The 57,671-nt window shown below is 52.1% G+C and carries 49 protein-coding genes and 1 pseudogene (1 of these 50 running past the window's edge); 23 read left to right on the forward strand and 27 right to left on the reverse strand.

Annotation, left to right across the window (positions count from 1 at the left end; translation table 11 throughout):
* Positions 1–66: 66 nt before the first annotated feature.
* From IUJ45_RS00005 to gatC, 5 genes are all read right to left on the reverse strand, one after another.
* Entirely contained in the window at positions 67–1,077 is a 1,011-nt protein-coding gene (locus tag IUJ45_RS00005; RefSeq protein ID WP_002237081.1) for a 2Fe-2S iron-sulfur cluster-binding protein, read from the reverse strand.
* Positions 1,078–1,168: 91 nt separating this feature from the next.
* Positions 1,169–2,599: an Asp-tRNA(Asn)/Glu-tRNA(Gln) amidotransferase subunit GatB gene (gatB, locus tag IUJ45_RS00010; RefSeq protein ID WP_002237080.1), complete on the reverse strand. Its 1,431-nt coding sequence runs from the start codon at positions 2,597–2,599 to the stop codon at positions 1,169–1,171.
* Positions 2,600–2,641: 42 nt separating this feature from the next.
* A complete protein-coding gene (locus IUJ45_RS00015; protein ID WP_002213235.1) occupies positions 2,642–3,574 on the reverse strand; it encodes a VirK/YbjX family protein in 933 nt (310 codons plus the stop codon).
* Positions 3,571–5,016 (reverse strand): Asp-tRNA(Asn)/Glu-tRNA(Gln) amidotransferase subunit GatA, encoded by a 1,446-nt coding sequence (gene gatA / locus IUJ45_RS00020; protein WP_002245979.1) that lies wholly within the window; start codon positions 5,014–5,016, stop codon positions 3,571–3,573. Before gatA ends, IUJ45_RS00015 begins: the two co-directional genes overlap by 4 nt.
* A 62-nt stretch (positions 5,017–5,078) precedes the next feature.
* Positions 5,079–5,369, reverse strand: a complete 291-nt coding sequence (gatC, locus tag IUJ45_RS00025) for an Asp-tRNA(Asn)/Glu-tRNA(Gln) amidotransferase subunit GatC (RefSeq protein WP_002217010.1) — start codon at positions 5,367–5,369, stop codon at positions 5,079–5,081.
* Positions 5,370–5,519: 150 nt separating this feature from the next.
* Between gatC and IUJ45_RS00030 the strand changes: the two genes are divergently transcribed.
* Positions 5,520–6,173, forward strand: a complete 654-nt coding sequence (locus IUJ45_RS00030; RefSeq protein WP_002239149.1) for a MarC family protein — start codon at positions 5,520–5,522, stop codon at positions 6,171–6,173.
* A gap of 4 nt (positions 6,174–6,177) precedes the next feature.
* Positions 6,178–7,521, forward strand: a complete 1,344-nt coding sequence (locus IUJ45_RS00035) for an aldehyde dehydrogenase family protein (protein WP_002245980.1) — start codon at positions 6,178–6,180, stop codon at positions 7,519–7,521.
* Positions 7,522–7,568: 47 nt separating this feature from the next.
* Here the strand turns inward: IUJ45_RS00035 and IUJ45_RS00040 are convergent, their stop codons facing one another.
* From IUJ45_RS00040 to IUJ45_RS00060, 5 genes are all read right to left on the reverse strand, one after another.
* Complete coding sequence (locus tag IUJ45_RS00040; protein WP_002217013.1) at positions 7,569–8,003, reverse strand: DUF4124 domain-containing protein; 435 nt, start codon at positions 8,001–8,003, stop codon at positions 7,569–7,571.
* A gap of 755 nt (positions 8,004–8,758) precedes the next feature.
* Positions 8,759–10,015 carry an RsmB/NOP family class I SAM-dependent RNA methyltransferase gene (locus tag IUJ45_RS00045; protein ID WP_082308591.1) on the reverse strand — a complete coding sequence of 419 codons (1,257 nt, stop codon included), beginning with the start codon at positions 10,013–10,015 and terminating at the stop codon, positions 8,759–8,761.
* Between the two features lie 347 nt (positions 10,016–10,362).
* Complete coding sequence (locus IUJ45_RS00050) at positions 10,363–10,704, reverse strand: hypothetical protein (RefSeq protein WP_002243598.1); 342 nt, start codon at positions 10,702–10,704, stop codon at positions 10,363–10,365.
* Between the two features lie 203 nt (positions 10,705–10,907).
* Positions 10,908–11,765, reverse strand: a complete 858-nt coding sequence (locus IUJ45_RS00055; RefSeq protein WP_002245982.1) for a DUF1853 family protein — start codon at positions 11,763–11,765, stop codon at positions 10,908–10,910.
* Between the two features lie 60 nt (positions 11,766–11,825).
* The gene (locus IUJ45_RS00060) at positions 11,826–12,641 is read right to left on the reverse strand and encodes an RNA methyltransferase (RefSeq protein WP_002217017.1); all 816 of its coding nucleotides are present in this window, start codon (positions 12,639–12,641) and stop codon (positions 11,826–11,828) included.
* Between the two features lie 63 nt (positions 12,642–12,704).
* Between IUJ45_RS00060 and IUJ45_RS00065 the strand changes: the two genes are divergently transcribed.
* The 4 genes from IUJ45_RS00065 to IUJ45_RS00080 all read left to right on the forward strand — a co-directional run bounded on the left by IUJ45_RS00065 (position 12,705) and on the right by IUJ45_RS00080 (position 17,724).
* The gene (locus IUJ45_RS00065) at positions 12,705–12,875 is read left to right on the forward strand and encodes a hypothetical protein (RefSeq protein ID WP_171819730.1); all 171 of its coding nucleotides are present in this window, start codon (positions 12,705–12,707) and stop codon (positions 12,873–12,875) included.
* Positions 12,876–12,884: 9 nt separating this feature from the next.
* Positions 12,885–13,670, forward strand: a complete 786-nt coding sequence (locus tag IUJ45_RS00070; protein ID WP_002237077.1) for an inositol monophosphatase family protein — start codon at positions 12,885–12,887, stop codon at positions 13,668–13,670.
* 258 nt (positions 13,671–13,928) lie between these two features.
* Positions 13,929–16,049: a TonB-dependent receptor gene (locus IUJ45_RS00075; protein ID WP_002245983.1), complete on the forward strand. Its 2,121-nt coding sequence runs from the start codon at positions 13,929–13,931 to the stop codon at positions 16,047–16,049.
* Between the two features lie 124 nt (positions 16,050–16,173).
* On the forward strand, positions 16,174–17,724 hold the full coding sequence (locus IUJ45_RS00080) for a YdgA family protein (protein ID WP_002246955.1): 1,551 nt from the start codon (positions 16,174–16,176) through the stop codon (positions 17,722–17,724).
* A 360-nt stretch (positions 17,725–18,084) separates the two neighbouring features.
* Here IUJ45_RS00080 and lpdA read toward each other — a convergent pair whose 3' ends face one another.
* The 3 genes from lpdA to aceE form a co-directional block, all read right to left on the reverse strand.
* On the reverse strand, positions 18,085–19,869 hold the full coding sequence (gene lpdA / locus IUJ45_RS00085; RefSeq protein WP_002245985.1) for a dihydrolipoyl dehydrogenase: 1,785 nt from the start codon (positions 19,867–19,869) through the stop codon (positions 18,085–18,087).
* 77 nt (positions 19,870–19,946) lie between these two features.
* A complete protein-coding gene (gene aceF / locus IUJ45_RS00090; protein WP_002246950.1) occupies positions 19,947–21,554 on the reverse strand; it encodes a dihydrolipoyllysine-residue acetyltransferase in 1,608 nt (535 codons plus the stop codon).
* 149 nt (positions 21,555–21,703) lie between these two features.
* The gene (gene aceE / locus IUJ45_RS00095) at positions 21,704–24,367 is read right to left on the reverse strand and encodes a pyruvate dehydrogenase (acetyl-transferring), homodimeric type (protein WP_002239773.1); all 2,664 of its coding nucleotides are present in this window, start codon (positions 24,365–24,367) and stop codon (positions 21,704–21,706) included.
* Between the two features lie 693 nt (positions 24,368–25,060).
* Between aceE and IUJ45_RS00100 the strand changes: the two genes are divergently transcribed.
* Both IUJ45_RS00100 and IUJ45_RS00105 read left to right on the forward strand, forming a co-directional pair.
* On the forward strand, positions 25,061–26,773 hold the full coding sequence (locus IUJ45_RS00100; RefSeq protein WP_002237070.1) for a proline--tRNA ligase: 1,713 nt from the start codon (positions 25,061–25,063) through the stop codon (positions 26,771–26,773).
* A 63-nt stretch (positions 26,774–26,836) separates the two neighbouring features.
* Positions 26,837–27,493, forward strand: coding sequence for a fumarylacetoacetate hydrolase family protein (locus IUJ45_RS00105; RefSeq protein WP_002245987.1), 657 nt, complete (start codon positions 26,837–26,839; stop codon positions 27,491–27,493).
* A gap of 9 nt (positions 27,494–27,502) precedes the next feature.
* Here IUJ45_RS00105 and ruvX read toward each other — a convergent pair whose 3' ends face one another.
* Genes ruvX through IUJ45_RS00120 form a run of 3 tightly spaced genes read right to left on the reverse strand, consistent with a single transcriptional unit; the run spans position 27,503 to position 29,061 of the window.
* The gene (gene ruvX / locus IUJ45_RS00110; protein WP_002237069.1) at positions 27,503–27,958 is read right to left on the reverse strand and encodes a Holliday junction resolvase RuvX; all 456 of its coding nucleotides are present in this window, start codon (positions 27,956–27,958) and stop codon (positions 27,503–27,505) included.
* Positions 27,951–28,499, reverse strand: coding sequence for a YqgE/AlgH family protein (locus tag IUJ45_RS00115; RefSeq protein WP_002237068.1), 549 nt, complete (start codon positions 28,497–28,499; stop codon positions 27,951–27,953). Before IUJ45_RS00115 ends, ruvX begins: the two co-directional genes overlap by 8 nt.
* A 1-nt stretch (position 28,500) precedes the next feature.
* Positions 28,501–29,061, reverse strand: coding sequence for a CreA family protein (locus tag IUJ45_RS00120; RefSeq protein WP_002219151.1), 561 nt, complete (start codon positions 29,059–29,061; stop codon positions 28,501–28,503).
* 327 nt (positions 29,062–29,388) lie between these two features.
* On the opposite strand from IUJ45_RS00120, the gene IUJ45_RS00125 reads away from it, so the two are divergent.
* From IUJ45_RS00125 to IUJ45_RS00145, 5 genes are all read left to right on the forward strand, one after another.
* Positions 29,389–31,194: a murein hydrolase activator EnvC family protein gene (locus IUJ45_RS00125; protein WP_002227254.1), complete on the forward strand. Its 1,806-nt coding sequence runs from the start codon at positions 29,389–29,391 to the stop codon at positions 31,192–31,194.
* Positions 31,195–31,313: 119 nt separating this feature from the next.
* On the forward strand, positions 31,314–32,798 hold the full coding sequence (locus IUJ45_RS00130; RefSeq protein WP_002226303.1) for a S41 family peptidase: 1,485 nt from the start codon (positions 31,314–31,316) through the stop codon (positions 32,796–32,798).
* A gap of 9 nt (positions 32,799–32,807) precedes the next feature.
* Positions 32,808–32,954: a hypothetical protein gene (locus IUJ45_RS00135; protein WP_153308396.1), complete on the forward strand. Its 147-nt coding sequence runs from the start codon at positions 32,808–32,810 to the stop codon at positions 32,952–32,954.
* Positions 32,955–33,126: 172 nt separating this feature from the next.
* The gene (uvrB, locus tag IUJ45_RS00140) at positions 33,127–35,154 is read left to right on the forward strand and encodes an excinuclease ABC subunit UvrB (RefSeq protein WP_002245989.1); all 2,028 of its coding nucleotides are present in this window, start codon (positions 33,127–33,129) and stop codon (positions 35,152–35,154) included.
* A 67-nt stretch (positions 35,155–35,221) separates the two neighbouring features.
* On the forward strand, positions 35,222–35,986 hold the full coding sequence (locus IUJ45_RS00145; RefSeq protein WP_002245990.1) for a KilA-N domain-containing protein: 765 nt from the start codon (positions 35,222–35,224) through the stop codon (positions 35,984–35,986).
* A 98-nt stretch (positions 35,987–36,084) separates the two neighbouring features.
* Here IUJ45_RS00145 and IUJ45_RS00150 read toward each other — a convergent pair.
* The 5 genes and pseudogenes from IUJ45_RS00150 to IUJ45_RS00170 all read right to left on the reverse strand — a co-directional run bounded on the left by IUJ45_RS00150 (position 36,085) and on the right by IUJ45_RS00170 (position 43,588).
* Positions 36,085–36,737: pseudogene (locus IUJ45_RS00150) on the reverse strand (IS1595 family transposase).
* Between the two features lie 218 nt (positions 36,738–36,955).
* Positions 36,956–37,672: a tRNA (guanosine(46)-N7)-methyltransferase TrmB gene (trmB, locus tag IUJ45_RS00155; protein WP_002227255.1), complete on the reverse strand. Its 717-nt coding sequence runs from the start codon at positions 37,670–37,672 to the stop codon at positions 36,956–36,958.
* A gap of 121 nt (positions 37,673–37,793) precedes the next feature.
* Positions 37,794–39,197, reverse strand: coding sequence for a tetratricopeptide repeat protein (locus tag IUJ45_RS00160; RefSeq protein WP_002227257.1), 1,404 nt, complete (start codon positions 39,195–39,197; stop codon positions 37,794–37,796).
* Between the two features lie 272 nt (positions 39,198–39,469).
* Positions 39,470–41,356, reverse strand: a complete 1,887-nt coding sequence (gene uvrC / locus IUJ45_RS00165) for an excinuclease ABC subunit UvrC (protein WP_002245992.1) — start codon at positions 41,354–41,356, stop codon at positions 39,470–39,472.
* Positions 41,357–41,410: 54 nt separating this feature from the next.
* Positions 41,411–43,588 carry a heavy metal translocating P-type ATPase gene (locus IUJ45_RS00170; protein WP_002249385.1) on the reverse strand — a complete coding sequence of 726 codons (2,178 nt, stop codon included), beginning with the start codon at positions 43,586–43,588 and terminating at the stop codon, positions 41,411–41,413.
* A 138-nt stretch (positions 43,589–43,726) separates the two neighbouring features.
* Between IUJ45_RS00170 and trxB the strand changes: the two genes are divergently transcribed.
* The 6 genes from trxB to IUJ45_RS00200 all read left to right on the forward strand — a co-directional run bounded on the left by trxB (position 43,727) and on the right by IUJ45_RS00200 (position 46,331).
* A complete protein-coding gene (gene trxB / locus IUJ45_RS00175; protein WP_002245994.1) occupies positions 43,727–44,677 on the forward strand; it encodes a thioredoxin-disulfide reductase in 951 nt (316 codons plus the stop codon).
* Between the two features lie 155 nt (positions 44,678–44,832).
* A complete protein-coding gene (gene rpsF / locus IUJ45_RS00180) occupies positions 44,833–45,201 on the forward strand; it encodes a 30S ribosomal protein S6 (protein ID WP_002213302.1) in 369 nt (122 codons plus the stop codon).
* Positions 45,202–45,504: a primosomal replication protein N gene (gene priB / locus IUJ45_RS00185; protein ID WP_010981204.1), complete on the forward strand. Its 303-nt coding sequence runs from the start codon at positions 45,202–45,204 to the stop codon at positions 45,502–45,504.
* Positions 45,505–45,510: 6 nt separating this feature from the next.
* Complete coding sequence (gene rpsR, locus IUJ45_RS00190; protein ID WP_002213306.1) at positions 45,511–45,741, forward strand: 30S ribosomal protein S18; 231 nt, start codon at positions 45,511–45,513, stop codon at positions 45,739–45,741.
* A 16-nt stretch (positions 45,742–45,757) separates the two neighbouring features.
* Complete coding sequence (gene rplI / locus IUJ45_RS00195; RefSeq protein WP_002235866.1) at positions 45,758–46,210, forward strand: 50S ribosomal protein L9; 453 nt, start codon at positions 45,758–45,760, stop codon at positions 46,208–46,210.
* 13 nt (positions 46,211–46,223) lie between these two features.
* Complete coding sequence (locus tag IUJ45_RS00200) at positions 46,224–46,331, forward strand: hypothetical protein (protein WP_025461133.1); 108 nt, start codon at positions 46,224–46,226, stop codon at positions 46,329–46,331.
* Between the two features lie 666 nt (positions 46,332–46,997).
* Here IUJ45_RS00200 and IUJ45_RS00205 read toward each other — a convergent pair.
* The 3 genes from IUJ45_RS00205 to IUJ45_RS10910 form a co-directional block, all read right to left on the reverse strand.
* Entirely contained in the window at positions 46,998–47,804 is an 807-nt protein-coding gene (locus IUJ45_RS00205; protein ID WP_002219162.1) for a sulfite exporter TauE/SafE family protein, read from the reverse strand.
* Positions 47,805–48,551, reverse strand: coding sequence for a CDP-diacylglycerol--serine O-phosphatidyltransferase (gene pssA / locus IUJ45_RS00210; RefSeq protein ID WP_002213318.1), 747 nt, complete (start codon positions 48,549–48,551; stop codon positions 47,805–47,807).
* A 73-nt stretch (positions 48,552–48,624) separates the two neighbouring features.
* Positions 48,625–48,750 (reverse strand): hypothetical protein, encoded by a 126-nt coding sequence (locus tag IUJ45_RS10910; RefSeq protein ID WP_002213319.1) that lies wholly within the window; start codon positions 48,748–48,750, stop codon positions 48,625–48,627.
* 383 nt (positions 48,751–49,133) lie between these two features.
* Here IUJ45_RS10910 and IUJ45_RS00215 point away from each other — a divergent pair, with 383 nt between their 5' ends.
* Positions 49,134–49,616 carry a DUF4189 domain-containing protein gene (locus tag IUJ45_RS00215; protein ID WP_002245995.1) on the forward strand — a complete coding sequence of 161 codons (483 nt, stop codon included), beginning with the start codon at positions 49,134–49,136 and terminating at the stop codon, positions 49,614–49,616.
* A 51-nt stretch (positions 49,617–49,667) separates the two neighbouring features.
* Here the strand turns inward: IUJ45_RS00215 and IUJ45_RS00220 are convergent, their stop codons facing one another.
* Positions 49,668–50,879, reverse strand: a complete 1,212-nt coding sequence (locus tag IUJ45_RS00220; protein ID WP_002249384.1) for a uracil-xanthine permease family protein — start codon at positions 50,877–50,879, stop codon at positions 49,668–49,670.
* 222 nt (positions 50,880–51,101) lie between these two features.
* Between IUJ45_RS00220 and IUJ45_RS00225 the strand changes: the two genes are divergently transcribed.
* The 3 genes from IUJ45_RS00225 (at position 51,102) to clpP (ending at position 55,768) form a co-directional block, all read left to right on the forward strand.
* Positions 51,102–53,540, forward strand: coding sequence for a DNA translocase FtsK (locus tag IUJ45_RS00225; protein WP_002245997.1), 2,439 nt, complete (start codon positions 51,102–51,104; stop codon positions 53,538–53,540).
* A 207-nt stretch (positions 53,541–53,747) separates the two neighbouring features.
* The gene (gene tig, locus IUJ45_RS00230; protein ID WP_002237059.1) at positions 53,748–55,058 is read left to right on the forward strand and encodes a trigger factor; all 1,311 of its coding nucleotides are present in this window, start codon (positions 53,748–53,750) and stop codon (positions 55,056–55,058) included.
* A gap of 95 nt (positions 55,059–55,153) precedes the next feature.
* The gene (clpP, locus tag IUJ45_RS00235) at positions 55,154–55,768 is read left to right on the forward strand and encodes an ATP-dependent Clp endopeptidase proteolytic subunit ClpP (RefSeq protein WP_002233970.1); all 615 of its coding nucleotides are present in this window, start codon (positions 55,154–55,156) and stop codon (positions 55,766–55,768) included.
* Positions 55,769–55,820: 52 nt separating this feature from the next.
* Here clpP and ispG read toward each other — a convergent pair whose 3' ends face one another.
* Positions 55,821–57,086: a flavodoxin-dependent (E)-4-hydroxy-3-methylbut-2-enyl-diphosphate synthase gene (ispG, locus tag IUJ45_RS00240; RefSeq protein ID WP_002232580.1), complete on the reverse strand. Its 1,266-nt coding sequence runs from the start codon at positions 57,084–57,086 to the stop codon at positions 55,821–55,823.
* A 15-nt stretch (positions 57,087–57,101) separates the two neighbouring features.
* Positions 57,102–57,671, reverse strand: partial view of a type IV pilus biogenesis/stability protein PilW gene (pilW, locus tag IUJ45_RS00245; protein ID WP_002232579.1) — the 3' portion only. 192 nt of this gene lie beyond the right edge of the window; only the last 570 of its 762 coding nucleotides appear in the window; the start codon falls outside the window, past its right edge — the gene reads right to left on this strand; it ends in the stop codon at positions 57,102–57,104.

Here is a 57,671-nt window from a genome sequence, read left to right on the forward strand (position 1 = left end):
GAAAATACGGACGGGAAGTTTTTTGTGTTCCGAACGGAAAGCCTGAATCTTTTTTATACCGGGGAATTATGATGCGGACGGCGTGAATGCGTCGGAGAAAAACAAGTTTTCCGGCAGCTTATGCTGTTGCACAAACAGATTTTTTGCCTGTTCGGTCATAGCCGGAGAGCCGCAGGCAAATACTTCGTATTCCGACAGGTCGGGGTGGTCTTGTGCCGCGATGTCTTGTACGTGGCCTTTTCTTCCTTGCCAGCACTCTCTGGGGCGGGACAATACGGGGGTGAAGCAGGCGTTTTTCAGACGGTCTGCCAACCCTTGTGCTTCTTCGAGGGCATACAAATCATCTTGATGACGCGCGCCCCAGTAGAAATGGACGACGCGGCTGCTGCCTTGGCGGATAAGGTCGAGCAGGATGCTGCGGATGGGGGCGTAGCCTGTGCCGGTTGCCAGCAGGATGACGGGCTTGCCGCTGTCTTCCTGCAGGGTAAATGAACCGAGCGGGCCTTTAACGCGGACAATGCCTTTTTCTTTGACTTTGGGTTCGCTGCCGAAAATCATTTCCGAGCAGACACCGTTTTCACGCCTGCGGATGTGCAGTTCCAAAATGCCTTCTTGGTCGGGCGGATTGGCGATGGAGTAGCTGCGGCTGACGTTGCCTGGCAGCAGTAAATCAATGTATTGCCCAGCGTAGAAGGCAAACGGCGGGGCTTTGGGCAGGGCAAGTTTCAGGAGGGCGACATCGTGTTTGAAAATAATATTTTCGATGCGTGCGGGCAGAGTGCGGACGGGTAGGGCATCGGCTTTGTAGCCGGGGATGTTGATGCTGATATCGCTTTGCGCAGTGGTGCAGCACATCAAAATCTTGCCTTGCGCTTTTTCTGCTTCGGATAAAGCCTGTTCCGAGTGTCCGCCCATTTGAATATCGCCGCTGACCAGTTCGGCTTTGCATTGTCCGCAGACACCGCTTTTGCAGGAATGGGGCAGATTGAGGTTTTGACGGGCGGCGGCGGCTAAAACGGTTTCACCGTCGCCGGCGGCAAAGGTGGTTTGGTCGGGCAGTGTAATGGTGTGGTTCATGGAATATTGTTTTTTATGCTGTTTTAATGTGGTCAGACTGTGAAAATGCCGTCTGAACGTCGGATTTGGGTTTCAGACGGCATCTTGCTTATCAGGCAAGTTTGGCTTTAATCAGCTCTTGAACCTGCGCGGGATTGGCTTTGCCTTTGCTGGCCTTCATCACTTGCCCCACAATCGCATTCAGGGCTTTTTCGTTGCCGGATTTGAACTGTTCCACGGCTTTTGCATTGTTTGCCAGCACTTCGTCTACCATCGCTTCAATCGCGCCGGTATCGGTCATCTGTTGCAAACCGTGTTTTTCAATGATTTCGGCAATGGAGGCTTCGGGTTCAGCCCACATGGCTTCAAAGGCTTTTTTCGCCAATTTGCTGCTTAATGTGCCGTCGGCGATTTTGCCTACCAGAGCGGCGAGGCGTGGGGCGGTAATCGGGCTGTCGGCAAGTTCCATGCCTTCTTTGTTCAGCGTGGCGGCAAGTTCGCCGTTCATCCAGTTGGCAGTCAGCTTGCCTTGTCCGCTCTCTTTAGCGGCTTCTTCAAAATAGGCAGCCTGCACGCGGCTGGCAGTGAGCAGGCGCGCGTCGTAGTCGCTCACGCCATAATCCGCCACGAAACGCGCCGCCATTTCTTTTGGCAGCTCGGGCATTTCTGCTTTTGCTTTTTGCAACCGGTCGTCTGAAATGATGACGGGCAGCAAATCGGGGTCAGGGAAGTAGCGGTAGTCGTGCGCGTCTTCTTTCAGGCGCATTACGCGGGTTTCGCCTTTTTCGGGATCAAACAGCATCGTTGCCTGCTGTACTTTGCCGCCGTCTTCCAAAATCTCGATTTGCGCTTCTGCTTCGTAATTAATCGCCTGCTCCAAGAAACGGAAGGAATTGAGGTTTTTAATCTCGCGGCGCGTGCCGAATTCCGCTTGACCTTTCGGGCGAACGGATACGTTGGCATCGACGCGGAACGAACCTTCCGCCATATTGCCGTCGCAAATGTTCAGCCAGGTTACCAAGCTGTGCAAGGCTTTGGCGTAGGCAACGGCTTCGGCGGCGGAGCGCATTTCGGGTTCGGATACGACTTCCAATAAAGGCGTGCCGGCGCGGTTCAAATCGATACCGGTCGCGCCGTTCAAGCCTTCATGTACGGACTTGCCCGCGTCTTCTTCCATATGGGCGCGGGTTACGTTGATGGTTTTCACATCGTCGCCGACTACGATTTCCAATTTGCCGTGTTCGACAATCGGTAAGTCCAACTGGCTGATTTGATAGCCTTTTGGTAAGTCGGGATAGAAGTAGTTTTTACGGTCGAACACGTTTTTCCGGTTGATTTTCGCATCCAAAGCCAAACCCAATTTGATGGCTTTTTCAACGACTTCTCGGTTCATTACCGGCAGTACGCCCGGCAAAGCACATTCCACCACGCCGGCGTGCGCGTTGGGTTCTGCGCCGAATGCGGTCGATGCGCCGCTGAAGATTTTGGATTTGGTGTTCAATTGGACGTGGATTTCCAAGCCGATTACGGTTTCCCAGGTCATAAGAGCTTCTTTCTCTAAAATATCAATTCGATAGTCTTCGCGTCAGGCTGTCCGGCGGAGCGGTTTTTCCGTTTGGATGCCGTCTGAAATGCCGCGTGCTTCTGTTTTCAGACCGTCCTTCATCTCTGCAACCATGTTGTCCAGCATTTCATAACGCTTGCGGTACATCGAGCGTTTTTTGCTTTCGATGTCGGTAAGGTCTTTGCGGGCGGGGGTTTGGGGGAGATGCCAGTAGCCGTCCCGTTCCAAACTTGCGCCGTATTCCTGCCAGAATGCGTCGTAATTCATTTTGACACGCTTTTTAAGTTTCCAGCGCAGTTTGACCTGATGTTTTTGTGCAATGCCCATTGCGCCGTCCAAGCCGAGTACGGCGGCGAAATATTGCAGGGCGGTTACCATCAGTTGTTGGGGACGCAAGCCGTGGAGTTGTTTGGTTATGCGGCGGACGGTGTCTTTGGCTTCTTCACCCGCCGGCCCTTGTACGGAGGCTGTCAGCAGGTGTGTGCCGACAAAGGCGAAGGTCGCCATATACAGCCGGTTGCCTGCTTCGTCGCGCAAAGATAAAGACCACGCGCCTTCTTCGACGCAGTTGTCGTTGCGGTTGAGCCACAAGCTGATGCCGTCTGAAAGGTGCGCCAAGACCAAATGGAAGCGGTAGTCTTCCATTTGGTGCAGAATGTCTGTGCCGAACAGTTTTTCCGCCATAAGAAAATCTGCCGTCATCGCATCTAAACGGCGTTTGCAGTTAAAACGCCTGTCAACAAATTCGCGCAGCAGCGGATAGGCATTTTGCGGGCAGTGGAGGAACAGCCCCTGACGGATAGGGGAGGCGTTGACAAACTGCTCGAAGGCGTAAATTTCTTTTTTTCCGAAAAATTTTCGCAATGTGTATTTTAAATGTTGCAGCCGATATAAAGGCGCATAGCTGTAAACGGTGCGAAAATCGGGGAAGGTAAAGGTGCGGTTCTGCTTCATTCGGGTCGTTTGCCGTGCCAATCGCTGTTGAGTTGGATTTGATGCGCCGCACCGAGGATTTTGGCTTCGGAGAAATAGTTGCCGATAAGCTGTACACCGATGGGCAGTCCGCCGCTGCTGAAACCTGCGGGCAGGGTCAATGCGGGCAGTCCGGCGAGGTTGACGGCGATGGTGTAGATATCGCTCAAGTAGGTTTCAACCGGCGAAGCATCCGCTCCGATTTTGGGTGCGGCGGAGGGTGCGGTCGGCGCGAGGATGAGGTCGCACCGTGCAAATGCCGTCTGAAAATCATCGGCAACGAGGCGGCGCAGTTTTTGGGCTTTGAGATAGTAGGCATCGTAGTAGCCGTGCGACAGTACATAAGTGCCGATCATGATGCGGCGTTTGACTTCGCTGCCAAAACCTTCGGCGCGGGTTTTGCCGTACATTTCTTCCAAATCGCTGAATTGGGCGGCACGGTGTCCGTAACGTACGCCGTCGTAACGTGAAAGGTTGGTACTGGCTTCTGCGGAGGCGAGGACATAGTAGGCCGGAATGGACAGCTTGGTTTGCGGCAGGGAAACTTCAATCAATTCCGCGCCTTGGGCTTTCAGCAAATCAATGGTGTTTTGCAATGCCGTCAGAACATCGGCGCTGTTGCCTTCGCCGAAATATTCTTTGGGCAGGCCGATTTTCAAACCTTTGAGCGGTTGGTTCAAATCGCGGGTGTAGTCTTCTTTTTCGCGCTCGAGGCTGGTGGAGTCTTTCGGGTCGAAACCTGCCATCGCGTTTAACAGAATCGCGCAGTCTTCGGCAGTTTGCGCCATCGGGCCGGCTTGATCGAAGCTGGAGGCGTAGGCGACCATACCGAAGCGGGAAACCGTGCCGTAGGTAGGTTTGATACCGGTGATACCGCAGTGCGATGCGGGTTGGCGGATAGAGCCGCCGGTGTCCGAACCGAGCGCGGCAGGGGCGAGGCGCGCGGCAACGACGGCTGCCGAACCGCCTGATGAACCGCCGGGGACGTGTTCCGGATTCCACGGGTTTTTGGCTGCGCCGTAGAATGAGTTTTCATTGGTCGAACCCATAGCGAACTCGTCCATATTGGTGCGGCCGAGCGTTACCATGCCTTCGTCGAGCAGTTTTTGGACGACGGTGGCGGTGTAGGGGGAGATGAAGTTGTCGAGCATTTTGGAAGCGCACGCGCTGCGCCAGCCGGTTTGGCAGAAAATATCCTTGTAGGCGACGGGTATGCCGGTAAGTGCCGAAGCGTTGCCCTGAGCGATGCGTTCGTCGGCGGCACGGGCTTCTGCAAGGGTTTTATCTTGGTCGATGGTGATATAGCCGTTGAGGGCGGGATTTTTTTCGGCGATGGCGGCAAGGTATGCGCTTGCCAGTTCGACGGCGGAAATCTGTTTGGACTGCAACAGGACGCTTGCCTGTTTCAATGTGTATTGGGTCATAAATCTTCCATCCTTAAAGGGCTTCGGGCGGTATTGCTGATGCCGTCTGAAGCGTATTCGGATTATTCTTCGATAACTTGCGGTACGATGTACAGACGGTTGCGTACTTCCGGAGCAACCGCCTGATATTCGGCGGCGCGGTCGGTTTCGGTTACTTCGTCTTCGCGCAGGCGCAGGGCGGCCTCGTGCGGATGCGCCATCGGTTCGATGCCGTCTGTGTTGATGTTCTGCATCTGTTCGACCATAGCGAAAATGTCGTTTAATTCTTGAAGCGATTTTTCTTTTTCTGCCGCAGTCAGGTGCAGTCGGGAGAGTCGGGCGATTTTGTCTACGTCGGCAAGTGTCAGTGCCATGAAAAGCATCCTTGTCTGATGGTAAAGATACCGTCGTTCGGGTATGATGGGGCGTATTGCTTGAATTTTTAATTATAACGGAAAAATCCGTTGCGGCGGCAATTTGCAGCATCGGATGCCTGCCGCACGGGTTTGAAGGAGGGGGAAATAATGGGATTGGGCATGGAAATCGGCAAGCTGATTGTGGCTTTTTTGGTGCTGATTAATCCGTTTAGCGCGTTGTCGCTTTACCTTGACCTGACCAACGGGCACAGCACGAAGGAGCGCAGGAAGGTCGCGCGGACGGCCGCCGTTGCCGTGTTTGCCGTGATTGCGGTATTTGCGCTGATCGGCGGTACGCTGCTGAAGGTTTTGGGCATCAGCGTCGGTTCGTTTCAGGTCGGCGGCGGAATTTTGGTGTTGCTGATTGCCATTTCGATGATGAACGGCAACGACAATCCCGCCAAGCAGAATCTCGGCGCGCAGCCGGAAACGGGGCAGGTGCGCCCCGCCCGCAATGCCGGAGCGATTGCCGTCGTGCCCATCGCCATACCGATCACCATCGGCCCGGGCGGTATTTCGACCGTGATTATTTACGCTTCGGCGGCTAAAACATACGGCGACATCGCGTTGATTATCGCGGCCGGTTTGGTGGTCAGTGCGATTTGTTATGCCATTTTAATCGTTGCCGGGAAGGTCAGCCGCCTGCTGGGTGCGACGGGGCTGACGATTTTAAACCGTATCATGGGTATGATGCTGGCGGCGGTATCGGTGGAGATTATTGTGTCGGGACTGAAAACGATATTCCCGCAACTGGCAGGTTGATTCGATGTTTCACAGTGTCAATGTATTTACGGGCGAAACGCTTTACCGCCGCCCCGCTCAAGATTATGCGGAGTTTGAACGGCGGCTGGCGGATTTGAAAATGCGCGGCGGGGCGTTCGCGCAACTGGGCGTAACCGAACGTGCCGCGCGTCTGCAAAAATTTGCCGACCGTTTGGAGGCGGAGAAAGAGCGTTTTGCGGAAATGGTGTGCGAAGAAGTCGGACGCTGCCTGCACGAATGCCGTGCGGAAATCGGCAAGTCTATCGAACTGATACGCTATTACGCCCACCTTGCCCCCGAACTGCTTGCCCACAAAACCATCGCGACGCAGGCGAGTTTGAGTCAGGTAAGGTTTGAGCCTTTGGGTGTGGTGTTTGCCGTCATGCCTTGGAACTATCCCGTCTGGCAGGTATTGCGTTTCGCCGTTCCCGCTATGTGCGCGGGCAACGCGTGCGCCGTCAAACCCGCGCCCAGCGTGGCACGCGTCAGTCAGGCACTGTTCGATTTGGCTTCAGACGGCATTCCTCTGGCAGGCGCGTGGCTGGACAATCAAGACACACTCAAAGCCATCGAACACACCGATGCAATGGCGTTTACCGGTTCGACGCATACGGGGCGCATCCTTGCGGCACACGCGGGCGCAAACCTCAAGAAAACCGTCTTGGAGCTCGGCGGCAGCAACGCCTTTATCGTGATGCCCGATGCCGATTTGGAGCGTGCCGCCGCAGAAGCCTGTTATTCCCGTTTCCGCGATGCGGGGCAATCGTGTAACGCCGCCAAGCGCATCATCGTAACCGAAGCCGCAGCCGATCGTTTTATCACGCTGTTTCTTGCCGAATGCGCCAAATTGAAAATGGGCGACCCCAAACATCCCGATACTACGCTTGCACCGCTGCACCGCGAAGATTTGCGGGACAGGGTTCACGGGCAGGTTGAAGATGCCGTTTCAAACGGCGCGGTATGCCTGACCGGCGGAAAAATCCCACAAGGGCGAGGCTGGTTTTATCCCGCGACGGTTTTAGACAGGGTAAATCCTGCCTGCCGCGTCTGGAGAGAAGAAGTATTCGGGCCGGCCGCCCTGATTTTGCGCGCCGAAAACGAAGAACATGCCATCGCCCTTGCCAATGATTCCCCGTTCGGGCTAGGTGCCTGCATTTATACCGCCGATACCGAACGCGCTTGGCGGTTTGCCGAAAAAATACAGGCGGGATCGGTGTTTATCAACCGCCATACCAGCAGCGATTTGCGCCTGCCTTTCGGCGGAGTCAAAGATTCCGGTTACGGGCGCGAATTGTCCGAATTCGGGCTGTACGAGTTCGTCAACGTCAAAACCTACTGGCAGAAATGACAAACCCCGTGCCGCTTCAGACGGCATCGGGTTTGCGCTAGAGCCGATTAACGGCAGTATTTGTTTACGGCGTTATTGTATTTCCGAATCAAATCATCCTTGTTTTTTGCATTTGAATTTCCCACCGCTTTCAGGTTCATTTTTGAAATCCGGCAGTTTTCTTCTTTGTTCTGCCGTTCGGTTTCGGCAATTCTTTTCTTTTCTTCCTCAAGCTGCCGGTTTTTCTCGGCAGTGTCGGGATTGTTTTCCTGTGCCGCGCCGTCTGTGCGCTTCCCTGCGTCGGCTTGGGCGGGTTTGACCGCCGGTTTGGTTTGGCGCGTCCGCAGGTTTAAGATTTGGCTTTGGTCGGGATGAAGCTGTTTCGGTACATCCGAATAGCTGTTGCCGCCGCCGTCCTTCCAAGTAAAGACGGCGGCTCCGGCAGGCGGGACGGGCAGGAAAGAGGCGAGGGTCAACATAATGACGGATAAAGCAAAGTTCATTAGGATTTCCTTAATGGCTGACTGCCAGGGCAGAATCGGGATTGGCTCGGGCGGTGTCTTTTCCGGGTTCGGGGCAAAGCAGGGAAGACACTCCGCCTTAATATGGTGCTTTATATATTGGGGTGAAACAGATTCCCAAAAATATAGTGGATTAACAAAAATCAGGACAAGGCGACGAAGCCGTAGACAGTACAAATAGTACGGAACCGATTCACTTGGTGCTTCAGCACCTTAGAGAATCGTTCTCTTTGAGCTAAGGCGAGGCAACGCCGTACTGATTTTTGTTAATCCACTATAATTTATTGAAGATGGCTGAAATTCAAAGTTACAGAAATTTATAAACAAAAAACAGCAACCCGCCGCCGTCATTCCCGCGAAAGCGGGAATCCAGTCCCTTGACCTTAAGATAATCTTTAATTCGTCATTCCCGCAAAAGCGAGAATCCGGAAGCGAAAAGTGGTGGGAATGTATTAGAAATGACTGAAACTCAAAAAACCGGATTCCCGCCTGCGCGGGAATGACGATTGATACGTTTCGATATAGTGGATTAACAAAAATCAGGACAAGGCGACGAAGCCGCAGACAGTACAAATAGTACGGAACCGATTCACTTGGTGCTTCAGCACCTTAGAGAATCGTTCTCTTTGAGCTAAGGCGAGGCAACGCCGTACTGGTTTTTGTTAATCCACTATAATTGATGAAATGCCGTCTGAACGCTTTGAAAAGGGTTCAGACGGCATTTTGTTCAAACCGGTTTATTTGCGTTGCAATACGGCGGCGAAGAAGCCGTCGGTTTGGTGTTCTCCTGAGTTGAGGCGCAGGTATTTTCCGGTATGCAAATCGACTTTCAGGCTTTGCAGCAGTTCGGCACAGTTGACGGGTTCAAATTCGGGATGTTCGGACAGGAAACGTTCGACTTGCAGCTCGTTTTCTTCGGGCAGGATGCTGCAAGTGGCGTACACCAAGCAGCCTTGCGGTTTTACCAGTTTGGAGGCGGCATCGAGGATGCTGTGTTGCTGTTCCAAAAGTTTGGCGACGGTTTCGGCGGATTGGCGGTATTTGAGATCGGGATTACGGCGTAAAGTACCCAAACCGGAGCAGGGCGCATCCACTAAAACGCGGTCGGCTTTGCCTGCCAGTCGTGCGATACGGCTATCATGTTCGCTGCTGATGCGTTCGGGGTGGACGTTGGTCAGTCCGGCGCGGGTCATGCGCGGTTTGAGGTTGGCAAGGCGTTTTTCGGCGATGTCGAAGGCGTAGATTCTGCCTTTGTTCGCCATTTGCGCGCCGATGGCGAGGGTTTTGCCGCCTGCGCCGGCACAGAAATCGACAATGATTTCGCCGCGTTTTGCGCCCACCAATAAAGCAAGCAGCTGGCTGCCTTCGTCTTGGACTTCCAGTGTGCCGTCCAAAAACAGCTCGTGTTTGTTAAGCGCGATTTTGTTTTTCAGGCGGATGCCCCAAGGCGAATAAGGCGTTGCCTCCGCATCGGCACTTTCGGCTTGCAACAATGGCAGCACTTTATCGCGTTTGCCTTTCAAGGTATTGACGCGGATGTCGAGCGGCGCGGCTTGGTTGATGCTGCGTCCGAAGGCGAGGATTTCTTCTTCGTTCCAATGCTGTTGCAGTTGTTCGACCAGCCATTGCGGCAATTCTGCGGCGGTATTCAGGCCGTCTGAAAACTCGGTTTTGCGGGCTTTCAAATTGCCGAGGAACGCTGTTTCTTCTTCATCAAGCAGGTCTTTGATTTGGCTGATGTTGGTGCTTCTGCCGAGAACCAGTGCGGCGAGTGCGGCTTTGCGTGGCTGCGCGTGAGGACGGCGCAGGGCAGTGCTGATTTTTTGATAGTGGCGCAGCGCGGCAAAGGCGGTTTCGGCGATTTCGTGGCGGTCTTGGCGGCCGAGCTTTTTATGTTCGCGGAAGTAGGCGGAGAGGACGGCATCGGAAGGCTGTTTGAAAGTCAGCATTTCAGCCAAAACTTTGGCGGTATGGTCGAGTTGTGCGGCGTTCATAATGTAATGGGTTCTCTTACTGTGGGTTATTCATAATCAATCTAACGTCCTTAAAATAACAATAGCATCTTTATCATTACTTAGTATTCTATCCGCAATAAGAAAGATGTGTTAAAAGTGCGCAATCGGGATTTGTCTAAATTTCTCCGTTAACTACAAAGGCAGCCTGAAAAAAGTTCTATTTTCAGGTCGCTTGAACAGCATCCGATATAATCACATCAGCGATTTCATTTTGTAATCACTCCCCAAAACATGAGGAAAAAAACAAAATTTATTTTCTTCGTTCAGCATATCTATCCTAAATATGCCATCACTCCATTGAGTTTTTAATTTGTATTTCGCTCTTGTTAAATGTTTTTCTGTTTGCCGATTTCTTTTGCTAATGTAAAAAATACTCTACCACTCTCATTGGTTAAAGTTTTCAAGTATTCATCAACATCAGTAACATTAATAACAACTGTTTCATTTGTATGTTTATTAAATTCTAAATCAATAATAATATTCCCATTAACCAATATTTCATATATATCTACTTCTTCAGGCAGCATAGACAAACAATAAGCACTTGAAGCTGAAAACTCTTTTTTCAGATACTGAAGAAGAAAAGTATTTTTAATTAAAATATTATTAAATTTATCTAATGATTGCTTGACTTCTTTAGTTGTCCAATTTTTAACATTATTCTTCATTGTATTCTACCTGGGGTCGTAGTTATTAAATTACCATACTTATTTGTTTGGATCGTCATAATATTAGTTGGCATGTTGTTGTTATATTTATCATATCCAATATCCTTATTAACTCGGATGACTCTTTCATAAATTGTATGGGAAATGAGATTTCCATCACTAAGCCTCTCAATAGATATACGCGTTAATGTTGGGAAAGGGTTTCAGACGGCCTTCATAATGCGTTCGATTTCGTGCCAAAAGCCGTCCGGCCGACATTCCAAAACGGCAATCAAGCCTTGGTCGATACGGCGGATTTCGGTTTCGTTCAATGTTTCGGTTTCGGCGGCACGCGCAGGTGCGAGGTAGGCCATGCGGTCGAGCAGATGGTAGCGGACTTCTTGGCGTTCAAACCCGTATTCCGCCCAGTCTTGAATATAGATGCCGCGCCAGCCGTATGGGTTAAGCGGCGGCTCAAAAGCATGGAAACTTTGTGGAAAAAATCCGATGCCGCGCACGATGGAAACGGGTTTTACGTCAAGCGGCAGACCGTGTTGCCGCAAGGTTCGGATGCCGTCTGAAGTGTGCGGCAGACCGAGTTGGGCGGTCAGTTTGGCGGCTTTTCCCAACAGCGTGTCTGTGGGGTCGAGTCCGTGCATGTCTTCGGGTCTGCCCGTGCCGCCGCCGTAATATTTGCAGGTCAGCTCGATATGGTAGGGTTTGCCGTTAAGCCTTGCCACAAAATCCGCCGCGCCTTGCGTATTGCCGTCCGAACCGGAAACCGTGAGGTTGTGCGCGAGCAGTTCGGCGTGCGGCGCGTTGGCAAACCAAAATGCCAGCAGTTCTTCAGCGTAAATGCCCAAGCGGTGTCCGAACGGGGCGCGTCGGGTGAGGTGTTCCGTCAGCGGCGCGGAATCGGCATCCAATGCCAAAAGGTAACGGAAACCGCGTTCCCCCAATAGTTCGCGCACGCCCAATTCGCAACCGCTTTGCCACAAAGGCGGCGCAGTCAGCAGCGAGGCGAGGTCGCGGACGGGTTGGCTGGTGAGCTTCCACCATAATGCGTCTAGGGCGTAATTCATGCTTATCCGAATATCAGTCATGCCGTCTGAAAAGCTGGAAATGTTTTCAGACGGCCTTAATCAGTCTTTTTTATGGATACGATGGCTGACGGTATTGAAAAAACCGCGCAGGATATCGATGTCTTCGGTTTGCGTGTTGGCGCGTCCGAACAGGCTCTGCATACGGCGCATCAGACGCTCGCCGTTGCGGCGGTTGAAAAAGCCGATGTCGTTCATCACGCTTTCCATGTGGGCGACCATGCCTTTGATTTGCTCGTGGGTCGCAGCGTGGTCTTCTTGTTGAAGATGGGTCATGGGCGAACCGGTTTGGCTGAAGATTTCGTAGCACACGACCTGCACGGCTTGGGCGAGGTTGAGCGAGAAATAGTCGGGATTGCCGTTGATGGTCATCAGTCGGTTGCAGGCTTGGACTTCTTCGATGCTCAAGCCGAAAGTCTCGTTGCCGAAAACCAGTGCCACTTTCTCGCCTCGGTTTGCGGTCTGCAGTAATTCGGATACCAAATCGCGCGGGGTTTGCAGCGGCGCAGTAATTTCGCGGCGGCGGCTGGTCAGGGCGCAGGCGATGGTGGTGTCGGCAAGGGCTTCGTCCAAAGAAGCGGCAATGGTGGCATTTTCCAAAACGTCTGCCGCGCCGGAAGCGAGGATGAAGCTTTCTTCCGGTAATTTAAACGATTGAGGATGCTCCGGGTCAAACACGGGCGGGTTTTCCGTCATCGGCGTTGCCATCAGATTTGGGGCGACGATGGTCAGTTTGTGCAGACCCATTGTTTTCATCGCGCGCGCGGCAGAGCCGATGTTGGCGGGATGGCTGGTGCGCGTGAGGATGATGCGGATGTTGTCCAGATAAGCGGGCAGGGCGGGTTTGAGAGTAGTCATGTTCGGTTTTCGGTCGGAATGGAATAGGGTATAATGCGCCGTCTTTTTCGTTCGGACGGTCAAATGCCGTCTGAAATGTTCTTTAACAACGTCGGAAATTTAACGTTGCGCCTGAAGCAGACACGCGTCAGGCGGTATTTTACCCGATTTGGCAGGATTTACCCCAACCAAATAAACTCCGATTTTGCCGCTCCGAAGGACTGTACGTCCGAACCGGCGGTATGCCACCCTTAAGGAAATCTGATGAATCCGTTTTTGAATACAGCCTTTAAAGCCGCCCGCCGTGCCGGTCAGATGATGATACGCGCCGCGGGCAATCTCGATGCCGTCAAAACCGACAGCAAAGCCTTCAACGATTTTGTTTCCGATGTTGACCGCAATTCCGAAATCATCCTGGTTGAGGCTTTGAAAGAAGCCTATCCGCACCACAAAATCACTTGTGAAGAAAGCGGCTCCCACGGCAAAGCCGCAGCCGAGTACGAATGGATTATCGATCCGCTCGACGGCACGACCAATTTCCTTCACGGTCATCCCCAATACGCCATCTCTATGGCGCTGCTGCACAAAGGCGTGTTGCAAGAAGCTTTGGTTTACGCCCCCGAACGCAACGACGTATATATGGCTTCGCGCGGCAAAGGCGCGTTGCTCAACGACCGCCGCATCCGCGTTTCCAACCGCATCGAATTGAACCGCTGCCTGATCGGTACCGGCTTCCCTGTTGTCGATCAAAGCATGATGGACAAGTATCTGGTGATTTTGAAAGATTTCTTGGCCAAAACCGCCGGCGGCCGTCGTGAAGGCGCGGCTTCTTTGGATTTGTGTGCTGTAGCAACAGGTCGTTTTGACGGCTTTTTCGAGTTTAACCTCAAACCGTGGGACATTGCCGCAGGTGCATTGATTGTTCAGGAAGCGGGCGGTATCGTAACCGATATGTCGGGTGAAGACGGCTGGCTGGAAAGCGGCGATATTGTGGCTGCCAATCCCAAAGTGCTGGCGCAAATGTTGAAAATCATTTCCGCACACGTTTAAATTTCAGCCCGCTCCTGGGAATGCGGGAAAACGGGCGGGTATGCCGTCTGAAGTATCGCGCCGATATTTCAGACGGCATTTTTACTGGCAGCGGGGGCAGGAAGGTGGAAACGGCTAAATGCCCGAAACTGCCGAGGATGGAAACTAAACGGAGAACCCTGTGCAATTTGTTTATAGTGGATTAACAAAAACCAGTACGGTGTTGCCTCGCCTTAGCTCAAAGAGAACGATTCTCTAAGGTGCTGAAGCACCAAGTGAATGGGCAAAGCCAACGCCTTTACCGCGCCGATTACCGTCGTCAATTACGACGAACAAGCCCTAAACAACACCGAAGCGCGTACTTTGGTGGATGCCGTAGCGAAAAAAGACGCTTCCGTTTGGCAGTTCGGCGGCGAAAGCAACACGCTGACCGGACTGTATTTCAGAGGTTATCAGCTTGACTCGCGCCAATTCAGCGTCAACGGTTTGGCAGGTATGTACGGCACGCAAGGCACGGCCAGCGTGCAAGTTGGATCGGCACAACTGATTAAAGGCGCATCCACTGCCGTAAACGGCATGGACCCTGAAGGTGCGGTATCCGGTTCCGTCAATATCGAAACCAAAAAAGCCGCCGATGAAGGCAACCGCAAAATCGGTTTGGGCTGGTTCAGTAACAACCGCGCCCAAGGTACGTTCGACTTGGGCCAACGTTTCGGCGAAAACAAAGCATTCGGCGTGCGCGCCAACGGCAAACTGCGCCACGGCGACACCCCGCGCCACGGTTACAGCGAAGACAACAAAGAATTTGCGGTAAATGCCGACTATCGCGGCGAAACACTGCGCGTAGCGTTCGATTCCATCTACGCAAAACGCAAAACCAACGGCGGTCGCGCGCGTATGCAGGACATTCAAAACGCCGGCGGACGCTTGTTTGGCGCGCCCGATGGTAAAACCAACCTGCTGCCTTCTTGGAACTGGCAAAATACCGCCGGCCAAACCAATATGCTTACGTTTGAATGGGATGCGTTTGATAATGCACAGATTACAGGCGGTATCGGCTACAACAAGGCACGCTATTACGGCACGCTGATTTCCCCGACCGTATGTTTGAATGCTACCAGCACTTGTACCGATATGCAAAACACAAACGCCAGCGGCAAAGTAACGGCACGCAACTATGACTACAATACCGGTACTGCGCGCCTGACCGACCAATACTTCCGCACTTTAAGCATGAACCTGTCTGCGCGAGGCGAATTTGAAACCGGCCCGGTAACACATAACTGGAGTACGGCTTTCGACCGCGTTATCCGCCAGCGGAAAACCATAAACGGCAGCGGGAACGGCAACAGCAAGATAGAAGTGAAGGCAAACGAAAATATTGCGAATCAATTGGCATCGTTCAAAGCCGACTATCCCAATTCTTGGGCGAAAACCGCCAACTTGGATGCCAATATCAAAGTTAACAGCCTGGCTTTGTCCGACACCTTGGGCTTCGTTGATAACAAATACCGCCTGACTTTGGGCGGACGTTTCCAAGCGGTTGAATACACTGATAAGAAAAAATCACAGAGCGGCGATGCCAAACGCTTCAGTCCGATGCTGATGGCGGCGTGGGTGTCGCAACCTGATTTGGTTGTGTACGGCAACTATATGGAAGACTTGGAGCGTGCCGACATCAAAACCGATGATTCCGGCGAAACGACAATGGCGAAACCGCGTGTCAGCCGTCAGTTTGAAGTGGGCGTGCGTAAAAACTGGGGCAATTTCGTAACCACGTTAAACGCGTTCCAAATCAAACGCCCGGGCTACTGGAGAGGTCAGACAACCACTAATGCAAAAACTAAGAAAAAAACGCTGACTTACGGCGATAATTCCGATTTTGCCCGCTATAAAGCCCAAGGAGGCGCAGCCGGCGACGAGCAAGGTATGGAGCGGAGCCGAGGTATTGAGTTCAACACCTACGCGAATTTGCTCAACAATACTTTGCGTCCGACTTTGGGTCTGATGTATCTGCAATCGACCGTGAAGAATTACCCGAACGCAGCCGATAATCTTGTTAACGGCGTACAAGTCGCCAATCCACGCGTAATTGCCAAGGCAGGTTTGGAATGGGATACACCGTTTGCCAAAGGCTTGACTTTAAACGGCAACGTTTCGTATTTCGGCAAGTCTTACCAAGATACGAAAAAACAATACGCCTTCCCGTCTTACACTTTGGTTGACGTAGGCGCGCGCTACAAAACCAAGCTTGGCAAAAACACTCTGACCGTCAGCAGCTCGGTAGAAAACCTGTTTAACAAAAACTACTGGCAGGTACAGCGCGGACAATTTGACCGTAGCTTCGCCGTCGTCGGTATGCCGCGTACTTACTGGCTGAAAGCGGAATTGGATTTCTAAGCTGCCTCCGTTTCCGAAAATGCCGTCCGAACAGGTTTCAGACGGCATTTCTTTTAAAGAAATATGGCGGGATACGCTTAAATAATGCTATTCTAGCGTCTTTGAAACCTGCTTGTTTGACGTGATGAAAAAACCTTTGATTTCGGTTGCGGCAGCATTGCTCGGCGTTGCTTTGGGCACGCCTTATTATTTGGGTGTCAAAGCCGAAGAAAGCTTGACGCAGCAGCAAAAAATATTGCAGGAAGCGGGCTTCTTGACCGTCGAATCGCACCAATATGAGCGCGGCTGGTTTACCTCTACGGAAACGACGGTCATCCGCTTGAAACCCGAGTTGCTGCATAATGCGCAGAAATACCTGCCGGATAACCTGAAAACAGTGTTGGAACAGCCGGTTACGCTGGTAAACCATATCACGCACGGTCCTTTTGCCGGCGGATTCGGCACGCAGGCGTACATTGAAACCGAGTTCAAATACGCGCCTGAAACGGAAAAAGTTCTGGAACGCTTTTTTGGAAAACAAGTCCCGGTTTCCCTTGCCAATACCGTTTATTTTAACGGCAGCGGTAAAATGGAAGTCAGTGTTCCCGCCTTCGATTATGAAGAGCTGTCGGGCATCAGGCTGCACTGGGAAGGCCTGACGGGAGAAACGGTTTATCAAAAAGGTTTCAAAAGCTACCGGAACGGCTATGATGCCCCCTTGTTTAAAATCAAGCTGGCAGACAAAGGCGATGCCGCGTTTGAAAAAGTGCATTTCGATTCGGAAACTTCAGACGGCATCAACCCGCTTGCTTTGGGCAGCAGCAATCTGACCTTGGAAAAATTTTCCTTAGAATGGAAAGAGGGTGTCGATTACAACGTCAAGTTAAACGAACTGGTCAATCTTGTTACCGATTTGCAGATTGGCGCGTTTATCAATCCCAACGGCAGCATCGCACCTTCCAAAATCGAAGTCGGCAAGCTGGCTTTTTCAACCAAGACCGGGGAATCGGGCGCGTTTATCGATAGCGAAGGGCAGTTCCGTTTTGGCACGCTGGTTTACGGCGATGAAAAATACGGCCCTCTGGACATCCATATCGCTGCCGAACACCTCGATGCTTCTGCCTTAACCGTATTGAAACGCAAGTTTGCACGAATTTCTGCCAAAAAAATGACTGAAGAACAAATCCGCAATGATTTGATTGCGGCAGTCAAAGGCGAGGCTTCCGGATTATTTACCCATAACCCAGTATTGGACATTAAAACTTTCCGATTCACGCTGCCATCGGGAAAAATCGATGTGGGCGGAAAAATCATGTTTAAAGACATGAAGAAGGAAGATTTGAACCAATTGGGTTTGATGCTGAAGAAAACCGAAGCCGACATCAGAATGAGTATTCCCCAAAAAATGCTGGAAGACTTGGCGGTCAGTCAAGCAGGCAATATTTTCAGCGTCAATGCCGAAGATGAGGCGGAAGGCAGGGCAAGTCTTGACGACATCAACGAGACCTTGCGCCTGATGGTGGACAGTACGGTTCAGAGTATGGCAAGGGAAAAATATCTGACTTTGAACGGCGACCAGATTGATACTGCCATTTCTCTGAAAAACAATCAGTTGAAATTGAACGGTAAAACGTTGCAAAACGAACCGGAGCCGGATTTTGATGAAGGCGGTATGGTTTCAGAGCCGCAGCAGTAATGGGTCAAATGCCGTCTGAAATGTTCAGGCGGCATTTTGTTGTATTGGAAACTGCCGTTTTCAACCATTCCTTTAGATAAGCCGTGTCGGATTCGTTTTTATAGTGGATTAAATTTAAACCAGTACGGCGTTGCCTCGCCTTAGCTCAAAGAGAACGATTCTCTAAGGTGCTGAAGCACCAAGTGAATCGGTTCCGTACTATTTGTACTGTCTGCGGCTTCGTCGCCTTGTCCTGATTTTTGTTAATCCACTATAGGTCGGAGAAGATATTTTAATCCGCTGTAAAATAGAAAATGCCGTCTGAACATTTCAGACGGCATTTGCTCAAATAAACCTTATCGGCTGTTTATTCAGTCGGATTTATTTTTTCTTTTGCGGAGGCAGGTCGGTACAAGTACCCAATGCCACTTCCGCCGCCATACCGATGGATTCGCCCAAGGTCGGGTGCGGGTGGATGGTTTTGCCGATGTCTGCCGCGTCGCAGCCCATTTCGATGGCAAGGCAGACTTCGCCGATCATGTCGCCACCGTTCGGACCGACAATGCCGCCGCCGATGATGCGGCCGGTTTCAGCATCAAAAATCAGCTTGGTGAAACCATTGTCGCAACCGTTGGCAATCGCACGGCCGGAAGCAGCCCATGGGAAGTTGGCTTTGGTGATTTTGCGGCCGGAGGCTTTGGCAGACAATTCGGTTTCGCCCACCCATGCCACTTCAGGAGAAGTGTAAGCAACGCCCGGAATGACGCGCGCGTCGAAGTAGGCTTTGTGGCCGGCGCAGTTTTCGGCGGCAACGTGGCCTTCGTGAACGGCTTTGTGCGCGAGCATAGGCTGACCGACGATATCGCCGATAGCGTAGATGTGCGGCACGTTGGTACGCATTTGTTTGTCCACTTCGATGAAGCCGCGATCGGTAACGGCAACGCCTGCTTTTTCCGCGCTGATGAGTTTGCCGTTGGGCGCGCGGCCGGCGGCAACCAATACGGCATCGTAGCGTTGCGGTTCTTTAGGTGCATTTGCACCTTCGAAGGTAACGTAAACACCGTCTTCTTTAGGCTCGACAGCAACAGTTTTGGTGTTGATCATGATGTTGTCAAAACGGTATTCGTTTTGTTTTTGCCATACTTTCACCAAGTCGCGGTCTGCGCCTTGCATCAGACCGTCCATCATTTCAACTACATCCAGGCGCGAACCCAGCGTGCTGTAAACCGTACCCATCTCGAGGCCGATAATACCGCCGCCGATGATCAACAGTTTGCCCGGTACTTCTTTCAGAGCCAATGCGCCGCTGGAGTCGAAAATTCGAGGATCTTCAGGGATGAAAGGCAGTTTGGTTACGCGGCTGCCTGCTGCAATAATGCAGTTTTTAAAGGCAACGATTTTTTTCTCACCGGTAGGAGTCGCTTGTTCGTACACTTCGCTGGTCGTCAAAGAAACTTCCAAGTGGTGTGGATCCAAGAATTGGCCGTCACCTTGGATAATGTCTACTTTACGGCCTTTAGCCATGCCTGCCAAACCGGTAGTCAGGCGGGAAACCACGCCGTCTTTGTAGCCGCGCAGCATGTCGATGTCGAGTTCAGGCTCAGGGTATTTGATACCGTTGGCAGCCAAGTGGCGTACTTCATCGATAACGGCAGCATTGTGCAACAGTGCTTTGGAAGGGATACAGCCAACGTTCAAGCAAACGCCGCCCAAAGTTTTGTAACGTTCAACGATGGCAACTTTCAAGCCTTCATCAGCAGCAGCAAATGCAGCAGAATAACCGCCGGGGCCGCCGCCCAATACGACCACGTCGTACTCGACATCGGCAGAACCGCCGAATTGCGCAGCTTGCGGAGCAGGAGCGGCTGCTTTAGGTGCTTCTTGTGCAGGAGCGACAGGCGCTTCGGCTTTAGGAGCAGCAGCCGCGCCCTCGGCTTCAATGACGACAATCAAACCGCCTTCGGAGATTTTGTCGCCTACTTTAACTTTGACTTCTTTGACCACGCCTGCAACTTCGGCAGGTACGTCCATAGTCGCTTTATCGGTTTCCAAAGTAATCAGGGTATCGTCCACAGCAATGGTATCGCCCACATTTACTTCAACCGCAATAATATCTACATTTTCGTGACCGCCAATGTCGGGCACTTTCAATTCAACTAAGCTCATGTCTAATCTTTCTGAATGATGTTCGGACTTCTTTTTTCAGACGGCCTTTTTATTCAGGCCGTCTGAAAATGCTCGGATTACAGAGTAATGCGGCGGAAGTCTTTCAACAGGTTGGCCAGGAATACGGTGAAGCGCATACCGGCCGCGCCGTCGATGACACGGTGGTCAAAGGACAGGCTCAATGGGCACATCAGGCGAGGAGCGAATTCTTTGCCGTTCCAAACCGGTTTGATTTGGGATTTGCACACGCCCAAGATGGCGACTTCGGGAGCGTTCACAATCGGCGTGAAACCTGTGCCGCCGATGCCGCCCAAGCTGGAAATGGTAAAGCATGCGCCTTGCATTTCTTGTGGTTTGAGCTTGCCTTCGCGGGCTTTTTTAGACAATTCGGTCAGCTCTTGGCTGATTTGTTTCAAGCCTTTTTGATCCACGTCTTTGATTACTGGAACAACCAAGCCGTTCGGCGTGTCTGCTGCGAAACCGATGTTGAAGTAGTTTTTCAGCACCAAGTTGTCGCCGTCCAGAGAAGCGTTGAATTCGGGGAAGGCTTTCAGCGCGGAAACGGAGGCTTTGATGATGAACGCCAACGGTGACAGTTTCACGCCTTCGCGTTCCCATTCTTTGTTCAGTTGTTTGCGGAATTCTTCCAGCTCGGTCATATCTGCTTCTTCGTGTACGGTAACGTGGGGAATCACCACCCAGTTGCGAGACAGGTTTTGACCGGAAATTTTCTTAATGCGGGACAATTCTTTAACTTCGACATTACCGAATTTGGAGAAGTCCACTTTAGGCCAGGGCAGCAAGTCCAGACCGCCGCCTAAAGACGCGCCGACTGCGGCAGGTTTTGCCGCGCCGCCCTGCATTACGGATTTCACAAAGGCTTTGATGTCGTCGCCCACGATGCGGCCTTTCAAGCCGGTACCTTTGACTTGGCCCAAATCCACGCCCAATTCGCGCGCCAGTTTGCGTGCGGAAGGGCCGGCGTGTGCTTTGGCGAAAGCGGCCTCGTCGATTTTGGCAGCGGCAGGTGCAGAAGGTGCAGGCGCGGCGGCGGGTGCGGCGGCAGCAGTCGGAGGCGGAGCGGCAGCCGGTGCGGCAGCTTGAGCGGCTTGAGCAGGGGCTGCTGCGGCAGAGCCGACGGTTTCTACTTCGATAATGGCAGAGCCTTCGGATACTTTGTCGCCGACTTTTAAGAATACGGCTTTAACGACACCGGCAGCGGTACAAGGTACGTCCATTGTCGCTTTATCGGTTTCCAAAGTAATCAGCGTGTCGTCTTCGGCAACGGTGTCGCCCACTTTGATTTCAACGGCGATTACATCCACATCGGTATGGCCGCCGATATCGGGAACGGCTACTTGAACGGTTGCACCGCCTGCGGCAGCGGGTGCGGCAGCAGGTGCAGGTTGTGCTTCGGCAGCAGCCGGGGCGGCTTCGGCGGCGGCGGCACCGGTTTCAACGGTCAGAATTACGCCGCCTTCGGAGATTTTGTCGCCGACTTTGACTTTCACTTCTTTCACGACACCGGCCGCATCGGCAGGCACATCCATCGTGGCTTTGTCGGTTTCCAGTGTAATCAGGGTGTCGTCAACGGCGATGGTGTCGCCCGCTTTAACTTCTACGGCGATGATGTCGACGTTTTCGTGACCGCCGATATCGGGGACTTTGATTTCTACGATACTCATTTGAGTTCCTTTAATCTTGTTCAATTGGATGCCGTCTGAAAGCTGCTTCAGGCGGCATCGGTACGGTTTGTCTGCTCAAACCATTCGGGCATTCGGTTTTCAGACGGCCTGATGTCGGAATGGGGCAAACAGGCCGTCTGAAACATCAATCAGCGTTTCCAGCTAGGAGCTGAATCGGCTTTGATGCCGTATTTCTCAATGGCTTGTTGAACGGTTTCTTTGCTGACTTTGCCTTGTTCCGCCAATGCGGCCAATGCGGCCACGGCAACGTTGTAGCGATCCACTTCAAAGAAGCGGCGCAGGTTGGCGCGACTGTCGGAACGGCCGAAACCGTCAGTGCCCAAGACGTGGTAGTCGTTCGGGATGTAGGCGCGGATACGGTCAGCATAGCTGCGGATATAGTCGGTAGCGGCAATCACCGGACCGTCATGACCTTGCAGTTGGGAAGTAACGAAAGGTACTTTTTCGGCTTCCAGCGGATGCAGGCGGTTGAAGCGTTCTACCTCGACAGCGTCGCGGTGCAGCAGGTTGAAGGACGGGCAAGACCAGATGTCTGCTTCTACGCCGAAGTCGGCTTTCAGCAGCTCGGCACCGGCAATGACTTCTTGCAGGATGGTACCGGAGCCCATCAATTGAACTTTCTTGTCGCCTTTGCCGCCGGCTTTCAGCAGATACATACCTTTCAGGATGTCTTGTTCCGCACCTTCGGGCATATCCGGATGGGTGTAGTTCTCGTTCATCAGGGTGATGTAGTAGAACACGTCTTCATTATTGGCATACATACGGCGCAGACCGTCTTGTACGATGACGGCGACTTCGTATTGGAAAGTCGGGTCATAAGATACGCAGTTCGGAATCAGGTCGGCCTGGATGTGGCTGTGGCCGTCTTCGTGTTGCAGGCCTTCGCCGTTCAGCGTCGTACGGCCGGCAGTACCGCCCAGCAGGAAGCCGCGCGCGTGCATATCACCGGCTGCCCATGCCAAGTCGCCGACACGTTGGAAACCGAACATAGAATAGTAAATGTAGAACGGAATCATCGCGAAGTTGCTGTTGGCGTAGCTGGTTGCAGCCGCAATCCAGTCGGCCATCGCGCCCGGTTCGTTAATACCTTCTTGCAAGATTTGACCGTCAACGGATTCTTTATAGAACATCAGTTGGTCTTTGTCTTGAGGGGTATATTGCTGACCTTTCGGATTCCAAATACCGTATTGGCGGAACATACCTTCCATGCCGAAAGTACGGCTTTCGTCGGGAACGATAGGTACGACGCGTTTGCCGATTTTTTTGTCTTTCAGCAAAGTGGACAGGATGCGGACGAATGCCATCGTGGTCGAGAACTCGCGTTCACCGCTGGATTTGAGTTGTGCGTCGAATGCTGACAGCTCGGGCACTTCCAATACTTCCTGCGTCGGTTTGCGTTGCGGCAGGTAGCCACCCAAAGCATCGCGGCGTGCGTGCAGGTATTTGTATTCTTCCGTATCGGGGGCAAAAGTCAGGTAAGGCAGATCGCCGCTTTCGATTTGTTCGTCGGTAACCGGAATGTCAAAGCGGTCGCGGAATTGTTTCAGGGACGCTTTGTCCATTTTTTTGGCTTGGTGGGCAACGTTCTGACCTTCGCCGGATGCGCCCATACCGTAACCTTTAATGGTTTTCGCCAAGATGACGGTAGGTTTGCCGTCGGCATGGTTCGCTGCGCGGTCGTAGGCGTTGTACACTTTTTGCGGGTCGTGGCCGCCGCGGTTCAATGCCCAGAGTTGCTCATCGGTCATATCGGCAACCAATGTTTTCAGTTCGGGCGTATTGAAGAAGTGTTCGCGCACATACGCGCCGTCTTTGGATTTGTAAGTTTGGTAGTCGCCGTCCAAACATTCTTCCATACGTTGGCGCAGGATACCGTCTTTGTCTTTCGCCAAGAGGCGGTCCCAGCGGCGGCCCCAAATGACTTTGACGACATTCCAGCCGGCGCCGGCAAAGTTGCCTTCCAATTCTTGGATGATTTTGCCGTTGCCGCGTACCGGACCGTCCAAGCGTTGCAGGTTGCAGTTGATGACGAAAATCAGGTTGTCCAAGCCTTCGCGTGCAGCCAGTGCGATTGCACCTTGAGATTCGGGTTCGTCCATTTCGCCGTCGCCGCAGAAACACCATACTTTACGGCCTTTGGTTTTTGCCAAACCACGCGATTCCAAGTATTTCAGGAAACGCGCCTGATAAATCGCCATGATGGGCCCCAAGCCCATGGATACGGTCGGGAACTGCCAAAAGTCGGGCAAGAGGTGGGGGTGCGGATAGGAAGGCAGACCGTGTCCGTCCACTTCTTGGCGGAAGTTGTTCAGCTGGTCTTCGGTCAGACGGCCCTCGACGAATGCGCGTGCATAGATGCCCGGGGCGACGTGACCTTGGAAGAAGACCAAATCGCCTTCTTCGCCTTCGCCTTTGGCTTTCCAAAAGTGGTTGAAACCGACTTCGTACATGGTGGCGGCAGATTGGAAAGATGCGATGTGCCCACCCAGTTCCAAATCTTTCTTGCCGGCGCGCAATACGATGGCGGCGGCGTTCCAGCGCACGAATGCGCGGATGCGGTGTTCGATGTTTTGGTCGCCCGGAATGCCTTTTTCGTTTTCAACCGAAACGGTATTCAAATACGGGGTGGTCGTGCCGTGTGGCATACGTACGCCCTTGTCGCGGCAGTATTTGACCAGGTTTTCCAAGAGGTATTGCGCGCGTTCGCCGCCTTCATATTCGAGGACGGAGCTTAACGCGTCCAGCCACTCTTGGGTTTCGATAGGGTCAACATCGTGTAATTGGGTGGACATAGTATCTATCCTTTATGTTGAGTGTTTAATCGGCAGGGAGGGTGTAGCCAACCCCTTTATTTTCGTTTGTGAAAAATAATAAGCAAAAACGAAAATTTCTAAATCAAACCGAAAAAAATAATTTAAGTTTAATGTTTTCAAAAAATTATAAAAGTTTTGGAAACAAGGGAAAACTTGAAAAAAATGTTCGATCTGCTCCACACGAAATCCTATCAGCAATCGGGTCTGCTGGCAAATAACCATGCCTGTAAAAGCAGGTTTTATACTGAAGTTGGCGTTTGGTAAGGTCAAGTCTTTTTGATTTCGAAATATTCTGTTTGATTTTGGCGATATTTTTTCGGAATTGTGGTATATCGAATCATTATGTCTCTGTCGGCAATTTTCCTATTGTAGAAAATCTATACACAAGCTTTGTGGATAACCGTGTTGATAAGCCACGGCTTGTGTTAAAAAAGTCTTACGCAACAAATGTACGCTTATTTTGATTAAAAAATAGGCACATTTAAATCTATAAAAATCATGTACTTATGTTCAATATGATGTTTCTGGTCATGTTTTTGCCGTCTGTTATGGGATTTGTCCCGCGCTTGGGGCAGGGGGTGAATTTTGGAGGTTGGTGCAAAACCTGCTTTTTTCGCGTTACAATCTGCACCCGATTTACTTTTGAATTTGCCTGTTTGGAAAAATACTTTTATGAAAGCCAGCCAATTCTTTATCTCTACTTTAAAAGAAGCCCCTGCCGAAGCCGCGCTTGCCAGCCACAAGCTGATGATTCGCGCCGGCCTGATTAAAGCCAACGCGTCCGGCCTTTATACTTGGATGCCGATGGGGCTGCGCGTGTTACGCAAAGTCGAAAACGTCGTGCGCGAGGAAATGGCGCGCGCGGGCAGCGTGGAGCTGCTGATGCCGGTGGTGCAGCCTGCCGAGCTGTGGCAGGAATCCGGCCGCTGGGAATTTTACGGTAAAGAACTGCTGCGCCTGAAAGACCGCCACGACCGCGATTTCTGCATGGGACCGACCTGCGAGGAAGTCATCGCCGACATCGTGCGTAAAGAGATCAACAGCTACAAACAACTGCCGAAAAACTTTTACCACATCCAAACCAAATTCCGTGACGAAGTGCGCCCGCGCTTCGGTGTGATGCGTGCGCGCGAGTTTGTCATGAAAGATGCTTATTCCTTCCATGCCGACTACGCCTCGCTTCAGACGACCTATGATGCCATGTATGACGCTTACTGCCGTATCTTCACCCGTCTGGGCTTGGAATTCCGCCCCGTTGCCGCAGATACCGGCAGCATCGGCGGTACCGGCTCTCACGAGTTTCAAGTGTTGGCGGAAAGCGGCGAAGATGTGATTGCATACAGCGACACTTCCGATTACGCCGCCAATGTCGAGCTGGCACCGACCTTGCCGCTTAAAGGCGAACGCACCGCTGCTCAGGCAGAACTCGTCAAAGTACACACGCCAAACGTCAAAACCATTGAGTCTTTGGTTGAATTCCTGAATATTCCGGTTGAACAAACCCTCAAATCCATCGTGGTTGAAGGCGAAAATGAAGGCGAAATCGTTTTATTGCTGTTGCGCGGCGACCATGAGTTCAACGACATCAAAGCCGAAAAACTCGCAGGTGTGAAATCGCCATTGACGATGGCAAGCCCTGCCGCGATTGTCGAACAGTTCGGCGCAAACGGCGGCTCGCTGGGTCCGGTCGGCTTTGCAGGTAAAGTTTATGCCGATTTCGCCACTGAAAAAGGCGCGGACTGGGTCATCGGTGCGAACGAAGACGGCTACCACTATACCGGCTTCAACTTCGGGCGCGATGCCGCCGAGCCTGAATTCGTCGATTTGCGTAATGTGGTCGAAGGCGACGAAAGCCCCGACGGGCAAGGCCGTCTGAAACTGGCGCGCGGCATCGAAGTCGGACACGTCTTCCAGTTGCGCGACAAATACACCCAAGCCATGAACGTGAGCTTCCTCGACAACAACGGCAAATCGCAAATCATGGAAATGGGCTGCTACGGTATCGGCATCACCCGCGTCGTTGCCGCCGCCATCGAGCAGAACAACGACGAAAAAGGCATCATCTGGACGAAGGCGATGGCGTCGTTTGAAGTCGTTATCGTGCCGATGAACTACAAAAAATCAGACACCGTACGCGAAGCCGCCGACAAAATCTATGCCGAATTGCTGGCGGCAGGCGCGGATGTGCTGCTGGATGACCGCGACGAACGCGCAGGCGTATTGCTGAACGATTCCGAGCTGTTGGGTATTCCGCACCGCATCGTCATCGGCGACCGCGCCTTGAAAGAAGGCAATGTCGAATACGCCGAACGCCGCGACAACGAAGCGCAGGCAATTGCAATCGGAGAAATTGTTGCACGTGTAACAGCTTCATTAAATGCGTAAGCTTGGTCGAATGCTGTCTGAAAATAATTTCAGACGGCATTTTTACTTAGGGGGGAAAGTGAAGTGGCTTCAGTATTTTTAGAAGGAGAGGCAGTCGAGGTCGGCAATATTTTCTGTATCGGCAGGAACTATGCCGCACATATCGAAGAGTTAAAAAACGAAATACCTTCCGAACCTGTGGTGTTTATGAAGCCGTCAGGCAGCATTTTGAACAGCGGCGGTACAATCTTGCTGCCCGAGTTTAGTAGGGATGTGCAGTTTGAGTGCGAACTCGTGCTGCTGGTCGGTAAGGATTCAGACGGCACGGGCGAGGGTAAAGATATTTTGGGATGTGTCGCAGGATATGGTGTAGGGCTGGACCTTACGGCACGGGATATCCAATGCCGTCTGAAGGAAAAAGGGCTGCCCTGGCTGAAGGCAAAAGGGTTCAGGCATTCCGCGTGCGTGTCGGATTTTGCGGCGGCAGGCAGAATCGGCAATCCCGAGAATGTGTTGTTTTCATTAAAACAAAACGGCGTATTGAAACAGCGCGGGGATACCGGTTTGATGATTTACCCGATTCGGGAAATTTTACACAAACTGGCGGCAGATTACGGTTTGGGGAAAGGGGATTTGGTGTTTACCGGAACGTCCTCCGGCGTGGGCGCAATCGGTGCGGGGGACAATTTGGCATTGGAGCTGGACGGCTTGGTGCGCGCCTCTTTCACGGTAGGGTGTTAACCGCGCCGCTTAACCTTCACGCCCGTTGAAACATTCCGCCGGACCGCCCTCGAAAAAACCGTGCAAGATGGCTTGCGCCGCCACTTGGTCGAGCACCGATTTGCGTTTTTTGCCGAAGACCTGTGCTTCCGAAAGCAGGCTTTCGGCATAGACGGACGACAGCCGTTCGTCAACCCAATAGACGGGGAGATTGAACCTGCCGTTCAGCCTGCGTCCGAACTTGCGCGACAGGTGCGTCATTTCATGTTTCGTGCCGTCGGTATGCACGGGCAGTCCGACGACAAAATAACGCGGCTGCCATTCTTGAACCAGCTTGGCGATTGCCGCGAACTTTTCATCGTTGCTGCCGCCGGTAACGGTGGCCAGCGGATGGGACAGCCCCAATTCCGCATCGCCCTGCGCCACGCCGATGCGCGCTTCGCCGAAGTCGAATGCCAGTGCCGTTCCTTTTGGAATTTTATGCATGGCCGGCTCCCGAAAACAGGGCGAGCGGGTCGATGCCGAGTTTGGCGAATGCGGCGGCGTAACGGTGTTCGTAGGGGATGTCGAACAGGATATGTTCGTCGGCGGGAACGGTCAGCCACGCATTGTCGGCAAGTTCGCGTTCGAGCTGGCCTTTTCCCCAGCTTGAATAGCCGATACTGATTAATATTTTGTCAACCGCGCCTTCGCGTGAAATATTTTCAATCACGTCTCGGGAAGAAGTCAGCGCGATATTGTCCGAAACGCCGATACTGCTTTGCCAGTTGCCGATCGGGGTATGCACGACATAACCTCGCTCGACTTGCACCGGTCCGCCCATCATCACGCTGTCGTGCTGCATTCGGAAAGGGATGTTTTTGCCGGTGGCGGAAAAAATCATGTCCATCGTAATCGGAGAGGGTTTGTTGATGGCGATGCCGAGTGCGCCGTCTTCATCGTGTTTGCAGATATAGACGACCGATTGTGAAAAAAACGCGTCTTCCATATCGGGCATGGCGACGAGAAAGTGGTTGGAGAGGTTCATATCAGCGTTTGTCGGGATTTTCTATCGGGTTGGAAATCATGCAGGCGCCGGCAAGCAGGTTGCCGGAAGTATCGGCTTGCACCCCATCGGTTTGCGGTATGCCGCCGCCGAAACAGGAAACCGCGCTTAAGGAATTTTTCGGCGAGCCTTGGATGATTTTATCGCTGTACACCAAATAGGCGAAGGTTTTGCGTTTGGGGTCGTAATAACGGACAATCTGCCGGCTCTTGAACGCGAAGCTCGCACCGTGTTTGAAAACTTCTTTCGGTTTGCGCACGGCGGTTTCGTCAAAAGAAATCGAAGATGCCGTCTGAACGCACGAAACCGATGCGTCGGACGCGTCCTCTTCCAAATTGACCATTTCCTTCAAGCCGCCTTTTTTTGCATACGAAATATAACAGGCAACCCCTTGAACGTCGGGATCGTCGAATCCTTCCACTTCGATACGGTCGTTTTTGCCCAGTATGTTGAAAACGGTACTTGCCCGTCCGATTTTATCGGTTTCGCCGCTGCCGCAGGCAGTCAGCAGGACGGCGGCAGACAGCAGTAGCAGTCTGTTCATCAAAATTTCCTTATCGGTTGAATCCCCGTTTTCCGTGAAGGCGGCAGGGCTTGCTTTGTTTGGAGGGGCGCACGTTCCCAAAATCGGGCAACATACGGTATGCGGCTTAATGTGCTACCCTGTGTGTCGGAACACAATATCCGTTGCGGCATTGAAAATATGACGCACAATATAAGGCTGTTTGAGCCGATTGCAAGTATCCGCGCAAAGAAGGCGCAAGATTGGGCAAACGGCATTTTCAGATGGCATAACTGACAGTATAATCCAAACGTCCGGCTGCTTTCGTGCAGCCTTCAGTATTATCCAACTTTTTCCGAAGGTCGAACCATGCGCTACAAACCCCTTCTGCTTGCCCTGATGCTCGTTTTTTCCACGCCCGCCGTTGCCGCCCACGACGCGGCACACAACCGTTCCGCCGAAGTGAAAAAACAGACGAAGAACAAAAAAGAACAGCCCGAAGCGGCGGAAGGCAAAAAAGAAAAAGGCAAAAATGGCGCAGTGAAAGATAAAAAAACAGGCGGCAAAGAGGCGGCAAAAGAGGGCAAAGAGTCCAAAAAAACCGCCAAAAACCGCAAAGAAGCAGAGAAGGAGGCGACATCCAGGCAGTCTGCGCGCAAAGGACGCGAAGGGGATAAGAAATCGAAGGCGGAACACAAAAAGGCACATGGCAAGCCCGTGTCCGGATCCAAAGAAAAAAACGCAAAAACACAGCCTGAAAACAAGCAAGGCAAAAAAGAGGCAAAAGGACAGGGCAATCCGCGCAAGGGCGGCAAGGCGGAAAAAGACACTGTTTCTGCAAATAAAAAAGTCCGTTCCGACAAGAACGGCAAAGCAGTGAAACAGGATAAAAAATACAGGGAAGAGAAAAATGCCAAAACCGATTCCGACGAATTGAAAGCCGCCGTTGCCGCTGCCACCAATGATGTCGAAAACAAAAAAGCCTTGCTCAAACAAAGCGAAGGAATGCTGCTTCATGTCAGCAATTCCCTCAAGCAGCTTCAGGAAGAGCGTATCCGCCAAGAACGTATCCGCCAAGAGCGTATCCGTCAGGCGCGCGGCAACCTTGCTTCCGTCAACCGCAAACAGCGCGAGGCTTGGGACAAGTTCCAAAAACTCAATACCGAGCTGAACCGTTTGAAAACGGAAGTCGCCGCTACGAAAGCGCAGATTTCCCGTTTCGTATCGGGGAACTATAAAAACAGCCAGCCGAATGCGGTTGCCCTGTTCCTGAAAAACGCCGAACCGGGTCAGAAAAACCGCTTTTTGCGTTATACGCGTTATGTAAACGCCTCCAATCGGGAAGTTGTCAAGGATTTGGAAAAACAGCAGAAGGCTTTGGCGGTACAAGAGCAGAAAATCAACAATGAGCTTGCCCGTTTGAAGAAAATTCAGGCAAACGTGCAATCCCTGCTGAAAAAACAGGGTGTAACCGATGCGGCGGAACAGACGGAAAGCCGCAGACAGAATGCCAAAATCGCCAAAGATGCCCGAAAACTGCTGGAACAGAAAGGGAACGAGCAGCAGCTGAACAAGCTCTTGAGCAATTTGGAGAAGAAAAAGGCCGAACACCGCATTCAGGATGCGGAAGCAAAAAGAAAATTGGCTGAAGCCAGACTGGCGGCAGCCGAAAAAGCCAGAAAAGAAGCGGCGCAGCAGAAGGCTGAAGCACGACGTGCGGAAATGTCCAACCTGACCGCCGAAGACAGGAACATCCAAGCGCCTTCGGTTATGGGTATCGGCAGTGCCGACGGTTTCAGCCGCATGCAAGGACGTTTGAAAAAACCGGTTGACGGTGTGCCGACCGGACTTTTCGGGCAGAACCGGAGCGGCGGCGATGTTTGGAAAGGCGTGTTCTATTCCACTGCACCGGCAACGGTTGAAAGCATTGCGCCGGGAACGGTAAGCTATGCGGACGAGTTGGACGGCTACGGCAAAGTGGTCGTGGTCGATCACGGCGAGAACTACATCAGCATCTATGCCGGTTTGAGCGAAATTTCCGTCGGCAAGGGTTATATGGTCGCGGCAGGAAGCAAAATCGGCTCGAGCGGGTCGCTGCCGGACGGGGAAGAGGGGCTTTACCTGCAAATACGTTATCAAGGTCAGGTATTGAACCCTTCGAGCTGGATACGTTGATCGGATTGCCGAAACGGTAGGCTTTATGCAAATCGTGCCGATATGGTGCGCTGTTCCGTGAAGTTTGCCGTACCTGTATTTTCCGGTTTTTGGAAATCAAGAGAGAAAGTTAAAGAAGAATGTCGAAACCTGTTTTTAAGAAAATCGCACTTTATACTTTGGGTGCAATCAGCGGCGTGGCCGTCAGTCTGGCGGTGCAGGGTTTTGCCGCCGAGAAGGACAGGCGGGATAACGAAGTCCTGCCGGTGCAATCCATCCGCACAATGGCGGAGGTTTACGGTCAAATCAAGGCAAACTACTATCAGGACAAACCCGATGCCGATTTGTTTGAAGGTGCGATGAAGGGTATGGTGGCCGGTTTGGATCCGCATTCCGAATATATGGATAAAAAAGGTTATGCCGAGATAAAGGAGTCCACCAGCGGCGAATTTGGCGGCTTGGGGATGGAAATCGGGCAGGAAGACGGATTTGTCAAAGTGGTTTCGCCGATTGAGGACACGCCTGCGGAACGGGCGGGGGTGAAAAGCGGCGATTTCATTGTGAAAATCGATAATGTTTCGACACGCGGCATGACGGTCAGCGAAGCGGTGAAGAAAATGCGGGGCAAGCCGGGTACGAAGATTACTTTGACGCTGTCGCGCAAAAATGCCGACAAGCCGATAGTCGTCAACCTGACCCGTGCCATTATTAAAGTGAAAAGCGTCCGCCATCACCTGATCGAACCCGATTACGGCTATATCCGCGTGTCGCAGTTCCAAGAGCGGACGGTCGAAAGCGTCAATACCGCCGCAAAAGAGCTGGTAAAGGAAAATAAAGGAAAACCGCTCAAGGGGCTGGTGTTGGATTTGCGCGACGACCCCGGCGGGCTTTTGACTGGCGCGGTCGGCGTGTCGGCGGCATTTCTGCCGTCTGAAGCAGTCGTCGTCAGCACCAAGGGACGCGACGGCAAAGACCGCATGGTACTGAAAGCCGTTCCTGAAGATTATGTGTACGGGATGGGCGGCGATTCGTTGGCGGGCATTCCTGCCGAGTTGAAAACCATACCGATGACGGTATTGGTCAATTCCGGTTCGGCTTCCGCGTCGGAGATTGTCGCAGGTGCATTGCAGGATCATAAACGCGCGGTCATCGTCGGTACGCAGAGCTTCGGCAAAGGTTCGGTTCAGACTTTGATTCCTTTGTCCAACGGCAGCGCGGTCAAGCTGACAACGGCACTGTATTATACGCCGAACGACCGTTCTATTCAGGCGCAGGGGATTGTTCCCGATGTCGAAGTAAAAGATAAGGAACGCATTTTTGAAAGCCGCGAGGCGGATTTGGTCGGACACATCGGCAATCCTTTGGGCGGCGAGGATGTGAACAGTGAAACCCTTGCCGTGCCGCTTGAAAAAGATGCGGATAAGCCCGCTGTAAAAGAAAAAGGTAAAAAGAAAAAGGACGAGGATTTGTCTTCAAGGCGGATTCCCAACCCTGCCAAAGACGACCAGTTGCGGAAAGCTTTGGATTTAGTCAAGTCGCCCGAGCAGTGGCAGAAGTCTTTGGGGCTGGCGGCGAAAAAGCCGGTTTCAAATAAAGATAAGAAAGATAAAAAAGATAAGAAGTAGGTTTTGACGATGCCGTCTGAAAGGATTTCAGACGGCATATTATGTTTGAAAGGACAGGTTATGAGCGATTTTTTACCGGAATTTGAACCGTGCGGCATTTATAGTGGATTAACAAAAATCAGGACAAGGCGACGAAGCCGCAGACAGTACAAATAGTACGGCAAGGCGAGGCAACGCCGTACTGGTTTTTGTTAATCCACTATACTTGGGTAGCGATTGGGTTTCAGACGGCATACATTCAGGATTTCACCGCCTTATGCCGTCTGAAAGACGTTTCCGACCCATCCCTACTACACGCTTTGTCCGCAAACGCATCACAGGCAAGATTATGGAAGTCATCCGATACCCCGATTCCCCTTTCAAACTCCACCAACCCTTCCCGCCCGCAGGCGACCAGCCTACCGCTATTGCCGGCTTGCTCGAAGGGCTTTCAGACGGCCTTGCCTACCAAACCCTGCTCGGCGTAACCGGTTCGGGCAAAACCTACACCATGGCGAACGTCATCGCCCAAAGCGGCCGACCCGCCATCATCATGGCGCACAACAAAACCCTTGCCGCCCAGCTTTATGCCGAAATGCGCGAGTTTTTCCCTGAAAACGCGGTGGAATATTTCGTCTCCTACTACGACTATTACCAACCCGAAGCCTATGTGCCCAGCCGCGACCTGTTCATTGAAAAAGACAGCGCGATCAACGAACATATCGAGCAGATGCGCCTTTCCGCCACCAAAAACCTGATGACGCGCGATGACGTGATTATCGTTGCCACTGTGTCCGCCATTTACGGTATCGGCGACCCGACTGAGTATCAACAAATGGTGTTGTCCGTCAAAGAAGGCGACACCATCGAGCAGCGCGACATCATCGCCACGCTCGTTTCCATGCAGTACGAACGCGGCGATTTGGATTTCAAACGCGGCAGCTTCCGCGTGCGCGGCGACGTGATTGACGTGTACCCCGCCGAAAGCTCCGAAAACGCCTTGCGCATCAGCCTGTTTGACGACGAAATCGACCGCCTCGATATGTTCGACCCGCTTTCAGGCAGCCTGCACCAACGCGTCGGCCGCTACACCGTCTTCCCGTCCAGCCACTACGTTACCCCGCGCGACACCGTATTGCGCGCCTGTGACTCCATCAAAGAAGAATTGCGCGAACGCATTGATTTCTTTACCAAAGAAAACCGTCCCGTCGAACAACAACGCATCGAACAGCGCACCCGCTTCGACCTCGAAATGCTCTACGAAATGGGCTTCTGTAAAGGAATCGAAAACTACTCCCGCCACTTCTCCGGCAAAAAAGAAGGCGAACCGCCGCCCACGCTGATGGACTACCTGCCAAGCAACGCCATCATGTTCATCGACGAAAGCCACGTTACCGTAACCCAAATCGGCGGTATGTACAAAGGCGACGCATCGCGCAAGCAAAACCTCGTCGATTACGGCTTCCGCCTGCCTTCCGCCCGCGACAACCGCCCGCTCAAATTCCACGAATTTGAAAAAGTCATGCCGCAAACCGTCTTCGTTTCCGCCACCCCCGCCAAATACGAAGAAGAACACGCCGGACAAGTGGTCGAACAAGTCGTCCGCCCCACAGGGCTGGTCGACCCTCAAATCATCATCCGCCCCGTCGCCACCCAAGTCGACGATTTAATGAGCGAAATCAACGACCGCATCCAAAAAGGCGAACGCGTACTCGTTACCACCCTTACCAAACGCATGGCGGAGCAACTCACCGACTATTACAGCGAACTCGGCATCAAAGTGCGCTACCTGCACAGCGACATCGACACCGTAGAGCGCGTTGAAATTATTAGAGATTTACGGCTCGGATTGTTTGACGTACTCGTCGGCATCAATCTCTTGCGCGAAGGCCTCGACATCCCAGAAGTCTCCCTCGTCGCCATCCTCGACGCAGACAAAGAAGGCTTCCTGCGCTCCCACCGCAGCCTGATTCAAACCATAGGCCGCGCTGCGCGCAACGTGAACGGCGTCGCGATTCTGTACGCCGACAAAATCACCGACTCTATGAAAGCCGCCATCGACGAAACCGAACGCCGCCGTGAAAAACAAATTAAATTCAACGAAGAACACGGCATCGTGCCGCAACAGATTAAAAAACAGGTCAAAGACATCATTGACGGCGTGTACCACGAAGAAGACAGCGGCAAAGGCCGTAGACAAGGCAAAAACAAAGTTAAAGTCGGCGAAATTCACAACGAAGAAGACGCGATTAAAGAAATCGCCAAACTCGAAAAAGCCATGCAACAGGCGGCTAGGGATTTGCAGTTTGAAGAAGCGGCGGTGTTGAGGGATAGGATTAGGAATATTAAAGAGAATTTGTTGTTTGGGGCAGAGTAAAGGAGCTTGATTTTTTAATTAGCGAAGATACAATAACGTCATCTATTATTTTTATAGGAAAGTAACTATGGCAGAGCAACTACAGCTGATTCCTCGTGTTGAAAGCGGTGAAATTATCCCACAGAGAATGAGTGACGGATATATCAATGCGACAGCATTGTGTAAATCTGTAGGTAAATCTTACAGTGATTATAGACAATTACAGTCTACAAATCATTTCTTAAATGAATTGAAAGCCCAGACGGGATTATCCGAACAACAATTGATTCAACAGAGAATTGGTGGAGAACCTTCTTTACAGGGCTCTTGGGTACACCCTTATTTAGCAATTAATTTAGCACAGTGGTTATCCCCTGCATTTGCTGTAAAGGTATCTACTTGGGTTCATGAATGGATGTCAGGTAAAGTCAATGCTTCTCCTTCCCATTCCGCGCATATCCAAAGATACTTGCAAAATAGAGGAAAAATTCCATATACGCATTTTTCAATGCTTAATGAAATTACGCTAAATTTAATTGCTCCTTTGGAGGAACAAGGTTATGTATTACCTAGTCAGTTAGTTCCGGATATTTCAGAAGGAAGATTATTTTGTAGATGGCTGAGGGAAAATAGAAACGTTGATCCGAATAACTTCCCAACATATAAACATGAATTCCTTGATGCTCGGAGACCCGTGGAGGCCAAATTATATCCAATAGAATACTATCAAGATTTTAAATGGCACTTTAATGAAGTATGGTTAAAAGAAAAAGCTAAACAATATTTTTCAGAACGTGATGCAGCAATTTTGCCTTATTTAACCCCGTTAATGTTACCAGCAAGCGAGTCGTAGCAAGCCGTAGCCTGCATTACCAACCACCGCGTGCGTAGCTACGCCATACACCCTACCTGCGGGCGGGACAAACTTTAAGGGGCTGTACTAGATTAGCCCTAAATCCCATACCAATCCCGCAGGATTTTAAGCTGTTGAGACGGTGTGCCGAAGTTAAATCGAAATTAGCATTCTTTCAAGAACAGTGGAAAAGATTTGCAATCGATTCCGTTGTATTTTCGCAAGACGCGTTTTGCCTGATTCCAAAAATTCTCAATGCCGTTAATGTGGTTCTGACGGTCTGCAAATTCCTTGGAATGGTTGATGCGGTAATGGATAAAACCGCTCACGTCCAACTTGTCGTAGCTGCTCAGACTATCGGTATAAACAATACTGTCCGGCATGATTTTCTTTTTGATGACAGGGAGTAACGTTTCAGACTTGGCATTATCCACCACAACGGTATAGACCCGTCCGTTGCGTTTCAGAATGCCGAAAACAACCACTTTTCCTGCTGCACCGCGACCACGTCTACCTTTATGCCGTCCGCCGAAATCGCTTTCGTCCGGCTCGACAGAGCCCTCAAAAACCTCATCGGCAGCCAAGGCCAAATGATGGTTGATAACCGTGCGGATTTTACGGTAGAACAGTGCTGCCGAATTGGGATGGATACCCAAAATATCGGCGGCAGAACGGGCGGTAACTTCCAGTACAAAAAACGGAGCAGTTCTTTCTGTACTTTTTTCTTTAATTTGCAGTGCGTTATCTTCATATTTCGAGGGTAACATATCTGCTAATCTAGTACAGCCCCAACTTTAAAACCGATGTGCAGGTTAAAACCTACAAGGATGCGTGCGGTATACACGCGTTTTTGCCGTTCAAACCATTGCTTTGAACTTTGTATCGAAACATCGTTCGCTGCTTTATCTTGAAAAAATGCCGTCTGTAAGCAAACATGCTTCAGACGGCATTTTTTTATCCGGCGGTTTGTTATCCGATCCGTTTGAATACCAAGTCCCAAACGCCGTGTCCGAGGCGTTTGCCGCGCGCTTCGAATTTGGTTTCGGGGCGGTAGTCCGGGGTGGGGGCGTAGTCTGCCGCCGTATTTTGCAGGCTGTCGAAGCTGCTGAGGACTTCAAGCATCTGCTGTGCATATTCTTCCCAGTCTGTCGCCAGGTGGATATAGCCGCCGGTTTTGAGTTTGGGCAGCAGTTTGGCGATGAAGGGGGCTTGTATCAGACGGCGTTTGTGGTGGCGTTTTTTGTGCCACGGGTCGGGGAAGAATATGTGGATGCCGTCGAGCGAGCCGTCTTGCAGCATATTTTCGACAACTTCTACGGCGTCGTGCCGCATCACGCGGATGTTTTCCAAATGGTTTTCTTCTATGAGTTTGAGCAGATTGCCTACGCCGGGACCGTGTACGTCGATGGCAAGAAAGTCGGTTTCGGGCAGCCTGCGGGCGATTTCTGCGGTTGCCGTCCCCATACCGAAGCCTATTTCGAGGATTTTGGGTCGGCTGCTTCCGAAACGGGCATCAAGATCGGCCGGTGTTGCTTGGTAGTCGATGCCGAAGCTGCCCCATAAGGTATCGATGGCGCGTTGCTGCGCGGCGGTCATGTGGCTTTGGCGGAGGACGAAACTGCGGATGCTGCGGGGGTGTTCGGCTTGCCAGTTGTTTTGTGTTTGGTTTTCGGCGGTGTCTGTCATAATGCTTTCGTGCGCTTGTGCAATCAGGATGCCGTCTGAATGTGAAAGGCCTGTTCGGACGGCGGGAAAGGAAAGGGGCGATTATACCTGTTTCGTTTCGGCAGGGTAGGTGTAACGCTGTTCAGACGGCATTTTGCCATTGTTGCAGCAGTTCTTGCAGGACGCTTTTTTGCCCGTATCCGTTGTTTATGGCTTCTTGCAGGTAGCGGCAGGCTTTTTCTTTGTCCGGCTCGACGCCGTGTCCGTTGTAATGGATGCAGGCGAGGTTATAAAGTGCCATGCTGTCTTTTTGCGCGGCGGCTTTTTCAAACCATTTGCGTGCTTCATTGTAGTCGGCGGTCATACCCTGTCCGAAGTAATACATGCTGCCCAGATTGGTTTGGGCTTTGCTGTGGCCGAGTTCTGCGGCTTCTGTGTAGAGTTTGAGTGCGGCTGCATATTCGGGCGCGCATTGTAATCCGTAATGCAGGGCTTGGGCTTTTTGATAAAGCCGTTCTGCCCTTTGCCGCCTGATGGCGGAATCTTTAATGCCGCCATATTGGTCGGGATGGTTTAACGCGCTGTCGGATATGAGTTTCTGATACGCGGCAAGGCTGCCGGCTTCGGCTGCCTGCCGGTAATAATGCAGGGCTTTTTCTTTATCGGAAGTCATGCCCAGTCCGTAGCGGTAGATGTCGCCCAGTATCCGCAAACCTTCGGGATGGCGTTCGGCGGCTGCTGCTTCGGCGTGATGCAGGGCAAGTTTGTAGTTTCTTTCCGGATGCTTGCCTTGCAGGTAGATGTCGGCAAGTGCGGCATGGGCATCGGGGTCATTTTCCTGTGCCGCCTGTTGAAACCAGTGAACGGCTTCATCAGGAGCCGTAGGTAGGATGAGCTCGGCAAGCGGGGTGTAGGCGGGAATGTATCCTTGTTGTGCGGCGGCGCGCAAATGATTGACGGCCTGTGCCGTGTCGACTTTCGTCCCTTGTCCGAAACGGTATTGCAGCCCGAGCTGCCAGTGTGCCGCCGCCAAGCCTTGTGCCGCCGCTTTGCGGTAGAGCAGGTGCGCCGTTTCAAAATCCGGCGGCGTGCCGTACCGGCAGTATTGGGCAAGCAGGTATTGCCCGTGGGGGTTGTTGTTTTTTGCGCTTGTTTTTGCCCATTTCAGGGCTTCTTCAAAATGTCGGGACGCATACAGAAGGTACATCAGGCGGACTTGTGCTTCAGGCAGTCCTTCCTCTGCCAACGGTCTGTAAAGCGGTATCAGGGTTTCCGGGGGCGCGCCTTCCAATTCTTGGATATATGCCAGATTGTAACGCGCATAGGGATGCCCCTGTTCGGCGGCGATGCGGAGCATTTCCATACCTTGTTCGCGGTCTTGGTAGGGGCTGTCCGCGTCCATCAGGTGTTTTGCCAACTCGAATGCGGCGGCGGGATGACCTGCCGAGAACGCTTCTGTCAGCAGTCGGCGGACTTCGGTAAAGTTATATTGTTTTTGAGACAGGCATTCTAAGGCCTGCCGATAGGGTAAGTCGGGATTGTTCATGTCAGATCGTTTTCCGTTTTGTCGAATCATCGTTATTGTGTTATGAAGTTAGGTTTATAGTGGATTAACAAAAATCAGGACAAGGCGACGAAGCCGCAGACAGTACAAATAGTACGAAACCGATTCACTTGGTGCTTGAGCACCTTAGAGAATCGTTCTCTTTGAGCTAAGGCGAGGCAACGCCGTACTGGTTTAAATTTAATCCACTATATATCGGTATACCGACCTGCTGTATCATATTTTTTACAGACGGTTTTTGCTTGGGCAGCATACTAATGCAGATGCTCGTAAATGGTTTCCGCCAATGCCTTGCTGATGCCTTCCACTTTTTCCAAGTCCTCGCGGCTGGCGGCAATCACGCCGCGCAGACCGCCGAAGCGGGTGAGCAGGGCTTGGCGGCGTTTGCTGCCTACGCCGGGGATGTCGCTTAAGGAGGAGGTAACGCGGGCTTTGTCGCGTTTTTTGCGGTGGCCGGTAATGGCGAAACGGTGCGATTCATCGCGTACGGTTTGCAATAGATGCAAGGCCGGGCTGTTGGGCGGCAGGCGGAAGACTTCGCCGGTAAAAGGCAGTATGAGTTCTTCCATACCGGCTTTGCGTTCGGGGCCTTTGGCGATACCGACCAAAGGAATGTGCAGCCCGAGTTCTTCCCATACCGATACGGCGATGCCGATTTGCCCTTTGCCGCCGTCAATTAACACGGCATCCGGCCATTTGACGGTCTCGCCGTTGGCTTCGGCTTCCTGCATTTTGCCGTAACGGCGCGTCAACACTTCGCGCATGGCGGCGTAGTCGTCGCCGGGTTTGGCGGTCGTGATGTTGTAGCGGCGGTATTGCGAGGGCTGGATGTTTTGCTCATCGTACACGACGCAGGAGGCGATGGTGGCTTCGCCTTGGGTGTGGCTGATGTCGAAGCATTCGAGGCGGTTGAGGCCGTCTGAATCCATACCGAGGATTTTGGCGAGTTCGTCGATGCGGTGTTGCTGGTTGCTTTGTTGCAGGCGGCGTTGTGCAATCGCCATTTGTGCGTTTTGTTCCGCCATTTTCAACCAAACTTTGCGTTCGCCTATGGTTTTGGTTACGAACTGCATTTGTTTGCCGTGTTCGCCTTCCAAAGCCTCTTTCAGCGCATCGGGGACGGGGAAGTTGTTGATGATAATGTCGGGTTTGCTTTTGCCCAGATAGTGTTGGGCGACGAAGGCTTCGGCATAGTCTTGCCCGTTTGGCTCGGGATCGTTTTTGGTGTCGGGGAAGAAACTTTTGTCTCCGACGTGCCGCCCACCGCGTATGCTGACCCAGTGTACGCAGACGATGCCGTCTGAAACCGCCAGCGCGAGCAAATCGATATCGTTGGGGTTGTTCGGGTTTTTGCTGTCGATGAACTGGTTGCTCTGCATAATGCCGAGTGCTTGGATTTGGTCGCGGTAGCGGGCGGCTTCTTCAAATTGCAGATTCGCGGCGGCAGTTTGCATTTTGTGTTGCAGGGTGCGGGTCAGTTCGTCGGTTTTGCCGTTGAGAAAAGTGGCGGCTTGACGCACGCTGTCGCGGTAGTCTTCTTCGCTGATGTGTCCGACGCAGGGCGCGGTGCAGCGTTTGATTTGATACAGCAGGCAAGGGCGGTCACGATGCTCGAATACGCTGTCTTCGCAGGTACGCAGCATAAAGACTTTTTGCAACACTTGAATGCTGTCGCGCACGGCGTTGCTGTTGGGATACGGGCCGAAGTATTGGTTTGGCTTTTTCAGCGTGCCGCGGTAATACGCCATCTGCGGATATTGATGGCCGCTGAGCATCAAATAAGGATAGCTTTTGTCGTCGCGGAAAAGGATATTGTATTTCGGCGACAAGGCTTTGATGAGGTTGTTTTCGAGAATCAGGGCTTCGGCTTCGGAACGCGTGATGGTGGTTTCGATATGATGAACCTGTTTTACCATCAATGCGATGCGCGGCGAATGGTCGTTTTTTTGGAAATAGCCGGACACGCGCCGCTTGAGGTTGACCGCTTTGCCGACGTATAAGACTTTGCCGCCTTCGTCAAAAAAACGGTACACGCCCGGCAGCTTGGGCAGGTTTTTGAGGAAGAGCGGGATATCGAATTGTTCCGGAGAACGGTTTTCTGTATTCATATCAATTATTTGAAAAACGGCTTCAGACGGCATATCGGCAGCGGCAGCCTTATCCGTTCGGAAAAGCTGTCGGGTGGTTATATGCGGTCAATCGATTTTTACCCGTTTCAGGCGCAAGGCGTTGCTCAACACGGAAACCGAGCTTGCCGCCATTGCCGCGCCTGCGATGACAGGGTTTAAAAAACCGAGCGCGGCAAGCGGAATGCCCAAAATATTGTAGAAGAAGGCGAAAAACAGGTTTTGCTTGATGTTTCTCAACGTCGCCCGCGATACCGATAGGGCATCGGCGAGTTGGTTGACCGAATGTTGCATCAGCGTGGCGGATGCGGTGTGTTCGGCAACGTCCGCGCCGCCTTTCATGGCGAAGCTAACGTTGGCGGCGGCGAGCGCAGGTGCGTCGTTGATGCCGTCTCCGACCATCGCCACGGTTTTGCCGGCGGCTTTGAGTTTCTGCACTTCGGCGGCTTTGTCGCGCGGACTCATATTACCGAAGGCGTGTGCGATGCCCAGTTGTTTGGCGACGTATTCGACCGTGCCTTGGTTGTCGCCGCTCATAATATAGACATCGATATTGTGTTTTTTCAGACGGCCTATGGCTTCGGCGGTATCGGCTTTCAACGCGTCGGCAAGTGCGAATGCGCCGATGGGTTTGTTATCGACTGAGACCGCAACAATGCTTGCAATATCCCAAACGCCGTCTAAAAACTTCGGCAAGGCCAGTTCGGCAAATTCGGCTTTGCCTGCTTTCACCAAACCCACGCCTTCCACTTCGGCGGTAATGCCTGCGCCGACAACGGTTTGTGCGTTTTGTGCGGCGGGAATGTCCAAACCGCGCGCTTGGGCGGCGGAGACGATGGCACGGGCGAGCGGATGGGCGGCGTTTTGTTCGACGGCGGCGGCGATGCGGTACAAAGCGTCTTCGTCAAAGCCGCTGTCGGGAACGCAATAAACGGCGGCAACCTGCGGGCTGCCTTCGGTCAGCGTACCGGTTTTGTCCAACACGACGGCATCGACGTGGGCGGCTTCCTCCATTGCTGCCGCGTCTTTAAACCAAATACCGTGTTTCACCGCTTTGCCAATGCCGACCATAATCGCGGCGGGTGTAGCCAGACCGAGCGCACACGGGCAGGCAATCACCAAAACGGCGACGGCGTGCATCAGCGCAACCGTCCAATCGCCCTTAATCAGCCAAGTAACAATAAAAGTCAACAACGCGATGCCCACGACGGCAGGCACGAACACCGCCGCCGCCTTGTCCGCCACGCGCGCAATCGGTGCTTTACTGCCTTGCGCTTCAGAGAGTGCGTTCATCATGTCGCCGAGCAGGGTTTGGCTGCCGAGCTGCGCGGCGCGGTACACCACGCTGCCTTCAGTCATCAGCGCGCCCGCCAATACTTTGCCGCCTGCCTTTTTCTCTTCGGGATTGGATTCGCCGGTAAGATGGCTTTCGTCCGCCCAGCCGCTGCCGCTTTCTATGATGCCGTCGGCGGCAATGCGTTCGCCGTGATTGGCGCGGATTAGGTCGCCGATTTGCACTTGGTCGATGGGTAGCTGCCGCCATTCGCCATCGCGTTGCACGTTGACTTGGGTTGGCGTGAGTTTGAGCAGCAAGCCCAAGCTGTTCAGGCTGGATTTTTTGGTGCGGTGTTCCAAAAATTTACCCAGTGACACAAAACCAATCACCATTATGCCTACTTCAAAATACACATGCGCCATACCGTACGCCGCGTGCGGGCTGAAAAACAGCATATAGACGGAATACAGGTAAATCGAGACCGTGCCGATGGTAACGAGTACGTCCATATTCGCCAGCCCGCCTTTAATGCTCGCCCACGCGCTTTTGTAAAATGGCACCGCCAGCCAAAGCTGCACCACACTCGCCAATGCAAACTGCAACAAGGGCGACAACATCCAATCATGCCGTGTCCAATTCAGCCCTTTTAGCATCATCCCTACCATACCGATAAGGAACGGGATATTGATGGCCAGCAAAAGCCACAACCTCCAGCCGATATGGTGTTCTGCTTCGGGTTGCGGCAATGTATCTTCCGTTTTTTCCTTCGCGCCGTAACCGGTTTTCTCAATGATTTTGGCAATGTCGGCTACTGAGGTTTTGCTGTCGTCAAACACTACCTGCGCCTCTTCGCTGGCGAAGTTTACCCCCGCCGATTCGACAAAATCTTTTTTGTTCAACACTTTTTCAATGCGCGAAGCACATGCCTGGCAGGTCATGCCTTCGATTTGGAAACGGACTTTTTGTTGCATAAGCGTGATTCCTGCTTTGATATTCAGACGGCGGTCAAGGCTGCGTGATGCCGTCTGAACGCCGGTATGGTCGAAATTTCTCAAACGCGCCGATAATTCGAGTAGAATCCGAAAACTTGACACAGCAAAGGAAAAACAATGTCCCAACACCGCAAACTGATTATTTTGGGTTCCGGCCCCGCCGGATACACCGCCGCCGTCTATGCCGCGCGTGCCAATTTAAACCCCGTCATTATTACAGGTATCGCGCAAGGCGGGCAACTGATGACCACCACCGAAGTGGACAACTGGCCTGCCGATGCCGACGGCGTGCAAGGGACGGAATTGATGGCGCGGTTTCTCGCCCACGCCGAACGTTTCGGAACGGAAATCATTTTTGACCAAATCAACGCCGTCGATCTGCAAAAACGCCCGTTTACACTCAAAGGCGATATGGGCGAGTACACTTGCGATGCCCTGATTGTCGCAACAGGCGCGTCCGCCAAATACCTCGGTTTGCCGAGTGAGGAAGCGTTTGCAGGAAAAGGCGTTTCCGCTTGTGCCACCTGCGACGGTTTCTTCTACAAAAACCAAGATGTTGCCGTAGTTGGCGGCGGCAATACGGCAGTTGAAGAGGCACTCTACCTTGCCAATATCGCCAAAACCGTTACCCTGATCCACCGCCGCAGCGAGTTCCGTGCCGAAAAAATCATGATCGACAAACTGATGAAACGCGTGGAAGAGGGCAAAATCATCCTCAAGCTGGAAAGCAACCTGCAAGAAGTACTGGGCGACGATCGGGGCGTAAACGGCGCATTATTAAAAAACAACGACGGTTCTGAGCAACAAATTGCCGTCAGCGGCATTTTTATCGCCATCGGGCACAAGCCGAATACCGATATTTTCAAAGGTCAGTTGGAAATGGACGAAGCCGGTTACCTGAAAACCAAAGGCGGCACGGCGGACAATGTCGGCGCAACCAATATCGAAGGCGTATGGGCGGCGGGCGACGTAAAAGACCATACCTACCGTCAGGCGATTACCAGCGCGGCTTCCGGCTGTCAGGCGGCTTTGGACGCGGAACGCTGGCTGGGCAGCCAAAACATTTGAATGCCGTCTGAAACCGAAATTTTCGGCGGAATGCAAATTTTTCGCACCAAATCCTTGATTCCGTCGGCAAACCCCAATATAATGCCTGCTCTTTGAACCTTGCCTTCTGCTTTCGCATGGCAGAAGGCTGTTTTTACCATCCATAAGGAGATAACATGCGTCATTACGAGATCGTGTTTATCGTTCATCCTGATCAAAGCGAGCAAGTGCCTGCTATGGTTGAACGTTACAAAACCATGATTGCTGAAGCAAACGGTAAGATTCACCGTTTGGAAGATTGGGGTCGCCGCCAACTGGCTTACCCGATTAACAAAATCCATAAAGCCCATTACGTTTTGATGAACATCGAAACCACTCCCGAAGTGGTTGAAGAGCTGGAAACCGCATTCCGCTTCAATGATGCCGTATTGCGCCATCTAACCATCAAAACCAAACACGCCGTTACCGAAGCATCCCCTATGTTGGGTGGTGAAAAGGCTAAGAACCTGTTGAGCGGCGCGTCTGAAGAAGCGGTCGCCCAATAATTGGGATTCAATAATCTTGTTTCGCTTGCCGTGTTAATTGAAAAGGTTTTCCCTATTCGATATACGCCTGCCGGAATCCCTGTTTTAGATATTATTTTAAAGCACGAATCGTGGCAGGAGGAAAACGGGCAGCAATGCCTTGTCCAATTGGAAATTCCGGCACGGATTTTAGGCAGGCAGGCGGAAGAGTGGCAGTATCGGCAAGGTGTATATGTTCACGTCGAAGGTTTTTTAGCTCAAAAAAGCAGACGTTCCCTTATGCCGATGCTCAGGATACAAAATATTCAAGAATATAAAGGTTAAACGACAATGGCTCGTCAATCATTCAAACGTAGAAAATTCTGCCGTTTCACGGCTGAAAAAATCCAAGAAGTCGATTACAAACAAGTTGATTTGCTGAAAGACTTTATCTCTGAAAACGGTAAAATCATTCCTGCACGCATCACAGGAACGAAGGCATTCTACCAACGCCAATTGGCTGTTGCCGTAAAACGCGCACGCTTCCTGGCTCTGCTGCCTTACACCGACCAACACAAATAATTTTGGAGATTGAATCATGCAAATTATTCTGTTAGAAAAAATCGGCGGTCTGGGCAACTTGGGCGACATCGTAACCGTTAAAAACGGCTACGCCCGCAACTTTCTAATTCCCGCAGGTAAGGCAAAACGTGCGACCGAAGCGAATATGAAAGAGTTTGAAGCACGCCGTGCCGAATTGGAAGCCAAACAGGCTGAAATTTTGGCAGATGCCCGAGTCCGTCAGGAAAAATTGGACGGTCAAACCATTACCGTTGCACAAAAAGCCGGTGTGGACGGTCGCCTGTTCGGTTCCGTCACCAATGCTGATATTGCGGCTGCAATCGTTGCTGCCGGCATCGAAGCCGTGAAAGCAAATGTACGTCTGCCGAACGGTCCTCTGAAAGCCGTTGGCGAGTACGAAGTGGAAGTGGCTTTGCACACTGATGCCGTTGCTAAAATTACCGTTGCCGTCGTTGCCGCAACCGAGTAATTGAAATTATCAGATGCCGTCTGAAACCCTGCCGATTGTCGGAATGTGGTTTCAGACGGTATTTGTTTTGTTTTTCGTATATTCTGCAAAAATCGGGATGGTTGTTTTTATAGTGGATTAAATTTAAACCAGTACAGCGTACCTGGCTTCAATATACTCAATAGGATAGGTCTCTTCCTAACCGAAAAAATAATTGTCTTTTCCCTTGCAAATAATTGAAATCAACAGATTACTAAAACACAGCCAAAATATTCAATTGACAAAAACTTTTCTGATTTTGAGAAATCTGTGAAAATCAGGGGATTATTTATTTTGAAAATGGTATCGGGCATAAAATTTGGCTGTGTTTCAATATGGTGCTGATAACATACTTTGTTTCAAAATGTTCAATAGGATAACTTCCTGATTGACCGAAAAATAATGGCCTTTTCCCTTGCAAGCAGTTGAAATCAACAGATTGTCAAAATACATCCTAAAAATTTAATAACTTATATATATGATTGCAAAGGTTACGGCTTGTATGCCGGTCATTATGGCGGAAATACCGTTTGGGAGGCAGCCGCATCGCGTGGAATCGGCACGGCAGGCGATGCGCCGATGCCTTCGGGCGTGAAGGCGGGGCAATCGGCAGTTTGGAAAAAGGCAATGGAATCTGTGGGCAGAAGAAGTTAAGGGTAAAAGTCGGGCGCACGGTCAGGTTGTCTGTCCTTTTGTCGGAACAGGAGACTGGGCAGCTTTGTCCTGATTAATTGCTTGTGCAAACGGTAAAAAGGTTTTTTCGTGTGTTTTAAAGCAGGTTGTACAGCATTTTTCCGGCAATCAAAAGCAACATAATGCCGAAGGATTTTTTGAGTTTGGCAGAAGAAAGTTTGTGGGCGGTTTTGACACCGAGCGGGGCAAAGGCAATGGTTGCCGCGCTGAGGACGGCGACGGCGGGCAGGTAAAGGAAGCCCAGTGACCCTTCGGGCAATCCTGCAATATTCAGGCCGTTGAGCAGATACGATATTGCGCCGGAGAGTGCAATCGGCCAGGCAAGGCCGGATGATGTGCCGATGGCTTTATGGGCGGGGAAGCCGCAGTGGATTAAGAAGGGGACGGAAAGTGAACCGCCGCCTATGCCGACCCAGCTCGACATTGTGCCGAACAGTGTGGAAACCGCAGTCAGTCCGGGCAGTCCGGGCAGCGGGCGGGATGCCGTCTGAGGGTCGGTATGCAGTGTTTTGAATGCGACGGCGGTTAAAAACAGGATGAAGAAAATTTGAAGCCCGAACGCTGGGATATATTTTGCGGAGAGTGCGCCAGCGAATACGCCGAATACCATACCCGGCATCATCGTAAATACGGTTTTCCAGTCGACCGCCTGTTTTTTGTGCTGCCCCAGCATACTGGAAAAGGCGGTGAAGACCATGACGGCGAAGGATGTGCCGACGGCGAGGTGTTGCGCGTAAGGATGTTGTGCCAAACCCTGCAAATCAAGCACCCATAAAACGACAGGGACAATCAGCGTGCCGCCGCCTACGCCGAACAGGCCGGCAATAAAACCTGCCGCACTGCCTACGGCAAGCAGGATTAAGATAATGTCCCAATGCCACATTTAATCCGCCTTTCTGTATTTTTTCCAGAATCGGCGTGCCGCCATAATGTAGCCGGACAGGCTGTATCCGAGAAAGAACAGGAAGAGGACGAGCGACGGTTCCCAAGTGACCAGAAGCAGCAGTAAGACGGCAAGCAGCATTCCGACAAAGGGGACTTGTCTGCGGATGTTGATTTCTTTAAAACTCCAAAAAGGGATTTGGACAATCATCGACAGGCCGGCAAACAGTGTGATGCCCAATGCCCACCAGTGGACGGCGGGGAATTTTTCGACGCTGTGGTTGACCCAAATCAGCCCGACAATCAGCGCGGCGGCAGTCGGACTGGGCACGCCGATAAACCAGCGTTTGTCCACCTTGCCGATGAGCGTGTTGAACAGCGCAAGGCGCAGGGCGGCGCAGGCGCAGTAGATGAAGGCGACGGAATAACCGATTTTGCCGAACTGCCAAAGCTGCCATTTGTAGGCAATCAGAGCGGGAGCAACGCCGAAGCTGACCATATCGGCAAGGCTGTCGAGCTGCTCCCCGAACGCGCTTTGGCTGTTGGTCAGCCGCGCCACGCGCCCGTCCATACCGTCCAGCAACATAGAGATGAATACCGCGATGGCGGCGGTTTCATAACGTCCGTGCATGGATTGGGTGATTGCGTAAAATGCGGAAAACAGCGCGGCGATGGTAAAGGAGTTGGGCAGCAGGTAGATACTGTTTTGACGCAGGGAGCGTTGCGGGGTGTTGGTCGGGGTTTCCATAGCTGAAGTGTCTCACGGACGTGGAGAATCGATAGGGGATTATAACCCAAACCATTATCGAACAATACGCCCTTTAGGATGAAGCCCTCGGAGGCGGTTTGTTTTTCTGATGGCGGATGCTTTGCGGGGCGGTTTGACTCTGCCTGCCACCGGGTGTGTTGTTTCGGATTTTTGCCGGATGGATATTGTTGCCGGGCATTTCTGGGCTTGCCGGAAGGTATCGGGGGGAGGGCATCGGAATATGCGGCGCACCGTTCAAACCGGGGCGGCGTTTCCCTATTTTCAGGGGGTTGCAGGTTTCAACAAATTGAAAGATATTTTTTGCATTTCCGACCGTATGCTGATTTTGAAGCGGGATAAATTATAGGACAAGGTTTTTCGCCCGCGGCAAGGATTGCCCGCAATGCCGTCTGAAAACAACGGCTTGCCGCTAAGGCGGCGGTATGCGGATTTGCGCTGCCGAAATCGGTTTGCCATACCCGGCGGTGCAATCTGCGGGGAGGGATAAGCCGATAAGGCGGGACTTATCCTGTTTTTTGTTTATAATGCAACAGAATTTGGACGAACCGTCGGGAATTTATCATGATGAAAAAGATACTGGCCGTATCGGCACTATGCCTGATGACTGCGGCGGCACGGGCTGCCGATACTTACGGCTATCTCGCCGTTTGGCAGAATCCGCAGAATGCAAACGATGTTTTGCAGGTTAAAACCACAAAAGAAGATTCGACGAAAAGCGAAGCGTTTGCCGAGTTGGAAGCTTTCTGCAAAGGTCAGGACACGCTTGCGGGCATTGCCGAAGACGAGCCGACCGGATGCCGGTCGGTCGTGTCGCTGAACAATACCTGTGTCGCGCTGGCATACCCGAAAGCCTTGGGCGCGATGCGCGTTGAAAACGCCGTTGTGATTACTTCTCCGCGTTTTACGAGCGTTTATCAGGTCGCACTCAACCAGTGCATCAAAAAATACGGCGCACAGGGACAATGCGGCTTGGAAACAGTGTATTGCACGTCTTCTTCTTATTACGGGGGAACTGTGCGCTCTTTGATTCAAAATCTCAAATAAAACGGGAAATGCCGTCTGAAAGATGTTCAGACGGCATTTCTATATCGACGGTCAGGATTCTTTCGGATCGGGCAGCAGGCTGTTCAACATAATGGCAAGTACGGCGCACAAGCCCACGCCGGCAAAGCTGAAGCTGCCCAATTTGAGCGTCATGCCGCCGATGCCTGTGGTCAGTACCGAGCTGACGATGACCAGGTTTTTCGGCAGCATCAAATCGACTTTGGCATCAATCAGGGTTTTGATGCCTAAAGAAGCAATCGTGCCGAACAGCAGCAGCATAATGCCGCCCATTACTGGCATCGGAATGGAAGCCAAAAACGCATTGAATTTGCCGAAAAACGCCATGCAGACGGCAAAAACCGCCGCCCAAGTCATGATGACGGGGTTGCTGTTTTTGGTAATCATCACCGCACCCGTTACTTCGCCGTAGGTCGTAACCGGCGGGCCGCCGATCAGACCCGCAACGCATACGCCCAAACCGTCGCCTGCAAGGGTTTTGTCCAAGCCCGGGTCTTTCGTATAGTCTTTCTCCGTCACATTGCCGATTGCCATGATGCCGCCGATGTGTTCGATGGCGGGGGCGACGGCAACGGGCAGCATAAACAGTGCAGCCTGCCAGTTGATCTGAGGCGTTTCAAAATGGGGAACGGCGAACCAGGGCGCGTGTGCAATGCTTGCCGTGTCCACCAGTCCCATCAGCAGTGCCAAAACATAACCCGAAGCGACACCGATCAAGATGGGAATCAGCTTCATCATCCTGCTGCCGAAAACCGATACGATGGCGGTAACGGCAAAGGTAAAGCCGGAAAGAATCAGCGAATCGGTATAGTCGATGACCTGTTTGCCGTCCGCCTGACCCATTGCCATGCTGCTTGCCGCCACGGCAACAGACAGACCGATGACCATGATGACGGGGCCGATGACGACCGGAGGCAGCAGTTTGTGTACCGCTGCCAGTCCGCGCCAACGGATCAGCGCGGCAAACACAAAATACATAAAGCCGGCGGCAAACAGTCCGAACATGGTGGAAGGCAGCCCCCATTCGCCGACGGAGTAGATAATCGGTGCGATAAAGGCAAACGAAGAACCAAGAAAAATCGGCACTTTGCGTTTGGTTGTGATTTGGAACAGCAGCGTTCCCAAGCCTGCGCCCAAAAGCGCAAGAGCCGGATTCAGACCGGTCAGCAGGGGAACCAGCACCATTGCGCCGAATGCCACAAATAAAATCTGCGCGCCGGAAACGGCAAGTTTCAGTTGGTTCATACCATCTTCTTTCAATCGGTTCAAACGGCACGGATTATACTGGTTTGCCGAGGGTCTGCGTAAAAATACATATGGCGGGCAACAGATATGCCGTCTGAAAGGCAATGTCTGTCTGTTGCAGGATGAAAGCAGGAGAAATGGAGTATAATCCGACACTTTCCATATTCAATCCGCAAGCCGTCCGGCTTCCTTATTTCAGACGGCATTTTCCGGTAATACGGCATGACAGAAAAATCCCATAAAAAAACAGCAAAAGGCAGGGCGGGAAGCCCGTCCCCAACGTCCGCACGCAACAAGAAAGCCGACAACGGCGCACGGGGCAATAAAGTTTCCGAGCGGCTCAAGGCGGTCAAAGAGTTGCAGAAAACCGAAACCAAAAAGGCGCGTCCCGAACATGTCGTCAACCTTATCGGCGACGCACTGTGGCTGATGGGTTTGGCGGCAACCCTGTATTTGGTGATTTCCCTGATCAGTTTCGATATGGGCGATCCGTCTTGGTCGCACAGTTCGCCGGTTGTGGAAGATGTCGCCAATTGGGGCGGACTGTTCGGCGCGTATGTTGCCGATGTCGGCTATTATCTTTTCGGCTGGTCGTTCTGGTGGTGGATAGCGGCTGCCTGCGTCATGCTGTATAAAAATTTCCGCCTGCACGCAAAACAGACGGAAAACGAGGCATACAACCACAAAATCGCTGCCGCCGCGCTGTTTGTCCTGACGGTCTTCAGCCCCGTCTTGGAGTATTTTGTGCTGGGCGGAAAATATGCCGACTCCCTGCCTGTCGGAGCAGGCGGTATGGTCGGCATACGCGTCGGCGCAGTGTTTGCGTGGCTGCTGGGGAAATCGGGCAGCCTGCTGATTATCTTGGTTGTTCTGCTGTTGTCGTTGTCCCTACTGGTGCAGATTTCATGGCTGGAATTTTTGAACGGTGCGGGCAGGGCGGTTCAAAACCGCCTGAGTGCCTTATCCGGCAAGGTCATGGCTTTAGGAAAACGCCGGCCGAATACCAAAACAGACGGTGTCGATACCCAAAATACACGGCGCATGGTAAAAGAAGCCAAGAATATTACGGCCAAACCCGTTGCCTTGCCCGAAGGCAGCAGCAGCAACCGCAAATCCGTCGCGGTTTCCGTCGCGCCGCCGCCCAAAATTCAGGTTTCTCTGTTTGAAGATGACGAACCTCGGCAGGCGGGCGAATACCACAAGCCTACATTGAACCTATTGCGGATTCCTGACAGCGAACCCGTCAGCATCAATCCCGCCGAATTGGAGCGCACTGCCGAACTGATCGAATCCAAACTGGCAGAATTCGGCATCGGCGTACAAGTCGTATCCGCCACATCCGGCCCCGTCATCACGCGCTACGAAATCGAACCCGCGCAAGGTGTTAAAGGCAGCCAAATTGTTGCCTTGTCGAAAGATTTGGCACGCTCTATGTCGCTGCAATCCGTGCGTATCGTCGAAACCATCGCAGGTAAAAACACGATGGGCATCGAGTTGCCCAACGACAAACGCCAAGACGTGATGTTGAGCGAAATCTTGTCCTCGCCCGTGTTTGCCGAAGCCAAATCCAAGCTGACCGTCGCGCTGGGCAAAGACATTGCCGGTACCCCCGTTGTCGGCGACTTGGCGAAAATGCCGCACCTTTTGGTCGCCGGTATGACTGGTTCGGGCAAGTCCGTCGGCGTGAACGGCATGATTATGTCTATGCTTTTCAAAGCTACGCCCGACGAAGTCCGCTTCATTATGATAGACCCGAAAATGCTCGAGTTGAGCATTTACGACGGCATTCCGCACCTGCTCTGTCCCGTCGTGACCGATATGCGCGAAGCAGGGCAGGCGTTGAACTGGTGCGTCGCCGAAATGGAAAAACGCTACCGCCTGCTTTCCCACGCCGGTGTACGCAATCTGGAAGGCTTCAACCAAAAAGTCGAAGCCGCAAAAGCGGCAGGCAAGCCGCTGCTCAATCCGTTCAGTCTGAACCCCGACAACCCCGAGCCTTTGGAAAAACTGCCGATGATTGTGGTCGTTATCGACGAACTTGCCGACCTGATGATGACCGAACGCAAAGCCGTCGAGCAGCAAATCGCCCGTCTCGCCCAAAAAGCGCGCGCCGCCGGTATCCATATGATTGTCGCCACCCAACGTCCCAGTGTCGATGTCGTTACCGGCCTGATTAAAGCCAACATCCCGACGCGTATGGCGTTTACCGTGCAAAGCAAAATCGACAGCCGTACCATCCTCGACCAAATGGGCGCGGACGAACTGCTCAAATATGGCGATTCGCTGTTCCTTCAGCCCGGCAGTGCCGAACCGACCCGCCTGCAAGGCGCGTTTGTTTCCGATGATGAAGTCCACCACGTCGTCGCTTTCGTCAAGGAGCAGGCACCGGCAAATTATGTAGAAGGGCTGCTTACAGGCGAAGCGGCACAGGAAACGGCAAATATCGTCAGCCCCAATGCAGACAGTGACGAATTGTTCGATCAGGCTGTCGCCTATGTTTTGGAAAGCAAAAAAACCTCCATTTCGTCTTTGCAGCGGCAGTTGCGTATCGGCTATAACCGCGCGGCAAACCTGATGGAGGCACTGGAAAATGCAGGTGTCGTTTCTCCCTCCGATCTTAACGGCAGCCGTAAAATTTTGGCGCACAAGGACCATTTATAGCCCATATCGCAAAATGCCGTCTGAACGGTGGAATTGGCGTTTCAGACGGCATATTATGTTTCAGGCGAAACATTGTGATATACTTGCCAGCTAAAATTTCCCCTTTGCGGCAATGCGGTTCAAATATCGTACCGTTGCGCTGTTTGCTTCCCCATGTAGGGAAGAAAGTTTATCATTTTATCAACACAACAAATTTAAGGGCTTATGATGAGCGTAACTGTTGAAACTTTAGAAAATCTGGAACGCAAAGTAGTGTTGTCCCTGCCTTGGTCCGAAATCAACGCAGAAACCGATAAAAAACTGAAACAAACCCAACGCCGTGCAAAAATCGACGGTTTCCGTCCGGGTAAAGCACCTTTAAAAATGATTGCCCAAATGTACGGTGCGAGCGCACAAAACGACGTGATCAACGAGCTGGTGCAACGCCGCTTCCACGATGTTGCCGTTGCCCAAGAGTTGAAAGTGGCAGGCTTCCCCCGTTTTGAAGGCGTTGAAGAACAAGACGATAAAGAATCTTTCAAAGTTGCCGCCATTTTTGAAGTGTTCCCCGAAGTCGTTATCGGCGATTTGTCTGCACAAGAAGTTGAAAAAGTAACCGCTTCCGTCGGTGATGCCGAAGTGGACCAAACCGTAGAAATCCTGCGCAAACAACGCACCCGCTTCAACCATGTCGAACGCGAAGCCCGAAACGGCGACCGCGTCATCATTGACTTTGAAGGCAAAATCGACGGCGAACCTTTTGCCGGCGGCGCATCCAAAAACTACGCCTTCGTATTGGGCGCAAGTCAAATGCTGCCTGAATTTGAAGCCGGCGTAGTCGGCATGAAGGCGGGCGAAAGTAAAGACGTTACCGTCAATTTCCCTGAAGACTACCACGGTAAAGACGTTGCCGGTAAAACTGCCGTGTTCACCATTACGCTGAACAACGTTTCCGAAGCGACTCTGCCTGAAGTCGATGCAGATTTTGCAAAAGCCTTGGGTATTGCGGATGGCGACGTTGCCAAAATGCGCGAAGAAGTGAAGAAAAACGTAAGCCGCGAAGTGGAACGCCGCGTAAACGAACAAACCAAAGAATCCGTAATGAACGCGCTGCTCAAAGCCGTAGAGCTGAAAGCACCTGTTGCTTTGGTCAATGAAGAAGCCGCACGCTTGGCAAACGAAATGAAACAAAATTTTGTTAACCAAGGTATGGCTGATGCTGCCAACTTGGATCTGCCTTTGGATATGTTCAAAGAACAAGCCGAACGCCGCGTGTCTTTGGGTCTGATTTTGGCCAAACTGGTTGATGAAAACAAACTGGAACCGACTGAGGAGCAAATCAAAGCCGTTGTCGCCAACTTCGCAGAAAGCTACGAAGATCCTCAAGAAGTAATCGACTGGTACTACGCAGAGCCTTCCCGCCTGCAAGCCCCGACTTCTTTGGCGATAGAAAGCAACGTCGTTGATTTCGTTTTGGGTAAAGCCAAAGTAAACGAAAAAGCTTTGTCTTTTGACGAAGTGATGGGCGCGCAAGCCTGATTATCCTGAAAATGCCGTCTTAGGGCAGTTTTTGAAAGCACCGAAGCCGCTTTTAAAGCCCGCTTTGGTGCTTTTACATCATGAAAGGAGACGAAATGTCTTTTGATAACTATCTTGTCCCTACCGTTATCGAGCAGAGCGGTCGCGGTGAGCGTGCATTCGATATCTATTCCCGGCTTTTGAAAGAGCGCATCGTATTCTTGGTCGGCCCGGTAACCGACGAGTCCGCCAATCTGGTGGTTGCCCAACTGTTGTTTTTGGAAAGTGAGAATCCGGATAAGGATATTTTCTTCTATATTAACTCGCCGGGCGGTTCGGTAACGGCCGGTATGTCGATTTACGACACCATGAATTTTATCAAGCCCGATGTATCGACTTTGTGCTTGGGGCAGGCAGCAAGTATGGGCGCGTTCTTATTGTCGGCAGGCGAAAAAGGCAAACGTTTCGCCCTGCCCAACAGCCGGATTATGATTCACCAGCCTTTAATCAGCGGCGGCTTGGGCGGTCAGGCATCCGATATTGAAATTCACGCACGCGAACTGTTGAAAATCAAAGAAAAACTCAACCGCCTGATGGCGAAACATTGCGGCCGCGATTTGGCAGATTTGGAGCGCGACACCGACCGTGATAATTTCATGTCTGCCGAAGAAGCAAAAGAATATGGTTTGATCGACCAAGTTTTGGAAAACCGCGCTTCTTTGCAGCTTTAAACCTTGTGAAGTAGACAAATGCCGTCTGAAAACAGTTCAGACGGCATTTGTCTTATAGGGACTGTATTGGGATGATTTTGTTCTGGTTGCGTTTGGAGCCGTTTTCGCCGTAGTTGGTTTTGACATACTCTTCAACAATAGCCAAAAATTCCGTTGCAATGTTGTCGCCTTTCAGCGTTACTTTGCGTTCACCATCTACATAAACAGGCGCGACGGGTGTTTCCCCCGTACCGGGCAGGCTGATGCCGATGTCGGCCAATTTGCTTTCTCCGGGCCCATTGACAACGCAGCCCATTACGGCAACGTTCAGGGATTCAACCCCAGGATAAAGGGTACGCCATATAGACATTTTTTGGCGCAGGTAATTTTGAACATCTTGTGCCAGCTCTTGAAATACGGTACTGGTGGTACGCCCGCAGCCGGGGCAGGCGGTAACCATCGGCGTAAACGAACGCAATCCCATAGTTTGTAAAATCTCTTGCCCGACGACGACCTCCTGAGTACGCGGGCTGCCAGGTTCCGGAGTCAGTGAAATGCGGATGGTGTCGCCGATTCCTTCTTGAAGCAAGACGGATAATGCCGCCGTTGATGCGACAATGCCTTTGCTGCCCATACCGGCTTCGGTCAAACCCAAATGCAGCGGATAGGCGCAACGGCTGCCCAGTTCGCGGTAAACCTGAATCAAATCCTGAACCGCGCTGACTTTGCACGACAGGATGATTTTGTCTTCGGGCAGTCCCAATAGAACGGCTTTTTCGGCAGATTCCAAAGCGGAGACAATCAGTGCTTCCTTCGTCACTTCTTCGGGCGGTTTCGGCGCGGAAGAAGCGAGGTTGGCATCCATCATACGTTTGGCGAGGCTTTGATCCAAAGAACCCCAGTTTACGCCGATGCGGACGGCTTTATCGTTTTCAGCAGCAGTCCGAATCATAAAGGCAAATTTTTCATCGCCTTTTACGCCTTTGCCGACATTGCCGGGATTGATGCGGTATTTGGACAATGCTTTGCCGCATTCTGGAAATTCCGCCAACAGGCGTTCGCCGTTGAAGTGGAAATCGCCGATAAGCGGTGTGGCATAGCCCATATCGTCCAAGCGGCGGCGGATTTCGGCAACTTTGGACGCGGCTTCGGGGCTGTTGACGGTAATACGCACCATTTCGGATCCGGCGTCGCTCAATTCCTTAATCTGCAATGCGGTGGCTTTTGCATCGGCAGTGTCGGTGTTGGTCATAGATTGGATAACGACGGGTGCTTCTGAACCGACGGTAATATGATCGATGCGGACTTGATGCGTCTTGCGGCGTTGGAGTGTGTTCATATGGTTTGAATCTGTTTATTGACCGATGAGGACGGTTTGCAATTCTTCCGAGTAGGGGAAATTCGCCTGCAATTGTGCTTCATATTCGTATGCCGCCTGTGCGTTGCCGAGGGCTTTGGCAATTTTCCAGCCTAGCAGCAAATCATCGGCCTGAAGGACTTCTACCCTGCTTTGGTATTTTTTAAAGTAGTAATCGGCATCGCCCAACTGCCCGGCCAGCATTTTGGTGCGCGCCAGTTCTTTAAATGCGGGTGGGAACTGCGGCTGGGCGGCGAGGGAACGTTTCAAATAGGCTTCCGCCAATCCGAATTGCCCCTGTTTTGCGCTGCATATGCCTTTATTCAGGTTGGCAATATAAGGGGTCGGGTAGGTGGGGTCGGCCAGGGCTTTGTCGAAATATGCCATAGATTCGGCAGGGCGGTTGAGCCTGCCGCACAGGAACCAGCCGTAGTTGTTGTTGATTTCGGCACTGTCGGGTTTGATGGAGAGGGCTTGCCGGAAACTTTCCTGCGCCTTGTCGTTAACTTTCAGGTATTGATAGATTTCGGCACGGACCAGCCAGGCAAGCTCGTTTTTAGGGTCTGA

This window comes from Neisseria meningitidis, assembly GCF_022869645.1.
GTDB lineage: Bacteria > Pseudomonadota > Gammaproteobacteria > Burkholderiales > Neisseriaceae > Neisseria > Neisseria meningitidis.

What these genes read in the sequence shown, in the direction of transcription:
- IUJ45_RS00225 (WP_002245997.1), top strand. Translation starts at nt 51,102, where the DNA reads ATGACAGAAAAATCCCATAAAAAAACAGCAAAAGGCAGGGCGGGAAGC.
- IUJ45_RS00100 (WP_002237070.1), top strand. Translation starts at nt 25,061, where the DNA reads ATGAAAGCCAGCCAATTCTTTATCTCTACTTTAAAAGAAGCCCCTGCC.
- IUJ45_RS00015 (WP_002213235.1), bottom strand. Translation starts at nt 3,574, where the DNA reads ATGAAGCAGAACCGCACCTTTACCTTCCCCGATTTTCGCACCGTTTAC.
- IUJ45_RS00145 (WP_002245990.1), top strand. Translation starts at nt 35,222, where the DNA reads ATGGCAGAGCAACTACAGCTGATTCCTCGTGTTGAAAGCGGTGAAATT.
- rplI (WP_002235866.1), top strand. Translation starts at nt 45,758, where the DNA reads ATGCAAATTATTCTGTTAGAAAAAATCGGCGGTCTGGGCAACTTGGGC.
- trmB (WP_002227255.1), bottom strand. Translation starts at nt 37,672, where the DNA reads ATGACAGACACCGCCGAAAACCAAACACAAAACAACTGGCAAGCCGAA.
- uvrC (WP_002245992.1), bottom strand. Translation starts at nt 41,356, where the DNA reads ATGCCGTCTGAAGCCGTTTTTCAAATAATTGATATGAATACAGAAAAC.
- IUJ45_RS00220 (WP_002249384.1), bottom strand. Translation starts at nt 50,879, where the DNA reads ATGAACCAACTGAAACTTGCCGTTTCCGGCGCGCAGATTTTATTTGTG.
- IUJ45_RS00205 (WP_002219162.1), bottom strand. Translation starts at nt 47,804, where the DNA reads ATGTGGCATTGGGACATTATCTTAATCCTGCTTGCCGTAGGCAGTGCG.
- ruvX (WP_002237069.1), bottom strand. Translation starts at nt 27,958, where the DNA reads ATGCATAAAATTCCAAAAGGAACGGCACTGGCATTCGACTTCGGCGAA.
- IUJ45_RS00065 (WP_171819730.1), top strand. Translation starts at nt 12,705, where the DNA reads ATGCCGTCTGAAATGTTCTTTAACAACGTCGGAAATTTAACGTTGCGC.
- IUJ45_RS00045 (WP_082308591.1), bottom strand. Translation starts at nt 10,015, where the DNA reads ATGAACGCCGCACAACTCGACCATACCGCCAAAGTTTTGGCTGAAATG.
- IUJ45_RS00080 (WP_002246955.1), top strand. Translation starts at nt 16,174, where the DNA reads ATGAAAAAACCTTTGATTTCGGTTGCGGCAGCATTGCTCGGCGTTGCT.
- IUJ45_RS00200 (WP_025461133.1), top strand. Translation starts at nt 46,224, where the DNA reads ATGCCGTCTGAAACCCTGCCGATTGTCGGAATGTGGTTTCAGACGGTA.
- IUJ45_RS00035 (WP_002245980.1), top strand. Translation starts at nt 6,178, where the DNA reads ATGTTTCACAGTGTCAATGTATTTACGGGCGAAACGCTTTACCGCCGC.
- IUJ45_RS00060 (WP_002217017.1), bottom strand. Translation starts at nt 12,641, where the DNA reads ATGACTACTCTCAAACCCGCCCTGCCCGCTTATCTGGACAACATCCGC.
- IUJ45_RS00215 (WP_002245995.1), top strand. Translation starts at nt 49,134, where the DNA reads ATGATGAAAAAGATACTGGCCGTATCGGCACTATGCCTGATGACTGCG.
- aceE (WP_002239773.1), bottom strand. Translation starts at nt 24,367, where the DNA reads ATGTCCACCCAATTACACGATGTTGACCCTATCGAAACCCAAGAGTGG.
- IUJ45_RS00050 (WP_002243598.1), bottom strand. Translation starts at nt 10,704, where the DNA reads ATGAAGAATAATGTTAAAAATTGGACAACTAAAGAAGTCAAGCAATCA.
- IUJ45_RS00070 (WP_002237077.1), top strand. Translation starts at nt 12,885, where the DNA reads ATGAATCCGTTTTTGAATACAGCCTTTAAAGCCGCCCGCCGTGCCGGT.
- gatB (WP_002237080.1), bottom strand. Translation starts at nt 2,599, where the DNA reads ATGACCTGGGAAACCGTAATCGGCTTGGAAATCCACGTCCAATTGAAC.
- aceF (WP_002246950.1), bottom strand. Translation starts at nt 21,554, where the DNA reads ATGAGTATCGTAGAAATCAAAGTCCCCGATATCGGCGGTCACGAAAAC.
- IUJ45_RS00135 (WP_153308396.1), top strand. Translation starts at nt 32,808, where the DNA reads ATGCCGTCTGAAAGGATTTCAGACGGCATATTATGTTTGAAAGGACAG.
- IUJ45_RS00115 (WP_002237068.1), bottom strand. Translation starts at nt 28,499, where the DNA reads ATGAACCTCTCCAACCACTTTCTCGTCGCCATGCCCGATATGGAAGAC.
- pssA (WP_002213318.1), bottom strand. Translation starts at nt 48,551, where the DNA reads ATGGAAACCCCGACCAACACCCCGCAACGCTCCCTGCGTCAAAACAGT.
- IUJ45_RS00160 (WP_002227257.1), bottom strand. Translation starts at nt 39,197, where the DNA reads ATGAACAATCCCGACTTACCCTATCGGCAGGCCTTAGAATGCCTGTCT.
- IUJ45_RS00040 (WP_002217013.1), bottom strand. Translation starts at nt 8,003, where the DNA reads ATGAACTTTGCTTTATCCGTCATTATGTTGACCCTCGCCTCTTTCCTG.
- rpsR (WP_002213306.1), top strand. Translation starts at nt 45,511, where the DNA reads ATGGCTCGTCAATCATTCAAACGTAGAAAATTCTGCCGTTTCACGGCT.
- trxB (WP_002245994.1), top strand. Translation starts at nt 43,727, where the DNA reads ATGTCCCAACACCGCAAACTGATTATTTTGGGTTCCGGCCCCGCCGGA.
- ispG (WP_002232580.1), bottom strand. Translation starts at nt 57,086, where the DNA reads ATGAACACACTCCAACGCCGCAAGACGCATCAAGTCCGCATCGATCAT.
- IUJ45_RS00130 (WP_002226303.1), top strand. Translation starts at nt 31,314, where the DNA reads ATGTCGAAACCTGTTTTTAAGAAAATCGCACTTTATACTTTGGGTGCA.
- tig (WP_002237059.1), top strand. Translation starts at nt 53,748, where the DNA reads ATGAGCGTAACTGTTGAAACTTTAGAAAATCTGGAACGCAAAGTAGTG.
- rpsF (WP_002213302.1), top strand. Translation starts at nt 44,833, where the DNA reads ATGCGTCATTACGAGATCGTGTTTATCGTTCATCCTGATCAAAGCGAG.
- uvrB (WP_002245989.1), top strand. Translation starts at nt 33,127, where the DNA reads ATGGAAGTCATCCGATACCCCGATTCCCCTTTCAAACTCCACCAACCC.
- IUJ45_RS00075 (WP_002245983.1), top strand. Translation starts at nt 13,929, where the DNA reads ATGGGCAAAGCCAACGCCTTTACCGCGCCGATTACCGTCGTCAATTAC.
- lpdA (WP_002245985.1), bottom strand. Translation starts at nt 19,869, where the DNA reads ATGAGCTTAGTTGAATTGAAAGTGCCCGACATTGGCGGTCACGAAAAT.
- IUJ45_RS00005 (WP_002237081.1), bottom strand. Translation starts at nt 1,077, where the DNA reads ATGAACCACACCATTACACTGCCCGACCAAACCACCTTTGCCGCCGGC.
- IUJ45_RS00120 (WP_002219151.1), bottom strand. Translation starts at nt 29,061, where the DNA reads ATGAACAGACTGCTACTGCTGTCTGCCGCCGTCCTGCTGACTGCCTGC.
- IUJ45_RS10910 (WP_002213319.1), bottom strand. Translation starts at nt 48,750, where the DNA reads ATGCCCGGCAACAATATCCATCCGGCAAAAATCCGAAACAACACACCC.
- IUJ45_RS00125 (WP_002227254.1), top strand. Translation starts at nt 29,389, where the DNA reads ATGCGCTACAAACCCCTTCTGCTTGCCCTGATGCTCGTTTTTTCCACG.
- IUJ45_RS00170 (WP_002249385.1), bottom strand. Translation starts at nt 43,588, where the DNA reads ATGCAACAAAAAGTCCGTTTCCAAATCGAAGGCATGACCTGCCAGGCA.
- IUJ45_RS00030 (WP_002239149.1), top strand. Translation starts at nt 5,520, where the DNA reads ATGGGATTGGGCATGGAAATCGGCAAGCTGATTGTGGCTTTTTTGGTG.
- gatC (WP_002217010.1), bottom strand. Translation starts at nt 5,369, where the DNA reads ATGGCACTGACACTTGCCGACGTAGACAAAATCGCCCGACTCTCCCGA.
- gatA (WP_002245979.1), bottom strand. Translation starts at nt 5,016, where the DNA reads ATGACCCAATACACATTGAAACAGGCAAGCGTCCTGTTGCAGTCCAAA.
- clpP (WP_002233970.1), top strand. Translation starts at nt 55,154, where the DNA reads ATGTCTTTTGATAACTATCTTGTCCCTACCGTTATCGAGCAGAGCGGT.
- IUJ45_RS00055 (WP_002245982.1), bottom strand. Translation starts at nt 11,765, where the DNA reads ATGAATTACGCCCTAGACGCATTATGGTGGAAGCTCACCAGCCAACCC.